The following is a 56,161-nucleotide window of genomic DNA, read 5'->3' on the forward strand; positions in this document are numbered from 1 at the left end:
GGCAAGCAGATCATGGAGGGCTTGACCAACCATACAAAAATTCGTCGGTCGGAGGCGCGACGCAAAGCGCTGGAGCTGCTCACAAAGGTCGGGATCCCCAACCCGGAACGTCGGCTTCATCAATATCCGCATCAATTCTCCGGCGGCATGAGGCAGCGCGTCATGATTGCCATTGCGCTGGCATGCAACCCGAAGCTGCTGATTGCCGACGAGCCGACAACCGCGCTGGATGTGACCATCCAGGCGCAAATCCTGCTCTTGATCAAGAAGCTGCAAAGGGAGACGGAAGCCTCCGTCATCATGATCACCCATGACCTGGGCGTGGTGGCGAATATGGCGGATCGAATCGTGGTCATGTATGCCGGGAAGATCGTGGAGGCGGGAACGGCGGAGGATATCTTCTACGAGCCTCAGCATCCGTACACGATTGCTCTGCTTAATGCGGTGCCCAAGCTGACCGATGAGGACGAGATCGTCGATCTCGAGTCGATACCGGGCACTCCGCCCGATCTGATCTCGCCGCCAACGGGCTGTCCCTTCGCTGCTCGCTGCAAGCACGCCATGGAGCTCTGCCTGCAACACGAGCCGGAGCCGATGGTCTTCACCGGGGAGCATCAGGCTGCCTGCTGGCTGCATCATCCCGATGTGAAGGCGCTGCTCAACCAATCTACGCCGAAGGGAGAGAAGGTTCATGAGCGAATCCCTTCTTGAAGTAAACGGGCTGAAGAAGTATTTCAAAGTGGGACGGAAAGCGGAGCTGAAGGCGGTGGATGACGTCTCCTTCACCATTCGGCGCGGAGAGACGCTGGGGCTGGTCGGGGAATCCGGCTGCGGCAAAACCACCTGCGGACGAACCAGCATCGGGCTGTATGAGAAAACCGGAGGCAGCATCCTCTATAACGGCAAGGATGTTCACGAGGAGAAGCTTCGCAATCCGCTTGGGTTGTCCAAAGAAGTGCAGATGATCTTTCAGGACCCCTATGCCTCCCTGAATCCGCGGATGACCGTCGGAGAGATCATTGCAGAGGGAATCGACATCCATGGGCTTGCCGCCGGGGCCCAGGATCGTAAGGACCGCATTCACGAGCTGCTTCATCTGGTTGGCTTGAACAAGGAGCACGGGAACCGATTCGCCCATGAGTTCTCCGGCGGGCAGAGGCAGCGGATCGGGATCGCCCGAGCTCTTGCGGTGGACCCGACCTTCCTGCTCTGCGATGAGCCGATCTCGGCACTCGATGTCTCCATCCAGGCCCAGATCGTCAATTTGCTGGTGAAGCTGCAGCGGGATCGGGGGTTGACCTACCTCTTTATCGCGCACGATCTGTCGATGGTGAAGCACATCTCCCATCGAGTCGGAGTGATGTACCTGGGTACCCTTGCGGAGATAGGACCTTCCAAAGAGCTCTACCATCACCCGCTTCATCCCTATACGCAAGCGTTGCTCTCCGCCGTTCCTGTACCGGACCCACGCTTGGAGAAAAGCCGGGAAATGATTGTGCTGGACGGCGAGGTGCCGAGCCCGATTAATCCGCAACCCGGATGCCGGTTTCGGGATCGGTGCAAGCTGGCGATGCCCATCTGCGGGGAAGTTACGCCCAAGCTGAAGGAAGTGGCGAAGGATCATGCCGTTTCCTGCCACCTGTACCCATGACCTCTGGAATGGAGGAGTTTCTTACGATGACGAAAGCCAAAGCCTACCTTCGCGATATTCTTCTGACAGCAGCCCTGACCGCTGCTGTCGGGAGTCTTTTGTCACTCGCAGGGGCAAGTCTTACCGTGCTGTTGAAAGGAACGGAGGGAACCCTCTGGATGGAAAGTGCGAGAGGAATCTTGTTCCTGACCGGGGGAGCCGGGCTGCTTCTATCCGCCGCCTTTCTCTTGAAAAAAAACAAGCCCATGCGGGTAGACCATGAGCATCAATGGAAAAGAAGGTTTCATGCGCTGCGTCCGCTGCCTGTGCTCCTTCAGACCAGCCTCGGCCTTCTGGCCATCGGGATTTTGTGGGATTACGCTATCTTTTACGGTGGGTAGCTCAACCACTCTTTTATGAAGAATCCCCTATTGGCAAACCCCCTTTGTCGTGATAAATTAAACGAATAGACTTAAGGTGTCTGGTCCCGTGTCAAAGCCGTTCATGCGGCTTTTGATGGGGCTTTTCTTGTGAACGGAAGTGAGACCGGGGAAGGGGGACCAATGAGACCCCCCAAGTTTTGCGCCTCCCCTTCAAAAGAGGTATGATAGAGGGAATGAGGAGCATGACGTTTCGGAGGATTTACAAGTGAAATCGATCTCAAACACAGCCAAGAAGCTGCATCGTTATCCCAAAGGTCCGCTAACCCTGATGACCATCGTCTATCGGCATATCTTGCCGGGGGTGAAGCAGGCATTATCCCGCTGGGAGAAAACGGCGAGCCGCATACCGGATTCCGAGCTGCGCAAGCAAGCGCTGGCCAGCATTGCTTCCAAGCGCTTTCATTGCCAGGGAGGCGCCGTATACGCCGCAGTGAACCTGCCGCAAAAGGACCGTCTGATTTCACTCATCGTTGCATTCCAGACGATCAGTGATTACCTGGACAACCTGTGCGACCGGAGTACCTCGCTTGATCCGAAGGATTTTCGCCAGTTGCATCAATCGATGCTTGATGCTGTCCGTCCCGACAGAACGCTTGCTGACTACTATGCTTTCCGCGAAGAGCGGGAGGATGGCGGCTATCTCAAGGAACTGGTGATGGAATGCCGGAACCAGATCGCTGGCTTGCCGTCCTATCCGCTCTTTGAAGCGAAGATTTATCGGCTCGTTTCGTTGTATGTCGATCTGCAGGTGCACAAGCACATCCGCAAAGACCTTCGGGAGAATGCGCTTATGACCTGGTGGGAGGAGCACGGCGGGGATTATCCCGACATCCGGTGGAACGAGTTCGCGGCATCGACCGGCTCCACGCTCGGCATGTTCATGCTGTTCCTGGCTGCATCCGATCCCGAGGCCGATCCTGCGACAGCTTCAGCGATCGAACGGGCATACTTTCCTTATGTATGCGGCCTGCACATTCAGTTGGACTATTTGATCGATCAAGAGGAAGACCGTGAGGGCGGCGACTTGAATTTCTGCTTCTATTATGGAAGCCGGGAGGAGACCGTCCGGCGCGTGACCTACATCGTGGAGGAAGCGCGTAAAGCAATTGCCGGACTTCCGGGACCTCGTTTTCATCAGATGATCATCGAAGGCCTGATCGCCCTTTATTTGTCCGACCCCAAGGTATCGGGCCAGCCGGATGTGAAGGAAGTCCGAAGCAAGCTTCTGCATCGCAGCCCGCTCATGCGCGTCTTTTTCTTGATCAACTCGGTTTATATCCGCTTTCGCGAGCCCTTAAGCAAATCCACAACGCAACTATAGGAGGAACTCATTATGACGATTCGTTCCGTAGCCGTCCTGACCAGCGGCGGCGATTCCCAAGGCATGAATGCCGCTGTTCGTGCGGTTGTCCGCAGCGCTCTGTATCACAACCTGAAGGTATATGGCATTCAACGCGGATATTATGGCCTTATTCATGACGACATTCGGGAGATGGACCTGCGCAGCGTAGGGGACATCATCCATCGCGGCGGTACGATTCTGCAAACCGCTCGCTGTAAGGAAATGATGACCCCGGAAGGTCAGCAGCTGGCAGCCGACAACCTGAGAAAGCGCGGCATCGATGCCCTCGTGGTCATCGGCGGCGACGGCTCCTACCAAGGCGCTCAAAAGCTGAGCAAGCTCGGAATCGCCACGATGGCGCTGCCGGGTACGATCGACAACGACATCTCGTATACGGACTTCACAATTGGCTTCGACACGGCTGTCAGCATCGTGGTCGATGCCATCAACAAGCTTCGCGACACGATGACCTCCCACGAGCGTTCCTCCGTCGTTGAAGTCATGGGCCGTCACTGCGGCGACATCGCGCTTTATGCCGGTTTGGCAAGCGGAGCGGAGTCGATCCTCGTTCCGGAGATGCCGTACAAGGTTGAAGAAGTGGCGGAACGCATGAAGGACAACTTCCGCTCCGGCAAGCGTCACAGCATCATCGTGGTAGCCGAAGGCGTAGGCACTGGTGAAGAAATCGGCAGTCAAATTCGTGAAATGACCGGGCTTGACACCCGTGTAACCGTACTGGGCCACGTTCAACGCGGCGGCACGCCGACGCACAACGACCGGGTACTGGCCAGCCGCCTGGGCGACTTTGCCGTGCGCAAGCTGCTCGAAGGCGAATCCGGCAAAGCTTGCGGCGTCATCAATCGTGAGCTGGTCACCACGGATATCGACCTGGTGGTAGGCACGAAGAAGCCGTTCAACAAAGAGCTGTACGAGCTCGCGCTTCGCCTGTCCCAATAATCCAAAGAGCGGCGAAAGCCGCATCAAAAAAAGCAAGCTCCACCTCTCCTATTACGGAAAGCGGGCTTGCTTTTTTTGCAAGTAACCCTGCTTGCTTGAACCTTGAAGGTTGATGAAGCTATGGCAACTCGACACGATGCGCTTTGCGCAGCTCCTTCATGACTTCATCCGTCGTCGGAATGCCGTGACGAGCGTAATGGATCAAGCCGTCTGTTCCGATGACGAAGAGGGTTCGTTTCTGGCCCCCGAAGACGAGGTTCTGTCCCACCTCGTAGAGCCGGTTGATCAACCCGTCTTCATCGGATACAAGCGGGAAGGGGTAGTTTTCCTTGGCTGTGAACTTCTCATGCTCCGCAAGCTCGGCGGAATTGATGCCTAGGATGAAGGCATTCAACTTCCCATATTGTTGAATGGCATCGCGTACAGCGGACAGCTGACGCGTGCAGTCCGGGGTATGATCCTTCGGATAGAAGATCAGCACGATCGGTTTTTTGCCCAGGTAGGTGCGCAGATCAATGAGTCCTTGTGTGCTCGGCGCTTTGAAGGCCGGCGCTTTTTGTCCAACTTGCAGCATGCGTATCCTCTCCTTTGTAAGGGCAGCGTTTAGCCTATTTTACACGCGTTTGGCAATTTCGGGAACAACAAAAAAGAGGGGAGGGAGATAAAATGTTTTTGTATAAGCTGGAAGCCGCTATGCCGGAGCAGACCGTCCCTGTCGTCGTCCTTGCGGAGACGGATGAAGGAGCCTTTGCGGCAGCAGATGAGCTGCTTCATCGCCATTTTGTAGCCTCGCCCGAGGTGAAGGAACTGGCGATCGTTGAGAAGAAACGAGTGGCGAAGGGCGCCGGGTATGTGTTGGAAACGGTCGCCTCCGAATGAGCGCTTGGCAAAGAAAACTCGGAAACAAAAACGACGCGTCACAACCGGCTTAGACGTTGGCCGGGCTGTCGACGCGTCGCGCACTTTCTTTACGGTGTGTAGTTGACCCCGGGCGTATACTTGTTCGAGGAGCTCCAGAGAAGAAACTCATCCACGCCGTTGTCCTTCAAGGCCTTGATCTGGGCGTCCAGTTGAGCCTTGCCGTATTTGATGTGGCCCGGTACCCAGGTGGCGGTAAAATCCTGAATCCACGGACGAACAACCGGCTTTAGGTCCTTCAGAGGCGTCAGCTTCTTCTCGGTATCCTTGCTCGCGCCATCAATGGTCTTGTACGGCGCAGCGTCCGGCACATTGGAACCGTACCAACCGGTGCTGTAATGGCTCGGGTAGATCATCGAGCTGATGACATCCACGTTTTGCGAGATTTTCTGGAAGTCTTGCCCGATGCCTTCCGCTGCGGGAACGGCTGCTGCATATCCAAAGATGTCCACGGATACCCGAACACCGAGAGGGTTGAGCTGTTCGCGAGCGTACTTGACGAACTCCGAAACCGCATTGATCCGCGTACGCTTGTCACGGGTATACTTCAGCGTCTCAGCACGCTTCTCAAAGCCTTCCGGGAAACGAACATAGTCGAACTGAATTTCCTTGAAGCCGAGCTTGGCGGCTTCCTTCGCCACCTCGATGTTGTAATCCCAAACTTCCTTGCTGTACGGGTTCACGAAGCTGTCTTTGTTCTTGTTGGTCCATAGGGTTCCATCCGGGTTTTTAAAGGAGAGATCCGGCCGTTTTTCTGCAAGGATCGTGTCCTTGAATACGACGATCCGGGCGATCGGATAGATGTCGTGCTCCTTCATCGTGTTCATGACGCTCGAGATGTCTCCGATGAATTTCTGCTCGGCCCCGGTCTTTTCCAACTCGGGGTTCCCCGTCTTGTACGTGATGTATCCTTTATCGTCCTTGATGTCGATGACGAGTGAATTGAGTTCGGTTTCATCCATGAGCTTGACCAGCTGCTCGAATCGGGCCCCTCCGGCGCTGTAAGCCGTGGAGTAGACCCCTCTGACCTTGGGGGCGTCCGGCTGCGGATCCACCTTGTTCGTCGGACGAAGGTAATCATCCGCGCTGCCCGCAGGTGTGTTCTCGTCGACCGCGACTATGGGCGGGGGAGTGAGTGAAGCGGCGACCACCTTATCGAGTGTGATATCCGCCTGACCGGCGGAGGCATTTCCCCAAACCAACATGAGTGCAGCTAACAAATGTTCCATAAGTGCAACCTCTCCAAATCTGTATAATGGCGTTCTTCATCCTATTACCCCAGTCCCTTCTCATACTAAACAAATCTACGACAAACCACAAAGGGTATTTTGTCCTACGGAGTCGACTCGGGGCGAGCACGAAAAAAAGACGCCTCATTGAATCCAGGCGTCTTTTTGATGCTCGGAGATGCTGTACTGGATAATCTCCATCGCATCCTCGGTTTCCAGAGCTTCCATGCCGTTTAGAAGCACGATGTCCGAATCCAATTCGATCTTTTTGAGGAACGGGAACATCTGCGGCGTAAATTTCATAACGATACTGGCCAGCTTTACGGTTTCCACAAGCATCACCATCCCATTCGAATTTTTCTTAAACAGAAAAAGGAGTGGAACGAGCGTGCGGGGTCGCACCAGGAACCTATGAAATTCACAGCTTCAGTATATCATGAAGAAGGCAGTCTGGGAAATGGGTGGAGAGGACTTCCAGACGAAAGTTACAACGCTTGCCGGGGTGTCAATGACGGCGGAATTCCCCAAGGACACCAACGGTTTCCACGATATTGACGAAAGCCTTCGGATCCAGGTCATGGATCGTCTTCTTGAGCTCAGCCAGCTCGTAGCGGGTGGTTACCACCATAAGCACGTCCTGCTCTTGTTGGGAATAAGCTCCTTCCGCCTTCATCACGGTCACCCCTCGATTTTTGAGGAGGTGTTGGATCAATACTTCCTTCTGCTTCGTCACAATGAAGGCGGTAACCTTGATGTGGCGAATGTGAATGGAGTCGACCAGTTTCGACGAGACGTAAATGGATAGCATGGAGTAGAGGGCAAGATCCCAGTTTTCTTTATAATACCCCAGGGCGAGAATGACCAAACCGTTCAGGATGAAAATAAAGCTTCCGAGCGGGAAATCCCGATTGCGGGTGACGATGGAACCCACGATGTCAAAGCCGCCGGTCGACCCGCCTACGCGCAAGGATATTCCCGATGCGATGCCAATGATGACGCCCCCGAAGACAGCCGCGAGAATCGGTTCCTTGGCTATGGGGATATCGGGAACGAGCTGCATGAACCAAGCTGTGAACCCGACCGAAGCCAAACTTAGGAAGATGAAGCGGCGGCCGATGATATAGAGCCCCCACAGGATGACCGGAACATTCAACAGGAAATACATGACCCCGATATTCCAATTGGTAAAGTACCCAATCAGCATGGACACCCCGGACATGCCGCCCGCGAGCAGCTGATGGGGGATCAGGAGCATGTTGAAGCCGACAGCGAGTAACAGCGCACTGACCGCGATAGCTCCGAATTCGTATAACGTGCGTTTCATGAATCCACCTCAAGCATAGTATTCGCCCAGTCGGCGAAGAAATCCCCCGGAATCGGCGCGTACCTCATTATACTGGAGTCGGAGCTTTTGTCCACCAAAAGTTACATAGGCAGAGAATGGGTACCCATCAAAAAACGCCCTCCTATGCGAACAGCATAAGAGGGCGTGGCGGGGGATGACTTCAAGAAGCCGGCTGCGGGTTACCTTCGCCGCTTGAAGGAGCCGAAGCTCTTCTTTGTTTTGGGGATTTTGGTCTTAAAGGTGGGCGAGGAGCCGTCGCTCTTCTTGCTGTAGGACTTCGTACTCCACGTGCCTGAGCTCTTGGGGGTATCTGATTTATCAGTTATTTCGGTTTTGGCTTTGCCTTTGCTGCTGAAGAAGCCGGTACCGGACTTGGTGGCCGGAGTGTCCTTCTTGCTTGATTCGTACGCTTGCGTCTTCGTCTTGCTGTCCGGGAGGGAGGAAAATCCCCTGTAGGTGTTCGTTCCGTTGGACATCCAACTGCCGCCGGTTCCCCCGAACAGGGAATGAAGCAGAGAAGCGGTCAAGTAGCCTTCCAGGAAGGAAGAATTGTAATGGCTCTTCGCATAGGTTAAGGTGCTGACCTCCACCAGGCTGTTGGCGGAGTCGGCGGGGTCTTGCTGAACCTGAATGATCTTGTCGGAGTAGGCAAGGAACATGGAGTCCTTGCTTTCCTTGCTGACCTCCTCCGGCTTTTCTTTATCCGCGAGCTCTTTGGCTGTTGTGGGGACGTCCTGGTCCTCTACGAGGTAGATCTTGGAGGAATCCTGGCCCTTGCCTTGAATGTCCACCAAAGGGTAATGGTCGGACACGTAGCTGGAGGCATTCGAGCAGCCTGCCAGCAGGGAGAAGACGAGGGCGAGCGCGACCCAGGCTTGCCAGGTCAATCGTTTCATGTGCGGGTGGCCCCCTTCGTATCTGTAGCAAGAAGAAAGCGAACCTCTCCGGGTGCGAGCCTTTCTCCCTTCATGGCGACGAACTTGCCGTCCTGCCATTGCAGGAAGAAGTAGCCCTCACTGTCGGCACTGTACCGCCAAAGAATGACTTCGTCCCCGTTTCGGAAGTCCGTCTGCCCTTCGGTGCGGGTGCGGTCGGTGCGCTGCCATTCCAGGTCATAGGCCACTTCCCCATCGACATCCAGACGAGTCGGAACCTCACTCGGATCGTCAAGCGACCCTTCGAGGAATTCGCAAAGGAAGCATTCGTCGGTTCTTCCTTTTTCAATGAGAAGGCAGGAGACGTTATTTCCATCACGGAGATAATAAGCATACCGATGAGGCGCATACTGGGTATCGTAATAAGCGACTTTGCCGCTCACGACATATTGATTCAACTCTACGGAGACGATATCACCAGGACGTGCATCTTCCATGGGCTTGCGCTCGGATGCAGCCGGCGCTTCTTTACGGGACCTCCAAATGGCCCCCATACGTTTGAGCATAGACATTGGCGTTTCTCCTTCTTTCCCTGGAAGCACGAGCTTTTGCGGGGCTTGAGCTCCCGTTTGAGCACTTCCTTAATGGGCGTATCCATGCCATTTTATACGATGAAGGGGGTCGAACGGTTTCACGCAAACAAAGCGAGTTCCCACGGTATGAAAAATAAAATGAAAGCTAATGCTCATGTCGCTGGCGTTGCTCTAATGCGGTGTGCTATACTAACCGATGATGTTCTTTGGTACGGCGGTATTTTCCTGCTCAAAGGGAAATGCTTTTTTTATGCACCGAGCGGTTTGCATAAATCTGGAAGGCTGTCTTCCGATGCGCAACATGCAAATGCTCCTATCGAAAAGGGTGCGCCATATGAAAAGGGACCTGCGAACCGTACTGGAGAAGCCGTTATGGCGATAAAGAGAGGGCTTATTTGCCCAGGAAAAGGAGTCTGATTTCATTTGAAAACATTTGCCGAATTCGGTCTTGAGGCCAAGGTGCTGCGAGCCGTTACGGAGATGGGCTTCGAGGAAGCTACGCCCATTCAAGAAAAAACCATCCCCCTTGCTCTCGAAGGCAAGGACTTGATCGGCCAGGCCCAAACGGGTACCGGGAAAACCGCTGCCTTCGGCTTGCCGCTCGTTCAAAAAATTCAACCGTCTGAAGATCGCATCGTGGCCTTGATCATGTGCCCGACCCGCGAGCTCGCCATCCAGGTTGCCGAAGAAGTCAGCAAGCTCGGACGCTTCAAAGGCATCCGTTCCCTGCCGATCTACGGTGGACAAGACATTGTAAAACAAATCCGCGCCCTCAAGAAGCGCCCGCAAATCATCATCGGAACGCCGGGCCGCCTCCTTGACCACATCAACCGCAAAACGATCAAGCTGGACGACGTGCAGACCGTCATCCTCGACGAAGCGGATGAAATGCTGGACATGGGCTTCATGGAGGACATTCAATCCATCCTGAGCCTCGTACCCGAAAATCGTCACACCATGCTGTTCTCGGCCACCATGCCGTCGAACATTCAACGCCTCGCCACCCAATTCCTGAAGAACCCGGAGCATGTCTCCGTCATTCCGAAGCAAGTCAGCGCTCCGCTCATTCAACAAGCGTACATCGAAGTTCAAGAGAAAATGAAATTCGATGCTCTGTGCCGCCTGATCGATATGGAATCCCCGGACCTTGCGATCATCTTCGGTCGCACGAAGCGCCGCGTCGACGAACTCGCCGAAGGGCTGCAAAAGCGCGGCTACTCCGCTGAAGGACTGCACGGCGACCTGTCGCAAAACCAACGCGACGCCGTCATGCGCAAATTCCGCGATGGCAGCATCGACGTGCTGGTCGCAACGGACGTTGCGGCTCGCGGTCTTGACGTCTCCGGCGTCTCCCACGTCGTGAACTTTGACCTTCCGCAAGACCCGGAAAGCTACGTCCACCGGATCGGCCGGACGGGACGCGCTGGTAAAGAAGGAACGGCTTGGACCTTCGTAACGCCGCGCGAGATCGACCACCTGCACTTCATCGAGCGTATCACCCGCCACAAGATCACCCGCAAACCGGTGCCGAGTGTAGCGGAAGCGATCGAAGGCAAGCAAAAGATCACCGCCGAGCGCATCATCAACCTGATGCAAAGCGATGATGCGAATGAATACAAAGGCGTCGCCATCCAGCTTCTGGAGGAGTACGACTCCGTGAATCTGCTGTCGGCAGCCATGAAGCTGCTCACCGGCGACCGCAAGGATATTGAAGTTGAGCTGACCCCCGAAGAGCCGCTTCGCGCCAAGAAGCGTCGTCCGGACGTTCGTTCGGCTGGACGTCGTCCGAACAGCGGATATGGCGGCAGCAGCTACGGTGGCCAACGTCGTGACGGCGGAAGCCGCTACGGCAGCGGTTCGGGAACCGGCGGCAGCAGCTACGGCGGCAACCGTCCTCGCCGCGAAGGCGGCTGGGAAGGCAACCGCGATAACCGCGGCGGAGGCTACCGGGACAACCGCAGCGGCGGAGGCGGCGGCTACAAGCGCGATGAGAATCGCAGCGACAACCGCAGCAGCTACCGCAAGAGCGAAGACGAATAACACCCGAGTCCCTTGCGTATGAAGGAAGAAACCGCAGAGCCGCGAGCTCTGCGGTTTTTTGGTAGGAGAAGGAAGGGATGAAGCGCTTGTTTTCGATAAGGCAAACAAGCCCGTTCCCTGCGGCCCGGTGAACTAGGAGTTTCGTGAAAAATGAGCTATAATGGTGAGTATTGGACACAATGAAGGAGGAGCTTTTTTGGAAACAAGAGGGATCATGGGCGGCTTTTACCGCTTCTCGGAGTGGGTCATGCGGTTTTCCGCCATCAACTTGCTTTGGATCATCAGTTCTTCACCCGTTCTTGCAGCCCTTTGGATTTTTTCGGCTTGGACGGCCCAGATTGATGATTTTACGCGGTACCTTGGCTGGTGGCTTGTTCTAGGTTTTGTGTGTATTCTCAACGCCTTTACGTTTGTTCCTGCCAGCTCGGCGATGTTTGCGGTTGCACGAAAATGGGTTATGGGTGATGTGGACGTTCCTTTGTGGAGAACTTATTGGAAATCCTACAAAGCCAATTATAAGCAAAGCTTGTACGGTGGCCTGCTGTTCTCTCTGTTCCTGGGCATCTTCCTATTTAACATTCACTACTACTCCACTGTGGGGAATGTTCTCAATTCCCTCGCCTTGACGTTCATCGTGATGATCGTGCTGCTGTTTGCGGCCTTCCTGAATTTCCTTTCGATCATGTCTCATCTCCACATGAGCACCTTCCAGATCGTGAAAAACAGCTTCCTGATTACGATCGGGCAGCCGATCAATACGCTTATCCTTCTCGTGCTGAATGCGGGAATCGTTTACATCAGCATTCTCTACAACTTCCTGATCGTCTTCTTCATGGGAAGTGTGATGGCCATGATCTCGTTCTGGAACTTCTATCGCGGCTTCACCAAGATCCAGGCTCGATTCAAGAAGAGCGAAGAGGACGAGGAAGAAGAAGAGGAAGAGTCTGATGACTCTGATGATTCCGAAGAATCCGAGGACTCGGATGGGGAATGGACCGAGGCGGACCCTGCCGAGGAAAACCCGGCACGACTTCCGGCGGAGAAGGACGAGAACCTGGAAGACGAGCCTTCCCGTGAGGAGCGGAAGTAACGCCTTTTCCTGCTTCTTCCCTTGCATCTCGTTTATCAAGCGTATATAATGACCATACTGATTAGAGTCCTGCGGTGTACGTTATGGTTTTTTGTTGTTTTGAACCAATGACATGTTTCTAGGGAGTTCAATATGGTTCGCGCGGCTGACAAGCCCTCTTCGAAGGGACTTCAAAAACGCGACTGCGAGCACCCACCTGCGAGAGCAGGTTTGAAACGCTTAAACCGGACGGCACATGTGGGCTACTCTTTCTCTAACCAACAGAAACCGCCTCCCTTAGGGGAAGGCGGTTTTTTTGTCTTTCGTCCATTTGATTAACCCTGTGCCAGATCGCTCAGCTTGTGGAAGGTATCCCGAAGGGTGGGATAGAGGGAGCGATAAACTTCGTAGTACCGCTCGTACTGGATGCGGTTTTCCTCGATAGGCTCCACGCGGTCCACCACTTGAATCCACTCCTCGCAGAGAGCGGTGGTGTCCTTCCCGAGGACGCCCGATGCGGCCATAACGGCGGCACCGTAAGCGGGGCCGTCGGTCGAGTTGACGGTCACGACTGGGTAGCCGAAGACGTCTGCGATCATCTGCCGCCAGAACCGACTCTTCGCTCCGCCGCCGTTCACTCGCAGCTCGGTGACTTCGACCGAGGACTCCTTCATCAATTCCAGCGAATCGCGAAGGCCGAAGGTGATCCCTTCCATAACAGCGCGTGTAAGGTGAGCCTTCGAGTGACGCAGGTTCAGCCCAATGAAGCCGCCGCGTGCCTTGGGGTCGGGATGGGGAACGCGTTCACCCGTCAGGTACGGAGCGAAGAGCAGTCCCTCGCTGCCGATCGGTGCTTCCTGCGCCCGGGTCGTGAGCAGGTCGTAAACATCGCGTCCTTCCTTCTTCGCGAGCTCCAGCTCTTCAAAGCCGAAATGGTTTTTCCACCATTGGAAGGAGCCGCCCGCTGCGAGCATGACGCCCATGCGGTGCCATTTGCCCGGCACGCCGTGGCAGAATGAGTGCAAGCGGCGCTCGGGGTCTTCCTGGTACGTTCCGTCGTGGACGAATACGACGCCGGAGGTTCCCATGGCGACGCTGGCGATGCCCGGCTTCACCACGCCGACGCCGACCGCTCCGCACGCTTGGTCTCCGCCGCCGGCAACGACGGGCGTTCCTTCGGCAAGCCCGGTGATGCCAGCGGCTTCCGGGGTCAACGTGCCGACGATATCATTGCTTTCGAACAGCGGAGGCAGCCAGCTGCGCTCGATGCCGAGCTTGTCCAGCACCTCCTGGGACCAGTCGCGCTTGGCGACATCCAGCAGGAGCGTGCCGCTTGCGTCGGCGACGTCGATGCCGAATGTGCCGGTCAGTTTCAGCCGGACGTAATCCTTCGGAAGCATGATGTGCGCCACGCGGGCATAGGCGTCCGGCTCGTTCTGACGGAGCCATACAATCTTCGGCGCAGTGAATCCTGTAAGCGCTTTATTTCCAGTCAGCTCACCAAGACGTTCCTTGCCTACAGCCTGCTCGATCCACTCGCATTGCTCTGCGGTCCGTTGATCGCACCAGAGGAGAGCGGGGCGAATGACCGCGAGCTTCTCATCGAGGAATACCGAGCCGTGCATCTGGCCGGAGAGACCGACACCCAGCACTTCGGCCGCTGCTATGCGAGCCTCCTGCAGAAGCAGCTTGACGCATTCGGCTGTTCCGATCCACCAATCCTCGGGATTTTGCTCTGCCCATCCAGGATGCGGCTGGTACAGCGGATATTCCACGCTCTTGCTCGCTTTGACCTGACCCGCTTCATCGACCAGGATGCATTTGACGGCGGATGTCCCCAAATCGACACCCAAAAAATAACCCATGGTTTTCACCTCATTGTAGATTGAAATCGCAAGAGCCCCTGCCTTCGAGGAAAACAGCCTACCCCTCTGCGGTTTTGATCAGGACTCTGCTATAATGTATTCGAATGACAGGGCCAAAATCCTGCTGACTTTGTAAAATAAATAAACAAAGTGTGAATCGAACGAGCGGATTCATGCCAATGAAGGAGTAGGAAAGCGGATGTTTGCGGAGGAAAGGCAAAATCGAATCATCGAGCTGGTCAACCGGAACGGAAAAGCAGCGGTTCAAGAGATGAGCGAATCCCTTGGGGTGTCGCTCGTTACCATTCGGCGGGATCTGGAGCGGCTCGAAGAGCAAGGGCTTTTGTATCGCACCCATGGTGGAGCACTGTCGTTGGAGCTAGGAGGAAGAGAAACGGCGCATGAGCGTTCCTTTTCCGAGAAGGAGGAGGCCTTTGCCGATGAGAAGGTCCGCATAGCCGAAGCCGCCGCTGCCATGGTGAAGGAGGGGGACTCGCTCTTGTTCACCCCGGGCACGACCAACATGATGCTGGTGAACCGACTTCGCGGCATAGAGGGCTTGAGTATTGTCACGAACGCGACCAACATTGCATCCAGCGCCGCAGACGTCAAGGAGTGGAACGTCATCCTGACCGGAGGCCGAATTCGCCCGCAATCCTCCGCGCTTGTCGGCCCGCTCGCTGAAGACAGCCTGGACAAGCTCCGCGCAGACCGGCTATTCCTTGGGATCGATGGATTGGACATCAAGAGCGGACTCACCACCCCGAGCTTGGAGGAAGCCAGTGTGAATCGAAAAATGATTGCGCTTGCGAAGCAGGTGGTCGTGGTGACGGACCATAGCAAATTCGGCAAGACGGCTTTTTCGCGCATCGCAGATTTAAGCGCCGTCGATGTGCTGATTACCGACTCCGGTATCCCGGACGAATACGCTGATTATATTCGAAAGGAAACGGACATTCGTCTTGTTCTTGTTTGATCGTTATAGATCGAAAAGATTCTATTGACCGTTTTATCAGGGGATAGTACAATAAAAACGAAAACAAACGATCACTAAGATACACAAACGAAATTATTTTCCATATTATGAAAGAGGTGCAGAGAATGGCAAACATCACGGAGCTCAAAAAGACCTTTGTCGAGCTTTTCGGAGGCACGGAGGAAGGCATCCAAAGCTATTTTGCCCCCGGCCGCGTGAATCTGATCGGCGAGCATACCGACTATAACGGCGGCTATGTCTTCCCGGCAGCTCTGACCTTCGGGACGACGATGCTGCTCCGCAAGCGCAGCGACAACGTTCTTCGGTTTGCATCCGGCAACTTCAAGAAGACAGCCGACATTACCCTTGAAGGGGCGACAAACGAGAAGGAGCACGACTGGGTCAACTATCCGAAAGCCGTGCTTGTACATCTGAGCAAACGGGGCTACACGTTTAGCGGCTATGATGTCTACTACCTGGGCGAAATTCCGAATGGCGCCGGCCTCTCCTCCTCCGCGTCTGTCCAACTCGTCACCGCCTTCGGCTTCATGACCGCCGAAGGGCATCCCGTGGACCGCGTGGAGCTCGCTCTCGTCGCGCAAGAATCGGAAAATCAATTCCTCGGCGTCAAGTGCGGCATCATGGACCAGTTCACGGTGGCAAACGGCAAGAAGGACCATGCCATCCTGCTGCAATGTGATACGCTGAAGTACGACCTCATTCCCTTCCAGGCAGCGGGTCATAAGCTGATTATCGGCAACACGAACAAGCGCCGCGGCCTTGTTGATTCGGAGTACAACGCTCGACGAGCTCAATGCGAGGAAGCCGTCGGCTACCTGCGCCAAGCCTTCCCGAATCTGCAGCTTCTGGGCGAACTGAACGCCGAGCAGTTGAAGGCGAACGAACACCTCATTCCAGATGAGACGGTCCGCAAGCGTGCTCGCCACGTCATCGAAGAAAACGATCGCGTGCTCGCATCCGTCAAGGCACTCAAGGAATCCGATCTGGATGCCTTCGGCCAACTGATGATCGCTTCCCACGATTCACTTCGCGATCAATACGAAGTCACCTGCAAAGAGCTGGATGTCATGGTGGAAGAAGCGCTCAAGGTTCCTGGCGTACTGGGCTCCCGCATGACCGGCGCCGGCTTTGGCGGCTGCACGGTCTCTCTCGTGAAGGATGAATCAGTTGACGCCTTCCTTCAAGAGGTTGGTCGTGCCTATGCGGAACGGACAGACTTCAAGGCGGACTTCTATGTGGCAGAGATCGGGGACGGAGCCAAAGCGCTGTAAGCGTGAATCGTTCCTGAATGCTGATCAAATGCTCACGAGCATTCATTCCATAGCTTCTCAAATAACCGGCAGGAGCCGGACCACTGGGGGAATTGAGCATGGCCATTATGGTGACAGGCGGAGCGGGTTACATCGGTTCGCATATGGTAGCTGAGCTGCTTCGTCTTGGAGAAGAGGTCGTCATCGTCGACAGCCTGGAGACCGGGCACCGGGAAGCGGTATTGGGCGGCAAGCTGTACGTAGGGGATCTGCGCGACAAGGAGTTTCTTGATAAGCCATTCCGTGAAAATGACATCGAGGCCGTCATCCATTTTGCTGCCAACTCCCTGGTTGGCGAAAGCATGAAGAACCCGGCCAAATACTATCACAACAATGTGTACGGAACACTGTGCCTGCTGGAAAAGATGCAGGAGCACGGCGTAACCAAGATCGTGTTCTCCTCCACCGCCGCCACTTATGGGGAGCCGGAGAAGACTCCGATCTCGGAGGAGGATCGCACGTTCCCGACGAACGCATACGGGGAAACGAAGCTGGCCATGGAGAAGATGATGAAATGGTTCGACATCGCCCATGGCGTGAAATACGTTTCTCTTCGCTACTTTAACGCCTGCGGGGCGCATGAGAGCGGCAAAATCGGCGAGGATCACGCGCCGGAGACGCACCTCATCCCCTTGATTCTGCAAGTTCCGCTCGGCAAGCGCGAGTTCATCTCCATCTTCGGGGAAGACTACCCGACGCCGGACGGCACCTGCATTCGCGACTACCTGCACGTCACCGACCTGGCCAGCGCTCACGTGCTCGCCCTCGGACGCCTGCGTTCCGGTGGGGAGAGTGCCGTGTACAACCTGGGCAGCGGCCAAGGCTACTCGGTGAAGGAAATGATCGAGGTGGCTCGCAAGGTAACCGGCCACGCCATTCCCGCGAAGGTGGAAGAACGCCGCGCCGGTGATCCGGCCGTGCTGATCGCTTCCTCGGCTAAGGCAGAGAAGGAGCTCGGCTGGGTGCGCCGGATGGATAAGCTGGAGGATATCATCGCTTCGGCTTGGAACTGGCACCGCGAGCATCCGAACGGCTATCCAAACTAAGCTTATATAAGTTGAACGACGAGAAGCGACAGGAAGCATGGAGAGAAAGGTTGAAACTGGAGGAGCGATAGCGTTCGCCTTTGTTTTTCAATTTCAACCCTAGTGAGATATTTTCATCGAGAAATTGAAAAACAACAGCGACCGGAAGTTCAACCTATTCTCGTAATGCTCTCTCTGTGAACATCTCAAGATCAACTTATATAGTTCGGTTTCAAAAGCATGACACGATTCGGTGGGGAGACCGCTAAAGCGAATGAAGGCGGTCTTTCTACCGTTCTATAGATGCGAGAGGGGAAGAGGAACCCATGGATATACAACTGGAAATCGCTCGCTTGGTTCGCTTCGGCGTGCAGCGAGGCTTCCTCGGCGAAGGGGACGACATTGCGGCGCACAATGCGCTTCTTGATCTGCTTCAGGTCGAGGAGCCATACACCGGGGAACTTCCGGATGAGGAGCTGGAATCGGCAACCGCCGTTCTGGAAGCAATCCTCGATTATGCGGCAGACAAAGGCATTTTGCCGGAAAACAATACCACCCATCGCGACCTGCTCGATGCTCGGATCATGGGGCTGCTCATGCCCCGGCAGTCGGAGGTGGTTCGCACCTTCCGGGAGCTTGAAGCCGTGTCCCCGGTGAAGGCGACAGAATGGTATTATCGGCTCTCGACAGATTCGAACTACATTCGAATGAACCGCATTCGCAAGAACGAGTATTGGCTTGCGCCAACGGAATACGGGGACTTGGAGATTACCGTCAACCTGTCCAAGCCGGAAAAGGACCCGAAGGAAATCGCAGCCGAGCGAAACGCCCCGCAAAGCCGGTACCCCAAGTGCTTGCTCTGCGTGGAAAACGTCGGCTATGCCGGTCGAATCAATCACCCGGCTCGTCAGAATCATCGGGTGATTCCTTTTGAACTCAACTCTGAGCCGTGGTACCTGCAATATTCGCCTTACATCTATTACAACGAGCATTGCATCGTCTTTAGCCGCGACCATGTTCCAATGAAGGTCAGCCGTCGGTCGTTCGAGCGCTTGCTTTCTTTTGTCGGGCAGATGCCTCACTATTTCGTCGGCTCTAATGCCGATCTCCCCATCGTTGGCGGCTCCATTCTGAGTCACGACCACTTCCAAGGCGGACGTAACGTGTTCCCGATGGAAAAAGCGCCGGTGGAAGCAGCCTTCACCCACGAGCAATTCCCGGGGATTCGCATCGGAACGGTCAAGTGGCCGATGTCCGTCATTCGCATCTCGGGCCCGGAACAGGCGCCGCTCATTGAGCTGGCAGATCGTCTGCTTGACTTGTGGAGAGCATACAGCGATAACGAGGTGGAGGTTCATGCCTTTAGCCGCACAGAAGACGGCGAGGTTCCCCACAATACGATCACGCCGATCGCTCGCAAAAACGCGCAAGGGGACTTCGAGATGGACCTCGTGCTGAGGAACAACCGGACCACCGAGGAGCATCCGCTCGGCTTGTTCCACCCGCACGCGGATCTGCATCACATCAAGAAGGAGAACATCGGGCTGATCGAGGTGATGGGGCTTGCCGTTCTTCCGGGCCGACTGAAGGAAGAAATCGAACAGATCGCTTCCTGGCTGGCGCATGCGAGTGAAGCCGGTCAGGCCGCTGTGATTGAGCAAGACAGTCCCCTCGCGAAGCATGCCGTCTGGATGCAGGAGCTGCGAGCGGCTTATCCTTCCCTCAACCGGGCCGAAGCGGTCGAAGCGGTACGCCGAGAGGTGGGGCGCAAGTTCGCGCGCGTGCTTCTTGACGCCGGAGTTTACAAGCGAGATGAGCAAGGGCAAGCGGGCTTCCATCGGTTTATGCACCATGCGGGGTTTGTAGCTGCTGACTGAGTAGGATGCGGTGTTGGCTTGGAAGCCTTTCCTCTTTTGCTTTCCCCGAAACAATGGTAAAATTGGTGGAGAAGTCATCCGGCACAACGTGCCTGGATTGAGGACGATGGTTGAGGAGGACAATGCATTGTTGAAAAGGACGCTGGTCGGCTTGATTCGCAGCCAGGAAACCACCGGGGAGAATGCGAAAGAGCCGGAACTGAAGACCAAGCACTACAAGCTATCGAAGGACAAGCTGTGGGAAGAAGTCGTCAGCACGCTCAAGAAGCTGAAGGGGTACACCATCCTGCATGAAGTGCAAAGTGTCGGCGAGATTGTCGTCGAGAAGCGGACGGCCTTCGGCCGCACGCAGGACATTACCCTGACGTTATTCCGTATCACTCCGTTGGAATCGGCCATTGATATTTATTCCGCTTCGCGGGGAAGCTTGGGCGATCTCGGCTCGAATTACCGCAACATTATTGAGATCTACAAGCACTTGGACAAGAAGCTGGCTCCTTACAAGCTGTAATGTTCCGCTCCCGGACTTGAACTGGGAGCTTTTCTTTTAGGCATAACCCAATACACAAAAACCCCCTCCCGGCCACGGCCGGAAGGGGGGTAGGAATGCCGATTACAGGAGCTCGCGGACCGCGGCGATGGCCTTGTCGTAGTCCGGGTGCTCGCTCATTTCACTCAAATATTCCACGTAGTGGAGCTTGTTCTCTTTGTCGAGAACGAAGATGGAGCGCATCAAGAGCCGCAGCTCCTTGATCAGCACGCCATAAGCGGTTCCGAAGGAAACGTCCTTATGGTCTGACAGAACGACCACTTGATCCACTCCGGCAGCTCCGCACCAGCGGGCTTGTGCAGGCGGGAGGTCTGTGCTGATGGTGAGGATGACGACATCTTCGCCAAGCTTGGCCGCTTCCTGGTTGAACCGACGGGTCTGAGCATCGCACACTCCCGTATCCAGGGAGGGGACGACACTGATCAGCTTGATTTTGCCGGAAAAGTCTTGAAGGCTTGCCGATTCCAGCAGGTTTTTGCTAACGGTGAAGTCAGGGGCTTGGCCTCCTGCTTCCAGCTTTGGTCCGATCAGCGTAAGCGGGTTTCCTTTTAAGGCGGCGACACCGGTTCTTTCTTGCGTCATGTTCTCCATATCCTCCTTTGTCGAGTGAACCTCGCATGGGCAGTCTATCCAAACGTGTGTTTCATCCACGCAATCCCTATTATAATGGCTCCAAGCAGCCTTTTCCAATCGAAAGCGAGGATGCCCCTTGGAACTACGACAGCTTCATTATTTCTTGAAGGTAGCCCAGAAGCAGCATGTGACCCAAGCATCCGAAGAACTCCATATCGCTCAATCCGCCGTAAGCCGGCAAATTCATCAACTGGAGGAGGAGTTGGGCGTTTCTCTCTTTGTCCAGAGAGGAAGAAACCTGCAGCTCACCTCGGCCGGCAAGCTGTTTCTCGGACGGGTGGAAGGCATTCTGAGCGAGCTGGACCGAGCGGTTCGGGAGGTGCAGGAGTTTCTGGACCCTGCCAAAGGCGAGATTCGTCTGGGCTTCCCCCACAGCCTGGGAATCAGCCTGCTGCCTGCCGTCGTTGCGGGGTTCCGTCGTATCCACCCCGAAGTGAAGTTCCGCTTCCGTCAGGGAACCTACACCAGCCTGATCCGCGATGTGATCGAGCGGGAAATTGATCTGGCCTTTATCTCTCCCGTTCCCATGGAGCACGAGAAGGTGACGGGAGAGCTGCTCCTCACCGAAGAACTTTATGCCATACTTCCTCCGGGACATCCTCTCGCACAGAAGAGCGAGATACGTCTGGAGGAGTTGGCGAAGGAGCCTTTTGTTCTCTTCCGCGAAGCGTACTCCCTTCGCTCTATTGTGCTGGAAGCCTGTGAACGAGCGGGGTTCTCGCCGCACATTGAGTTTGAAGGGGAGGAGACCGATACCATCCGCGGCCTTGTCGCCGCTGGCATGGGGGTCAGTCTCCTGCCGGAGATGGCACTGGTGGAGACGACGGCTCTTCAGCCGGTGAAGCTGAAGCTGACGGAACCGACTGTGACGCGCACAGTCGGCATGATCCGCCGCTCCCGAGAAGCGCTGCCGCCCGTAGCGGAGGGCTTCCGGCAATACCTGCTAGACTACTTTCGCTTATCAGAGTCCGGTTCAACTGAATTTTGAATAGAAAGAGGCACCCACCCCGATTGAGGGAATGGGTGCCTCTTTTGCTTTTCCCGAGGAGCGCTTACTCCTGGTTCCGGTTGCCGCCGCCAAAGATCATAATGAAGCGCAGCAGTTGTAGAAGCGAGATGAGTGCGGCGGCGACGTATGTGAGCGCCGCGGCATTCAGCACGCGATCGACGCCGGGTTTTTCACGAAGATCGATAAAGCCTTCGGATACCATAAGCCGCTTCGCGCGGTTCGTGGCATTAAATTCAACGGGGAGTGTAACCAGTTGGAAGGCGACCGCCGCGGCGAAGAACAGGATGCCAATCCAGATGAGATTCAGGGAATCAAAGAGAAAGCCTCCGAGCATCAGGAACGGGGACACGCCGGACGCAAAATTGACGAATGGGAACATGCGATGGCGGGCGACAAGCATCGGGTACGATTCCTTGTGCTGAATCGCATGGCCGACCTCGTGGCAGGCCACAGAGATGGCCGAAACGCTGCTTTCATAATAGACAGGCTCGGACAGCCTCACGACACGCTTAATCGGATCGTAATGGTCAGTGAGTGTCCCGGGAACCGCCTCAACGGGGACATCATACAAGCCGTTCAGATCCAGCATGCGGCGAGCTGCGTCGCGTCCGGTCATTCCAGAGCCTGCATGCACCTGCGCATAACGGTTGAAGGTACCGCGTACCCGAAAGGATGCCCACAACGACAGCCCGAAGGCGAGCAGGATCAGGATCATCATGGGATCCATACCGAAGCCGTAACCGTAAATGGGAAACATGATCGTAATCCTCCTGTTCTATAGTAGGGAAATAAGGGTTTCTCCATCTATACGAGCGAATGCACTTTGGGTTTCAAATGTCCATAAAAAAGATCACACTTATTCGTTCTTGCCGTGAAGAAGGAAGGAGTACCCCTAGAATACCCGAACGAAGGGGAGAAGAACCAAAAACCTGCCTCCATTTTCCTATCGACCCTACAATCTGTAACCAAACTTAACATTAATACATAAATCCGAACGATTACCTGCTTGATTCGCAACAATTTACGAAAAAATATGTTGCATTTTCTATCACACGACAATATAATTACAACAAGTAAGGCAGATGTAAAGAAATATAACATTAAGGGAGAGGTTTGTATGTGGAAAAAAGTGGCCCTCACGGCCGGCGCACTCCTGTTGTTGTTCCCGACTCTCGCATTTGCTGCGGATGAAGTAACCACCGAGCAATTGACGACGGCGATCAACTCCATCTGGGTTATGCTGGGCGCAATTCTGGTTATCTTCATGCAAGGCGGATTTGCTCTTCTCGAAGCCGGTTCGACCCGAATGAAAAACGCTGGTCACGTTGCCGGGAAAACCGTCCTCACCTTCGGTCTTGCATCCGTCGCTTTCTGGGCAGTCGGCTTTGGCCTGGCTTTCGGGAACGGGAATGAATTTCTCGGAACAACCGGATTCTTTACGAACGTAACGGATCTGGCCCCCTTCTCCACCGCCTTCGGGTCGCTCGGCCTTCCAATCTCCGTCCTCTTCCTGTTCCAACTGGCTTTCGCGGGTGTATCGCTCGCCATCGTGTGGGGCGGTTTCGCCGAACGCGCCAAGCTCACCGTCTACTTCGTCTTCGGTGTCCTCTACATCGTCCTCATCTATCCGTTCGCAGCTCACTGGGTATGGGGCGGCGGCTGGCTCTCCCAAATCGGTATGCTGGACTTCGCGGGTTCAACGGTCGTCCATCTACAGGGTGCGACCGCGGCACTTGTCGGTACCATCATGCTGAAGCCGCGGATCGGCAAATTCAATAAAGACGGTTCTCCGAACCTGATTCCTGGCCATAACCAAGTCCTTACCGTTCTCGGCGTCATCATCCTCTGGATCTGCTGGTTCGGCTTTAACGCCGGCTCTACAGTATCTGCACTGCAGGACATTGGCTATATCGCAGTAACCACGAACCTGGCTGCTGCCGCTGGCGCTGTCGCGACTCTGATCGTCTCCTGGATCTACTTCGGCAAAGCAGACGTTCCTGCGATGCTGAACGGTGTTCTCGCCGCTCTCGTTGCCATTACGGCCGCTTGCGCCTTCGTAACTCCTTGGGCTGCTGTCGTAATCGGTGCAGTGGCTGGCGTCTTCACCTTCTACACCTCTGTCGGTTTGGAAAAGCTCGGCCTCGACGATCCGATCTACGCCTTCTCCGTTCACGGTCTGTCCGGGGTATGGGGCACCATCTCCATCGGTCTCTTCGCAACCAAGGAACTCGCTGGCGAAGACAAAGCCGGGTTGTTCTACGGCGGCGGCTTGCACCAGCTCGGCGTTCAAACGCTGGGGGTTGTCGGAACCTTCGCTTTCGTCGCAATCCTGAGCTTTATCATCCTCTTCGCAATCAAGAAGACCATCGGTCTGCGTGTAACCGAAGAAGAAGAGCTCATCGGCCTCGACTTGAGCGAGCATGGCAACTATGGCTATCCGGAACAAATGCGCAAGGTCGGACAGGAATCTGCCTCTGTCTAATCGAATAGGGATCTGAAAGAGAGCGGAGAAGGGGGAACCCTTTTCCGCTGGATCGCTAGCTCAAGGGGGATGGCCAGATGACGACCCTATCGATGAAAACTGCCGAACGAGATGTCAATCGGTTGGATAGCCTTCCGGAGCTTCTCGCTTACCGCAAGCGAATAACCGAGCTGCTCCGGGACCACCCCCTGGGTTCTTTTCCGCAAGAATACAACGACACCGTGAACGAGCTGCAAGACAAGATGATCGAGAGGGCGGTATCCCTCGCGATTCACTCGCTTGACGAGGAAGGCCATGGCGGTCCTCCTGTCCCGTATGCGTTCGTCCTGCTGGGCAGCGGAGGGAGACGGGAGCAGACGCTGTGGAGCGATCAGGACAACGCGCTCATCTACGCAGACCCGGAACCGGGTGTTGAAACACTTGTGCACGAGTACTTCCGGAAGCTGGGAGACCGGATCGTCTCCTCGTTAACCGACACAGGTTACCCCCCCTGCGATGGAGGGGTAACCTGTAATCATGATCGCTGGAACAAGCCGGTATCCGCTTGGAAAACCATGATTCAGGAATGGGAGCAGGACGGTTCCTGGGAGGCGGTGCGCTACCTGCTGATTGTCGCCGATCTGCGCCATCTGCATGGAGATCGGGAGCTTGCAAGAGCGGTACAGGCTGAATTTGCCGCCTACACCCTGAGAACGGCGTCTGCGGAGAAGCGAATGCTGGAGAATACGCTGCGGCGAAAGCCGGCGTTGGGCTTGTTCGGTCGGTTGATCACGGAGCGGTATGGAGAGAACGCAGGACATTTTGATGTGAAGTATGGCCTGTACATCCCATTTGCCAGCGGGATTCGGCTGCTTGCCATACACGAACGAACCTGGGCTACCTCCACGGCGAGAAGGCTGGAGCTGGTCCGGCAGAAGGGACAGCTGTCTGCCGAGCTGCTGCTCGACTGGCAGCGGAACTTCTCATCGGCGCTCTATTTTCGGAACAAGGCTACACAGGAACCGGAACCCGGCAAGGAAGCGCCTCCTCCAATGCTGAACATCGCCATGCTGAGCGAGGAGGAGAAGAGAGAGCTGATCCGAGCCTTGCGTTCGGTGCGCAAGCTGCAGAAGACGGTCGCCAAGCTGGTGGCCGCACGATAGGAGTATAAGAAGAGAGAAACCGCAAGAGCGGACGCAACGAAATCGAACGGATGGTGCCAGAAGGCGCCGGGAAGGGGGGGGATGGGGATGAAGCCGATTCGTCCAGAAAATGCGGGCATCTGGCATCTCTACAAACAGGGAGGAATCACGCCTGCCATCACCTCCTTATTCAACCCGGGCAGCGCTCAACACATGGCTTATATTCGTTCCATGATGAAAGAGCAGCGCAAGCAGTCCTTATACGACATTGAGCTGAACAAAATGGAGGCGGTCGTCTTCGATCTGGAGACGACCGGCTTTTCTCCTTATAACGGAGATGAAATCATCTCGATCGGCGCCGTGGCAGTGGTTGGAGAAGAGGTCATGGAAGGGGAAACCTTCTATACGCCGGTCAATCCAAAGCGCAAAATTCCAGAGGTTGTCGTGGAGCTTACGGGAATAACCGACGAAGAGGCATCGAAGGGAACGGAGTTGCTTCATGCGTTAAGTGAGTTTCTTGATTTTATCCGCCAGCGCGTTCTGCTCGCCCATGGAAGCGGGCATGACAAGCATTTTTTGAACGCGGCGCTGTGGAAAACGTCAAAGACGAGCCTCAACCACCGGCTGCTGGACACGATGATGATTGCAAAATGGCTGCACCCGGGCAGCCGCAGTCTGTCGCTGGATGCCCTGCTGGACTATTACGATATTCCGTGTGAGAATCGGCATCATGCGTTGGCGGACTCCCGGATGACGGCGCGGCTGTGGTCGCAGATGCTGAATGAAATTCTGGGCCGCGGCGTAACCAACTTGGGCGACCTGTATTCGCGCCTTAGCGTCTATGGGTAAAGTCTTCGACCTATAATGCCCTCGGCCAACGGCCGTAAGAAGTGCCTCCATCTGAACCCGTGAGGGTTCGAGGTGGAGGCATTCTTCGTGAGGGTTGCCTTGTCCATAATCCGTACCCAATCGGGGAACACTAGACGCTAAACCATTTTTTGCAGATCCGACCCGGTCTGGGGCGGGATGGCGAATAGAGGCAGGAGGCGTAGAGATGAACAGGTACGGACAGCAGGTCATGTTGGCATTCTTGATCGGTGCGGTAAGCACGACAGGTTTTGGATTCCTCGGGGACCAACTGGTTAGGGCCGAACGGAGTGCGGTGTATGATGGGGAAGCAGAGAGACATCGATCGGAGGAGAAGTCCCCATCTGGAGCTGCTGCGTTCGCGGAGATTGAGCCGGCAGAACCAGGTGTGGGAGTTCTTGCTCCCGAGCTGGATCTCCCGTCCCTGAAAGGGGGCGAGCAGCATGTAGGAGGCAAGCGGAAGAAGCCGCTCCTGCTTACGTTCTGGGCTTCCACCTGTCCCCCCTGCGAGGAGGAGGCACCGCTTTTGGCGAGTCTCTATGCCCGCCATCGAGACAAGCTTGATGTGCTTGCCGTCAATGTGACGCTTCAGGACAGCCGGAAGGCGGCGGCTTCGTTCGCAGCAAAAAACGGGTTCACCTTCCCTGTCCTGTTGGATGAACAGGGAGAAGCGACCCGTCTCTATGGCCTGCGTGGGCTTCCCACCACCTTCCTCATCGACAAGGAGGGAAGGGTGAGGGAATTCTTTTATGCTGTCGATTCTGACGTATGGGAGCAAAAGGTGCAGCAGCTTCTTACAGATTAACGATACCGCTGCGCTCCTGATGGTCCTCTCCAGGAGTGGGGAGGGGATTCTGCCCGATCAGAGCATAGCGGATCGAGTCGAGCAGGGCCTGCCAGCTCGCTTCGATGACGTTCTCCGACACGCCGACCGTGCTCCAGGAATGATGATAGTTGCTCGATTCCACCAAAACGCGAACTTTTGCAGCCGTAGCGTCTTTTTCATTGATGACGCGTACCTTATAGTCGGACAAATGCATATCGCGCAGTGCCGGGTACGAGCGGATGAGCGCTTTGCGAAGGGCGTTGTCGAGCGCGTTCACGGGACCGTTGCCCTCCGCCGCGGTGTAGATGGTTTCCCCTTCCACCCGCACCTTCACGATGGCTTCCGAGGCGATTGCGTGACCGGCAACCTTCTCCACCAGCAGCTTGAACGACTCGATGGTGAACACCTCGGTCGTCTCGCCGGAGGCTTCTCTCAGCAGCAGCTCCAGCGAGGCATCCGCTCCTTCAAACTGGTAGCCTTGGTGCTCCATGTCCTTGATCCGGGCCATCACTTCCTGCGTCTGCACATTGGAGGGGTCCAGGGTGAGGCCGATCTCCTGAGCCTTGAAGAGCAGGTTGCTCTGTCCGGCCAGCTCGGAGACGAGGACGCGGCGCTTGTTGCCAACGCTCTCGGGAGCGATGTGTTCATAGGTTTTGGAATCTTTCAGAATTGCCGAGACATGAATGCCGCCCTTGTGAGCAAAAGCGGAGCTCCCGACATAGGGCTGGTTATTCGGCAGATGAATGTTCGCGATTTCACTGATGTACCGTGCTACAGCGGTAAGCTGCTTCAAATGGCCCTGGGGCAGGCACTCATACCCCATTTTCAATTCGAGTGTCGGCAGGATTGAACAGAGGTTGGCGTTGCCGCAGCGCTCTCCGTAGCCATTGATCGTGCCTTGAATCATGCGGGCACCGGCTTCCACCCCGCTGAGGGCATTGGCCACCGCAAGCTCGCAATCATTGTGGGGATGGATACCGATCGGGTAGCCGAGTCTCGAAACCTCCTGTACGATGCGATGAATTTCACCGGGAAGCGAGCCGCCGTTCGTGTCGCATAGAACGAGCCAATCCGCCCCGGCATCTCCCGCTGTTCGAAGCACCGAAAGAGCGTAGTCTCGATTTTGCTTGTAGCCGTCAAAAAAATGCTCGGCATCGAAACATACCTCAAGTCCGGCGCGCTTTAAAAACCGGATGGAATCGGCGATCATCGCCAGGTTCTCTTCGAGGGTGGTCTGCAGGGCCGTATGAACATGGAAGTCCCACGATTTCCCGACCAAGCTGGCCGCCGGAACGGCTGCCTCGATGATGCTCTTCAGGCTGGTGTCGTGTTCGGCGATGGAGTCTTTGCGCCGGGTACTGCCAAAGGCAGTCAGCTTCGCTTGCAGCTTCAGCTTGCGCGCCCGCTGAAAAAACTCCATGTCCTTGCCGTTGCTTCCCGGGTTGCCTCCCTCAATATAATGAACACCGAGTGCGTCAAGCTTCTGTGCGATCTTGATCTTGTCCTCGGCGGACAGGCTGATTCCTTCCCCTTGTGTGCCGTCGCGCAATGTCGTGTCAAATACCGAAATGATCCCGGCCATGTCCGCTTCCTCCTATAACTACCGTATTACTTGAAAATTCTCATTATTATACCACAATCATTTGCGAATTCATCCACCGGATCCTGTCATCTGCAAAAAAAGGTGAAGAAAAAGCTGTCTTGACCGCTATTTTCGTCAAGCGGTATGCTTAGGGGAAGGAAAGGAGAGGGCGCGCATGAACCCGAATGCGGATGCTTATCCCAAAAGGGGCCGGGTGATCTTGCATATCGATATGAACGCCTTCTACTGCTCGGTGCATGAGGCGGTGGAACCGGATCAATATCGGGGGAAACCGATTGCCGTTGCGGGGAGCGTTGAGCTGCGCAGAGGCATTATTGTCACGTCTTCCTATGCGGCAAGGGCGAAGGGGGTTCGCACCGGGATGCAGGTTCGGGAGGGCCTTAAGCTGTGTCCGGAGCTGATTCTCATTCAGCCGGATTTCCATCTCTATCGGACCTTTTCGCGCCGTTTTATGGAGATCGCCGGCAGTTACACCCCTCTGCTTGAAGCCATGTCCATCGACGAATGCTTCCTGGATATTACCGGCTCGAAGCAATTCGGCACTCCTCTCGAAATCGCGACTGACATTCAAGAGAAAATCAAGAGAGACCTCGAGCTGCCCTGCTCCATCGGTGTGGCTCCGAACAAGCTGCTCGCCAAGATCGCATCCGATATGAAGAAGCCCAACGGGCTCACCGTACTGCGGCTGCGAGATGTGCCGGGAATCTTGTGGGATAAACCTTGCGATACGTTGTATGGAGTCGGCAAGAAGACGGCTGAGAAGCTGGTCCGAATGGGCATTCCCACGATTGGGCAGCTGGCTCGCGCTGATGAAGGGAAGCTGCGGGCGGAATTTGGCGTCCTCGGCTCTTGGTTGAGGCTGGCTGCGCAAGGGAAGGACGAATCGCCGGTGAACCCGGTTCGGGAAGCGAGCAAATCCATTGGCCACACGACGACGTTACCGCTCGATTTCACGGAAGCGGACGACATCCGTCGGGTCTTCCTGAATCTAGCGGATCAGACAAGCCGCCGCATGCGTCGCCAGGGACTCGTCTCCTCCACCATCTCGATCACCATTCGCGATCCGAACATGAAGACGATCACGCGCGCTTGCACCCTGGGCATGCCGACGGAATCGTTCGATGAGATTTACCGAGAAGCCTGCCGACTGTTTGAGAAGCATTGGCCGGCGGGGAAGCCGGTTCGCCTCCTCGGAATTACCCTCGCTCACTTGCAGCCGAAGGCGGAAGCCGCGTTCCAGCTCGATCTCTTCGATTATGAGCAGCAACCGAAGAAGGAGCAGCTGAACGAGGCGATGGATCGTATCCGCGACAAGTTTGGCGAGAGTGCCATTCTGACCGCCGGTATGCTGGGAGAGGATCCGTCCTCGTTGATCCGCAATCACAAGGTACGGGGGACATCGCTTCAGATGGATCATTTGCGGCCGGGAGCCCGTCCCGCTGATTCAGAAGGGGACGAATAGACAGGAAGACCGGCAGCTTGAGGCAGCATTTTGTACCCGAACAGGAAGGCATTCACTTGTGACAGTGAATTGAACTTCGCCCCAACTTATATTATAGTGAGGAAGAGCGAGGACATCATTTAGGAGGAATAAACCGATGGCTAAATATAGCTGGGTGGACAAAGATACCTGCATCGCTTGCGGCGCATGCGGGGCAACCGCACCGGATATTTATGATTATGACGACGACGGCTTGGCAGAAGTGATTTATGGAGGGGATGGAAACCACGGCACCGTGGACATTCCGGAAGACCTTCACGACGACCTTCAAGATGCTCAAGATGGATGCCCCACGGACTCTATCAAGGTAGCAGACAGCCCGTTTGATAAATAATTCGCAGCAGCTCCCAGAACCCCGATTCCTTGGCGAATCGGGGTTTTTGCTCTTTTTCACAGCGGGCGTGCAAAATGGAAGGCTCCTGTCCGATACAATAAGTAGACAGGGGAGTGAAGACCAATGAAGGAAGATCTTCAGCACCTGAAACAATTCGTGAAGGATCATCCCGATAACAAAATGGGCTGGTACCTGCTTGGCCGACAGTACGAAGAGGCCGGGAAGACCAGCAAAGCGAATTATTGCTATGCCAAGGCAGGAGAGATCTTCGAGGCGTATGAGAAGAAGAAGCTTCCGCATGCTTTGGAGAAGGAAGCGGAACAATTGGAGGCGAGCCTAACCCCGACAGAACCAGTTGATGCTTCGGTGATGGGGGCGGAGGAAGGCACGGAGTCCGATGCCCCGGACCTCGTAGAGTCCAAACGATCGCGACTTGCCATTCGCCTATTCCGACTGGCGGCTATCGCGATGCTGCTGGTCGCGGGTGTCCTCTATGCTCCGGGTACGCATGTGACGGTATTCCACCCGGCTGAGCAGGAGGCATCCGCTCCTCCCGTAAGCGAACCTTCCGCTGGAGAGAAGTCCGCAGAGCAGTCTTCTCTGGCTGGAGTCCTCTATATAGGAGACGGAGCTTCGGAAGGGGACAAGCAGAAAGCGGTCGGCAAGCTGCTCTTAAAGCCGCCAAAGCCCGGGGAATCGTACCTCTTGGCGGAAGCGCCGCAAACTTCGGACGGCAAGTGGATCAAGTGGACCGCGAGCCCGCGCCCGCTGCTGGAAGTGAAGGCCACCGCATCGGGAGCAGTGGAAACGGTTTATTATGAGGAAGCGACCTGTGCTTGTACGCCGGAGGAGGGAGCAGATCTCGCTGCGAAGCGAGCGGAGGCCTACCTCAGTCCGGAGATCGACCGTGCGGTTCTTCAAACCGCCGTATCGGCGTATGAGAAGGAGAAGGGACAGGAGCCGGCTCGTGCCGAAGACCTCGTTCAGCAGTATCCGAATAACCGCCTCTCCGGGCTTACCTCTACCATGAAGAAGCAATGGCCGCGAGTGGCTTCCGCTTCAGGCGGGACAGGTGATGAGCCGAAAGCGACATCCGACTCTCATCCGCCAAACGAGAATCCAAAGCCGTCTCCCTCCCCGGGTTCATCCAAGAGCAAGGCGAATCCGACCTATCCGCTTGAGCAACCGCTCGAAATCATCGTAGACCGCCGCAATCATCGGCTGGCCGTGGTGAGCGGAGGCGTAATTCTCCGCAATTATCCAGTAGGCCTTGGCGGTCCGCGGACACCGGTTGGGGTGTTCGAAATCAGCGAGAAGGTGAAGGACCCCAACGGGCACAGCAACGGAGACTTCGGCAGCCGGGGCATGACGCTGTCGGACACGGATTATGCCATTCATGGAACGAATAAGCCGAGTTCGATCGGCAAGGACGAATCCCTGGGCTGCATACGGCTTACCAATGAGGATGTGGAGGAGCTCTTCGATCTGGCTCCGATGGGAACGAAGGTGACGATTACCGACGGCAAGCTGCCGAATGAGGTGATCCGCGCAAAAAGCCGGTTCCATCTCCCTGCTCAAGCGAAGGAGACGAATCCGGCTAAGGTGTACCACTGGTTGGATTAAGGAGAACGAGCTTTGTTCTTACGTAAAAAGAAGGAGGGCGATCATGAGCAGAATAAATGCGCCTGCGATGGAACCGACCCAGATGATCGCCTTCTTGTTCGGCTCTTCTTTGTGGTAGCGTTGGGCATAGACTGGCTTCTTCTTCATGAACAGCACCATCCTTCTTTCATGTTTACTTCGGTAGGAGAGATCCCTCGTAATCCCCTCCATTTTATCACAAAGAAAGCGTTTTAGCAGATCTTTTTTCCCTCTTCTCACGGGACGGCGCTCGAAAAAAGCGCCGTTCTCCTTTTCTTTTTGAGCGTAAAAGAATAAACTGTTTCGAGGGAGTAAAAATTGAGAAAGCGAAGCGCTTTTCGAACGGATGGAGTGTGAACCGATTGTTGTACCGATGGGCCGTTAAGCCCTTGTTGTTTCGTATGGACCCGGAGAAAGCCCATCACTTGACGATCGGCGGACTCACCACTGCAGCAGCCGTCCCGGGCATGCTGCCGCTCATGAAGGCGATGTACGGGGTGAAGACGGCCCCGGAGCTGGCGACAGAGCTGTGGGGATGCTCGTTTCCCAATCCGATTGGACTGGCTGCCGGACTCGACAAGAACGGAGCGGCCATCCCGGGACTTGCCTCGATCGGCTTCGGATTTCTGGAGGTGGGCACGGTCACGCCGCGACCGCAGCCTGGCAATCCCCAGCCCCGCTTGTACCGTCTCCCGGAGGATAGTGCGCTCATCAACCGGATGGGCTTTAACAATGAAGGTGCCGACGCCCTGAAGGCTCGCTTGAAGGCGCTCGAAACATATCCCGTCCCCGTATGGGCTAATATCGGCAAGAACAAGGATACTCCGAACGAACAGGCGGAGGAGGATTACCGAGCCTGCATCCAGAAGCTGTACCCGGAGGCGGATCTGTTCGTCATCAACATCAGCTCGCCGAATACGCCAGGGCTTCGTACACTGCAGCATGGGGAAGAGCTGCGCCGCTTGCTCGATGCCGTGCGAGAGGAAATGGCGATAGCCCGCCAGCTTCACGGCGGACGTGAAAAAGCATTTCTACTTAAGATAGCCCCCGATTTGACAGACGGAGAGCTTGAACAGGTTGCCGAGACCGCCACACGGGCAGGAGTGAGCGGCATGATCGCCACCAATACGACTCTTGCGCGCCAAGGACTCGTGAACCGAAATGCCGGGGAAGCCGGAGGGCTGAGCGGGGAACCGCTGACCAAGCGCTCCCTGGAGGTCATCCATCGGCTGTACGCTCTTACCGGCGGGAAGATTCCGCTTGTCGGCTCCGGCGGTATTTTTACGGCGGACGATGCGTACGCGCGAATTCGGGCTGGTGCCAGCCTGATCGAGATTTATACGGCGTTAATCTATGAAGGGCCCGAGCTTCTAAGGAAGCTGAACGAGGGCCTGGCTGCGCGCCTGAAAGCGGACGGCTTCCGGTCGATTCGCGAGGCGGTAGGAAGCGGCCATTCCTGATTCAACCGAGGAAGGAGAAGGACGAATGGACGGGAGAGACTGGAATAAATTTTTACTTCCTTATGAGCAGGCAGTGGAGGAGCTCAAGGTCAAATTTAAGCTGCTTCGCTCCGAGCTCAAGAAACGGGAAGAATACTCGCCCATCGAGTTTGTAACCGGCCGCGTGAAGCGGATCTCCAGCATTCTGGAAAAGGCCAAACGGCTGGATGTCCCGATGGACCAGCTGGAAACGGGCATTGAAGATATCGCGGGCATTCGGATCATGTGTCAGTTCATGGAGGACATCGAACGAATGGCCGATCTCATCCGCGAGCGGCAGGACATGAAGGTCCTTTACTTTAAAGATTACATCACCAATAAGAAGGACAGCGGGTATCGGAGCTACCACATCATCGTGGAATATCCGGTGCAGACTGCAATCGGCATGAAGCCGATCCTGGCGGAGATCCAAATCCGGACGCTTGCCATGAACTTTTGGGCGACCATTGAGCATTCGCTCAATTACAAATACAAGGGAGAGCTCCCCGACGACGTCAAAATGCGCCTCAGCAAGGCGGCGGAAGCGGCGAATCTGCTCGACGAGGAGATGTCCAGCATCCGCGACGACATCACCGAGAGCCAGAAGCTGTTCGAGGACCGCTCCAATCTCATTCATACCTTGCTGAATCAGATCCAGATGCTCTACTTTTTCCGTCGGGTACGGGATGCTGCGCAATTCCAGCTTCGCTTCAACGAACTGTGGGAGAACGAGGACATCTGGGGGCTCAAGCAGCTGTCAGATGACATGGAGCGAGCGATCGAACGAGCCAAACGGGATTTTGAGGGGAGGTAGCTCCTGTGAGCTATGATCCTTTATATGTTGCACACCTGTACTATTTCAATCATGAACGGGATTACTTCGAATGCCATGAAGTCTTAGAGGAGCTTTGGCTGCGGGAAGGTCGCAGCCCTCTCTACCAGGGCCTTCTTCAGGTGGCGGTGGGCTTGTACCATCATCGCAACGACAATTGGAACGGAGCCGTCAAGCTGTTCACCGGAGCGCTGCAGAAGCTAGCCCCTTATCCAGAGGATGCGCTGGGGATCGACCTGGGCAAGCTGCGTCAGGAGAGTGAGATCTATCGGGCGGGTCTGGAAAAGGCTATGCAAGCAGGGGACCTGAGGCAGCATCCATTCCATGACTTGACGATTGCCATCATAGACGCTGCTTTGGTCGAACAGGTGGAGCGGCTGCGGCTGCATCCGCCCGAGAAGCAGGAACGCGAGCATGAGAAGAGAACGAGGAGCAACGAATGAAAGTGACGGAGCGTTTGGATAAAATTCTGGCCCATGCCGGCTTCGGAACTCGGCGTGAGATCAAGGAGCAGGTTAAGCGCGGCCAGGTAACCGTAAACGGCAAGATCGTGAAAGACAGCGGCCTGCAAGTGAAGCCGGCCTTGGATTCCATCCTTGTGGACGGGGAGCGGGTGGAGTACCGCGAGCATGTCTACCTCATGCTTCACAAACCACCCGGTTATGTATCGGCTACCGAGGATACCCGAGATCGCACGGTTCTGGAACTGCTCGGGGAGGAATACGCTCATTTTGACCTCTTTCCGGTGGGGCGGCTGGATAAGGATACGGAGGGACTGCTGCTGCTCACCAATGACGGCAAGCTCGCCCATCAGCTTCTGTCCCCGCGCAAGCATGTTCCGAAGCTCTATTACGCCGAAGTGTCCGGTTTCGTAACCGAAGAAGATCGGGTGGCGTTCCAGCAAGGAGTCGAGCTCGACGACGGCTATCGGACCCTTCCGGCTGAGCTTATCATCGAGCAAGCTGAACAGCCGGAATCCGGCAAGCTGTCACGCATCCGGCTTACCCTACACGAAGGCAAATTTCATCAAGTGAAGCGAATGTTTCAATCCGTCGGCAAAAAGGTGGTCTACCTGAAACGGCTGTCCATGGGCAGCCTGGAGCTGGATGAATCGCTCAAGCCAGGGGAATACCGGGAGCTGACGGAGTTGGAGATGGAAGGACTGAGAACCTCTTGAATTGGAAACTCATTGCCCTCGATGTCGACGGCACTTTACTTACCGATGACCATGAATTGTCCGAAGCGAATATTCAGGCTGTCCGCGAGCTTCGCGAGCAAGGCGTGACCGTGGTGCTCTGCACCGGACGAGGACCGATCAGCGCACTGCCTGTCTACGAACAGCTGGGGGCCGGCGGCCTCATGATTACCCATAACGGGGCCACTGTCGTGGAGGTTGCGGAACGCAAGGTGTTGAGTGATTTTCGAATTGAATTCGCCGATCTAAAGCCGCTTGTGGATTATTGCCGGGAGCGGTCCATCCATTACGACCTCTGCACGCCTTTCGACCTCTATGTGGAGCACCTCACGGATGAGGAGAAGGCCATGTACGAAAAGTACTCTCAAGTGCCGTCCGTCATTCGTGATGTAGCCGATGTGGACGAGCCCAAGGTGAAGTTCACCCTGTTTGGCACCGAAGAGCAGATGGATGCCGTCGAACGCGAATGGGATTCGATCGGCTGCCCGCTGCGCCGGATTCGCAGCGGCCTCTATTTCATCGATATCATCAACCCGGAGGCGACGAAGGGCAACGCCTTGAAGGCGATGAGCGAGCAGCTAGGAATCGCCCGCGAACAGGTCGCGGCGATCGGCAACTACTTCAATGATATCGAGATGCTGGAATGGGCCGGACTCGGAATCGCCATGGCGAACTCTCCCGAGGAAGTGATCCGCCGAGCCGATACTGTTACCGGCACCAACAACGAAAGCGGCGTGGCGCAAGCAATACGCAAGCATATGCTGAACGATTGACCGACCGCGGACGAAAAAAGAAGCCTGCATCCGATGGGAACGAAGGACGTAAACGTCCTCCGGTTCCGAACCGGGCAGGCTTCTTTTTTACCGTTCATGGGGTTCTCATTCCTCGGGGGACCCGGATGCGCCCCCCGGCAGAATCCTATATGGTGGATCGGAGTCTCCGCGAAGGCGCACCAATTGACCGGCGGTGCGACGCTCGGTCGCTTAGTACCAGGTTTTGAGGATGATAACCAGAAGGATGTAAAGCACCAGAACAAAAGCGAAAGCACTGCCGTAACCCGCAACAGCCGTCATGCAAAGCCCTCCTTTAAGTGGGGATGTGCCGACCTTAGGAAACACGGTGCGGTTCAGCCGGTGGCTGCTTGCCGCTTACCTTGTGAGGTCCGCGTTTGTCGTCGGTTAGTTCATTGTATGAGGAGGGGGCGGATTTGGTTGGACGATTGCCCGGGTACCGCAATTTGGGTAGATGCCCTGTACGCGTTGGGAAAAAGCTTTACCCCATGAGCCGCAAGCCTTTTGGGTAATGATTCTTAAGGAGGCCTCCGCTCACCTTCCCCCAGCCGAGGGGATAGCCGTCGACCGTCACGAGTGTCCAGCCGTTCGCGTGATCGGCGGCGGGAAGGGCTTCTCCGCGCAGGTAGTGGTGCACCGCTTCCCTGTCGACTGCGAGCAGGAAGGTGCGGGCCGCATCCTCACTCTGCGAGGCGAGGGCGAGCGCATGCGCCGGCTCGATGCGGCCCTTCTTCAGCTCAGCAAGATGCAGGCCCGGCCGCAGTACGCGAACGCCGGTGAGCCGTTCCGCTGAGAACGTGCCGTCCTGGCTGTGCGGCAGCCAGTAAAGGTGATCGCCGAAGAGCAGCGGTTCGCCGGCCTCCGCCTTGAAGCCGGGGAGGCTGTCGGCGGCAAAAGCAAGAAAGGCGTCCATCGCTTCCTGAGCTTGCTTGTTTGAAGCGGACGGCTTCCGACCTTTCCCTTTCCCCGGCAGGCTAGCCGAAGGCTGAGGCGGGCTGGCGGGTTCTGCGGGGCTGGGTCCCGCCTGAAGAACGGCGACGAAGTGACCTTCGCCTCGTTCGAGATGCGGCCAAATCCGCTCGGTCTTAAGCAGCGTGAAGGAGGGGTATTCCTGCAGAATCCACTGCACGATCTCTTCATTCTCCTCCCGGTTAAAGGTACAGGTGGAGTAGCCGAGGATGCCGCCCGGTTTCAGCATGCGGAGCGCATCCTTCAGGATGTCGCGCTGGCGGGCTGCGCAGAAGGCAGGCGAATTGTCCGTCCATTCCCGGACCGCCTCCGGGTCCTTGCGGAACATGCCTTCGCCGGAGCAAGGGGCATCGAGCATGATCCTGTCGAAGAAGGCGGGGAATCGATCCGCCAGAGCCTCGGGGGTCATGCTCGTAACCACAGCGTTCCGCACGCCGGTTCGCTCCAGGTTCTCCGAGAGAATTTTGGCGCGGCCTGCGTGAATTTCGTTGCTGACGAGCAGCCCCTTGCCCTCCATGCGGAAGGCGAGCTGTGTGGACTTTCCGCCAGGAGCGGCAGCAAGGTCGAGCACAGTTTCGCCGGGCAAAGGGGCAAGCAGCTCAGCCGATGACATGGCGGACGGCTCTTGCATGTAATAGAGCCCAGCGGCATGGTAAGGACTTTTGCCGGGGCGGACATGCTCCGGGTAATAGAAACCCGTGGGGCACCAGGGCACGGGCTCCAAGGCAAACTCCTGCGCAATCTTATGCCAAACGGGGCTGTTCTCGGCAAGCTTTAAGGAGTTGCGTCGCACTCCTTGCACTTTCGGGGCGGTGTATGAAGACAGGAACGCATCGGCTTCGGGGCCAAGCAGGGTGAGAATTCGCTCCTGATACGCTTCAGGCAATGGGATCATCGGGTACGCTCCTTCTTAGGCGACGGGAATTCCCCGCCTTGTCGTTCTTCATGGTACTCCAACTTACGAGGAAAGCCAACACCCGTCGAGGGACTTCGTCAGGAAAGTTGTCGAATGAGAAACGAATCGAGTACCATTATCGTATAGAATAGAGTTGGACTAGATGGACAGAAGGGGGGAACCCGAATGAATCGAACCATTACCCGATATGGGGGCGTCAGTGCCCTGTTCCTTGCACTCCTGCTTCTCTCTCTCCTTGGATCCCCTGCCAAGGCGGAGGCCGGCGCCTACGGAAGCATCAAAAGCTTTTTTCAGCTGCCGGGCAAGGTCGATGAGCTGCAGGAAAACTATCAAAAAATTCAAGAGCAGTATCAAGATACTCGTGAAGAGTTGGAATCAACCCGTCAGCAGGCCGAAGAATCAGCGCTAAAGGCCCAACAGACGGCGGATCAGCTTCTTCTCGAGCAAGAGCGGCTTGCCAAAGAAAATTCAACACTCGCGGAGCAAAACCGGCTTCTGTCGCAGGAGCTGCAGGAGCTTCAAGACACGAATGAGCTCCGCAAGAAAACCAACCGCCGCCTGAGAATCGCCCTGTACACGGGCGCCGGGCTGCTGGCCGCTGTGTTTTTCTCCGGGCGCTTTACTCGACTGGTGCTGCGCCGCCGCCGATAAAGCCGCTGCGGATGCACCGTTAACCGGAAGGGAGGGACAAGCATGCTTCTGAATCGAGATGAAGCAAGCATGGAAGGCGTCGAAGGAGCAAACGGCGCCCGCATTCAACTGGCCGAGGGGGAGCTTCTCCATCTGCTCAATCCGCAGGCGCTGGTCGCCTTCCGAGGAGTCCCCAAGCTGCGGGAGGATCGGTTCATGGACTTAAAAGGGATGTACCGGAAGCGCAGGCTGATCCGCTCGGACCTGTCGGGTCCCTCGGAGATGATCCTGTCGCTGCCGGCGGGCTATCACTTGAAGACGATGGAGCTGACGGAAGGGACCAACCTGCTGTTTGATATTCGCAGCATTCTCTTCTATGAAGAAGGGATCTCCATGAAGAGCGTCCTGTTGAAGATCAAGAACATGCTGGTCACCCGCGATTTTCTCAAGATGAAATTCACCGGACAAGGAGCGCTCGGCATTCTCTCCCGCGGCCCGCTCTTCGAGATGAAGCTGGAACCGGACGTTCCGGTGTATGTGGACACCCGTTGTCTGGTCGCTTACCCGGAGGATGCCAAGATCGACCTGTGCGTCTACGGCAACCACTTGGCCAGCCAGCATATGAACTACCAATGGGAGATACGAGGGAAGGGCACCGTCCTGATGCAGACCGGAACGACGGAGGCAGAGCTTGAAGCCGAGCAGCCGAACGACGGCCTCGTGAAAAGGGTGCTCCGCGAGGTCATCCCCTTTGGCGGTGTGTTCATCAAGTGAGGGCGTTCCTCAGCCGCTCGGTTTCCACATCCACTTGGGCGATATCGATTCGTGCGAACAACGGCTGGATCGTACCGAGTGATGTCCCAGCCGGAACTTCTGTGAATAACCATCGACAGGACAACACTTGTCCGGGCTCCGTAATTCCTGCACCCGCTGCTTGATCATCCAACAGGTGGAAAGGGGTCCCGAGCATTCCTTCGAGCCTAGTACAGGCAAAGGGAAGGAAGGGAGAGAGGAGCCGGGCGAGGTTGGCGGCGATCTGAACGCAGGTATAGAGGGTATCTGCGGCATGAGCGGGCTCTTTCTTGACCGCAACCCATGGCTTTCGGGTATCAAAATACTTGTTGGCGCTGCGCACGAAGCGGAACCCTTCGTCCAGCGCCTTTTTCAGTTCGGCTTGTTCGATGAGTTCTCCGGTGCGTTCATACAGGGCTTCCAGTTCCAATCGTACCGTTTCATCCAGCGTGCCCTCTGGAACGCGTGCATCGAACGATTTTTGGAGAAAGACAAGCGAGCGATGGACGAAGTTGCCGAAGGCGTTCACCAGTTCCCCATTGTGGCTGCGGATGAACTCGTTCCAACTGAAGTCTCCGTCATGCTTCTCGGGAGAGTTCGCCGTGAGGAAGTAGCGCAGGGAATCGGGGTCGTACCGCTCCAGTACATCGGGAACCCACACCGCCCAGCCTCGACTGGTGGAGATCTTCTGGCCTTCGAGCGTCAGGTATTCTCCTGATACGATTCGGTCGGGAAGATGGAGTCCGCCTGCCCCCAGCAAAAGCGCGGGTAGGATCACCGTATGGAACGGAATGTTGTCTTTCCCGTGAATGTAATAAGCGAGGGCATCGTCGCTCCAGAAGGGAGCGGCGTCTTGTCCCGTCTCCTCCGCCCACAGCTGGCTTGCCGTCCAATAGCCGCTTACCGCTTCAATCCAGACATAAATCTTCTTGCCTTCGAAGCCGGGAAGGGGAACGTCAACCCCCCATGGCAAATCCCGGGTTGCAGCGCGATCCTGCAAGCCTTCGTCCAGGTAGCGGCGTGTCAAATGAACCGCATTGTCCCTCCAGCCGCTCGCATTCTGGGCATATCGCTCCAGCTCTTCCTGATAGCGGGATAGCAGCAGGTAATAATGCTCCGTCTGCCGCGAGGTCGGTTCCGAGCCGCATAGCTTGCAACGGCGTTCCAGAAGATCGATCGGGTCTAATACCGTTTGACAGGCTTCGCATTGATCACCGCGGGCGTGGGCTCCGCATTTGGGACAGAGTCCCTCCACATAGCGGTCGGGCAAGAACTTCTCGCAAGCGGCGCAATAGGTCTGTTCGACCTCGCGAAGCTCAAGCGAGCCGCTCTCCAAAAGACGAAGGAACAGCTCCTGCACATGCCTCCGGTGATGGGAGGAATCCGTTCGTGTGTACCGGTCATAGCTGAAGCCGAGCCGGGTAAAGCAGTCTTCAAATTCCCGATGGTACGCATCCGCAATGGCCTCGGGGGTGACGCCTTCCTTTTCTGCACGGATGGCGATGGGGGTTCCGTGACAGTCACTCCCCGATACATAGAGCACCGGCTCTCCTTTCAGGCGATAATAGCGGGCGAGGATATCGCCGGGCAGCAGGCTGGACAGGTGACCGAGATGAAGAGAGCCGTTGGCGTAGGGCCAGGCCCCTCCGATGAAGATGGACATGGAATATTCTCCTTTCGGAATGCAAACCTGTCGAATCGGGCAAGAAAAAAATCCCTCGCCCCTGGAACTGTGACAAGTTCCAGGGACGAGGGATTTACCCGCGTGTTACCACCCATGTTTACCAGCTTCTCGCGAAGCCGGCCTTTTCAGGTACGCCGCATGAATGGATGCGGTTATACCCTAGCGCGATAACGGGCGCAGATGTCCGGCGCAGCCTACTTCCCATAGGAGGTACGGGGTTCGATGCGCAGCTCAGAGACCATATTCCCTGCGGGCGTGGGCTGCCCCCTCTCAGCATTCGGGGGCTCTCTGGCGAGCTTAGCCGTGCAGGTACTCTTTCTCTTCTCAGCTTTTCCAGCCGATCGATTCGATTGTTCCCCAGTATAACACAGCCTTCCGAAAAATCCAGCCCTCTGTCAACATTCAGCCGCAATCCCGGAAAATCCGCATGACCCCCGCAATCCGCCCTTTTCAGCTTCACCGGAACAAAGGTACAATAGAGGGAGCGACAAGTTCCGCGCCTCATGAGCAGTGTTTGAATATGGACGCTGCCGCCCAAACCTGCCGATGGTCCTATTCCTCGACAAGATGGGCGAGGAGGCGCAGCCAGACTGTGCTCCACTTGCCTAATGCCCTCCCAACCGAAGAGGCAGCAAATGAGACGGGTCAGGACGCGAGTTGAATGGGGGAAACCGATGTGAACATTTTACAAGCTTTGTTTTTTCCACCCGAACAACCGGGCGGGGTATCCTCGATGGTACCGTACATTCAGGAACGATTCTCAGCCAAGAAAGGCTGGGAGATGGAGCTGTTCTCGCTCCCCAAGCGGATTCGCAACAAGGGAACGGCCCCGGTCGTCTTCTCCACCTTCGATTGGACGATCTATGCGGGCAACCCTATCATCGAAAAATACATCCAAACCTATAAGGACTACTTGTGGTGGACGCGCATGAGGTTGAAGCCGACCTTCGACTTGATCCATGCCCACCATCCGATTGTCGCCCTGGCGATGAAGGAAGCGTTCCCGGACACTCCCGTAATCGTCACCATCCACTCCAGCTATGAGCGCGAGTTGATCCTGAACGAGCGGATTCGCGAGGGCGGGGAGGAGCATGCGTTCCTCACCTCGCTCTATCGGGAGATTGAGGAGCGGTGCGATCAGATTCTGACCGTGTCAAGCGCATTCCGCCAATACCTGGGCGAGTATGTACAAGACCCGGAACGCATCGGGGTTATCCCGAACGGCTTCGATGAACGCCGCTTCCGCCCGTTTCCGCATGAGAACGCTGTGCCGCAGCTGATCACAGTCTGTCGGCTCGTTCCCGCGAAGGGATTGGACGTTCTGCTACAGGCTTGCAGCTTGCTGAAGGCAAAGGGGCATCCTTTCGTGCTGCACATGATCGGGGATGGCCCTTCACGAACGGAGCTGGAAAAGCTGGCGGCCGAGCTCAACCTCTACGAGGATACGATCTTCTACGGCTACATGCTCCACCCGGAAGAGTTTATGCCCTTCTTTGACATCTTTGTTCTCCCGTCGCGCGCCGAAGCCTTCGGGAACGTCTATGCGGAAGCGGCGCTCTGTCTTCTCGCCGTCGTCGGCACCGAAGTAGGGGGTATCCCCGAGCAGATTGAGAACGGGAAGAACGGCCTGCTCGTCCCGGTGAACGATGCCGCCGCCCTCGCTTCCGCATTGGAAAAGCTGATCCTGGACCCTACGTTCCGCTACAACCTCGCCCGCTCGGGCCAGGAGAAGGCAAAGCGAGCGTATTCGCTCAACCGGGTCATCAAACAGCTGGTGAAGGTGTACGATCACTATTCCAGCAAGCCGAAACCGGAAGGGGATAAGGGCTGATTCGCAAGGCGGCGAATCCCGTTTGATTTCGTTCCACCGGCTTCTCCGTCCAGCATCATCCTGAATCAAAAAGGCTCCCGCAGGCGGCTTTATTGCCGACTGCGGGAGCCTTTCCTTGTCTGTCCATGCAGGGAGACTTACTCATCCTCTTCGTAGATCATCTTAATCGTCATGCCGCCATCGACCACGATGTTTTGCCCGGTGATGAATTCGGCTTGATCCGAAGCGAGGTAGAGGCACAACCCGGCGATATCGGCGGGAATTCCGACCCGGCCGACCGGATGCTGGAGCTTGTCCCGCTCGCTATGCTGAGGGATGCTGGCGTGCGCGGAATGCTGCCAGTCTCGCGTCTCGATCCAGCCGGGACTAACGGCGTTGACGCGGATGCCGAAGGGCCCGAGGCTGACCGCCGTCGCATGGGTGAGGGCGAGAATGCCGCCCTTGGACGCGGAGTAGGCTTCCGTCCCCGCCTCTGACATCAGCGCGCGGGTGGAGGACAGGTTGAGGATACTGCCTCCTCCCATTTCCTTCATCACCTTCGCGGCTTCGCGAGAGCACAGAAAAGTCCCGCGCAGGTTGACGCCCATGACCTGATCGAACTCTCCAACGGATAAATCGAGAAAGGAGCGGTTGCGGGAAATGCCGGCATTGTTGATCAAAACATCGATTCGTCCGAGCTCCTGAAGGGTAAGCTGCACCCAGCGATGGACATCCTCCTCCACGGCCACATCCGCCCGAAGGAACATCGCCGTCCCTCCAAAGCTTTTGATGTGCTTGACGACCTCCAGCCCCGCTTCCTTGTCCACATCGCAGATGGACACCGAGTATCCTTTCTCCGCGAACGAGACGGCAAGCGCTCGTCCAATGCCCTGACCTCCGCCGGTGATGAGTGCTGTCTTTTTCATGGGTGGATTGCTCTCCTCTCAAGGGGATGTGGTGCGAATGAGCTCCCGGATGGCTTCTAATCCGTTGTTTGGTGAGAATTATACGCTGTTTTCCCCTGCGGATCAAAAGAAGCATTGCCACGATCTTACGCCTTAGCTAGTATGAAGAGAGAGTCCCATCGACCCTATGACGAAAGAAGAGATGCCCATGGCCCCGCCGTCCTTGCCCCCGGAGAAGCCGTCTGCCAAGCAGCCGATACCCAGGGAAATTACGTATCGGATCGGTCGAAAAACCGGCAAGATCCAAACTCCAAATGCCTCTTCGACCGCTCAGATCCGTTCGGTGGAGGACAAGAAATCGACCTCTGCTTCGAAGGCAGCCGCCACCGGGGTCTCCAAAGGGAAGTCCCCATTTCTCACGGTAGCACGGTTTGCCGGAAAAGAGTTGACTTTGCCTCCGTCCAGCGTCCTTATGGGACTCTTGATAACGACTCCCGTTGTCATCGTGGCCGTCACCGTTTTTTGGCTTTATGCCCTGATCCATTATTCCTAAAGGAGGCATCCTTATGTTTACCTTACTGGCCGCCTTTGGCGGTTTGGTTGGTTTGATCTTTCTCGTTCTTTCCCTGCTTGCCCTGCGAACGCTGATCACCCTTCGCTCCAATGACAAAGGGGGGCGTTCCCTTGCGTGGAGGGATTCCGCCGAGAGAAAGCGTGTCTTGCTCCGTTGGAATCGGGCGGATGCGCTGCTCCTGTTTCCAGCGGCCTTTGCTTTCCTGTTCCTTCTTGTCGATGTGATCGCCGTTCTCCGAGATCGCAGCCTGTTCCCGGATTATCATCTCGGGTATTTGCTCAGCGGCCTTGCCCTCTTCCTGCTCAGCTTCGGGTACCTGTACATCCGCTTGATGCTGGCTCTTGGGCTAAGCCGTGAGGCTGGAGCGGCGCATCAGCTTCCAGATCCAGCCCAGGCTGAGCACCCCGAATAAGGGATAGAGCAGAGAGAGAAGGGAACTGAAGCCGAATTGAGCTCCCCCGTAGCAGAGCAGGAGAATGCCGAGAAGAATGACGGGGCGAGAGAAGCGAGTACGGGGCTTCACCTGGAGGGAGAGGCCGAAGACGTTGGCGACCACCGTGGTGAAGATCTCCCCGAAGATGACGACGCTGTAGATCAGCTGCACGAGAGGGCCAAACCGATCGATCAGCTGGGCCATCGGGATTTCGAACTGAACGATGCCGGGCATGCGCGCCGATAGGGCGATGTGGCCGGCAAACAGCATGAGCCCCACCAACAGGCCTCCTAACACGCCGCCGTAGAGAAGAACCTTCCGGTCAGCAAAGGCATTCCCGAGGGGAACCAGCACCGCTTGCGCCGTAGAGAGGTTAAACGCCGTGTAGAGAAGCGGGGCCAAGGCGGTCTTGAGGAGCGGATAATCCGCAGGCTGCGTAAGCCAGTTGCCCGCAGTCGGCAGCGGCAGCGTTCCCACGAAGATCAGGGTTACATAGAGCAGCATGAACGGGACGACAACGGTGTTGATCGACAGGATGCCGTTCATTCCACGTCGAAGGACGACATAGCCGAGGACAAGCGTCAGGAGGATGCCCGTCTGGACATGGAGGCCTAGCTGTTCATGAAAAAGCGAGCCGGCTCCTGCCACCATCACCATGGAGGTGCCGAGCAGCACGCCCATCTGGAGCAGGCTGAAGGCGGAGCCTAACCGAGGTCCGAGTAAGTGGCGATTCAAGTCCTCATAAGATTCAGCTCCCGTGTCGTAGCCCAGGAGCATGAGTCGGGTTCCGAGCCAGATAAACAGCACGGACGCCAATGCAATGGAAAGGCTGCCCGGCCAGCCGTACCGAGTGAAAAACTGCAGAATCTCCTGGCCGGAAGCAAAGCCGGCTCCGACGATGGTGCCGACATACGTAAACGCGACCTGGAGAATTTGACCGAGCCTGCGCATGAAGCTGCACGTCCTTCCTTGGCTTCCTTGCTACCAAGGTATGTCCCGTCGGCCGAAACTATGTGCTTGTCTTCCCGTCCATCGATCGCTTCGCTCGTATGCGATGCAAGGAATAAGCAGAAAAAGCCCTGTCCTTCCCTGTGGGAACAGCCACATGAGGGGAAGACAGGGCTTTGCCTATGTAGGAACGGAACCAGGATACTCAAACGGGGTTACAGATCCATACGGTCAAACAGCTTGATGGACTCGATGGTGTTTGATTCGGGATCAATGTCCAGCTTCAAGACGCTCTCGTCTGTCCAATAGGTGATGACATACCCGGTGTTGCTGTCCGGCTGGCCAAGAGCCTGGAGCGCCTTGGCGCCTGATTCGCCCACACGCAAGCCGCCTAACCCGGGATCGGCGGCATTGCCGTTAATCTCCACGTACCGGACGCGGTTCGTTTTGTCAAAGCCGACGGAGAATTGAGCGTAATCGTACACCGTTACCGGATCGGAATCATCCGCGAGCACATACTGATTGTAAGGCTTTCCATAACGGGCAGTGACTTCCTTGACCGTGTCCTTCAAGGTAACGGACATAAGGGCAGGGTGCTCGTGGGAATAAGTCATCTGTTCGCTCGACGGCTGTTTCTCGGAGCTCGCCTTGTCCGCATCGGAATCACCCTTCTTGGTTGTATTGCGAGCAGGGTCTGAAGATGGCGAGTTTTGAGCAGGGGTTTGTCGATTTTTATGAAGATCGCCTGGGCTTGCCACATAGCCGGTCAAGAAGCCGACCATGATGGCCATGGCGAGCAGCAGCAGCTGGGACAAGGCTTTTTTCATCGTACGTTTCATGGAGGGTCCAATCCTTTCCAAATCTCTCTCTATCCAATCCCCTCCTATTATAAACGATTTCTTAATGGAAAACGTTGCGAATTAGACATTTTTCACATCCTTTTTTTGTAAATCGCATCGGTTCGACGGATACAAAAGATTCGAAACATAAATGGCGAAACTTTGCTATGATAGAAAGAAAATTGAACTAGCGGCTCATCCACGCTCATACGGAAAAGAGTTGATGCGCTGCTGGCTGCAAGGAGATGGGTTGGACATGGAATTGCTGAAGGAAAGAATCCGCCGGGATGGTGTGATCCTGTCAAGCGATGTGCTTAAGCTGGATGCCGTGTTGAATCATCAGGTGGATCCGGCCCTCATCAATGAGATGGGGAGGGAGTTCGCTCGCCGGTTTCGCGAGGAGCGGGTGACCAAGGTGGTGACCATCGAATCCTCCGGCATTCCGATCGCCTTCGCAACGGCAAGCGAGCTGGGGGTCCCGATGGTGTTTGCCCGACGAAAAAAAACGCTGACAACGGATCAGGATTGTTATTGTGAACGCGTGCCTTCTTTTACGAAGGGAATCGTGACCGATCTCATGATCTCAAAGTCGTTCTTGTCGCCGGACGATCGAGTGCTGGTGATCGATGATATTATCGCAAACGGAGATGCAGCCCGAGGGGTTCTTCGCATTATCGCACAGTCAGAAGCCACGATTGTGGGCTTCGGCGTTGCCGTGGAGAAGGATTTTCAACAAGGGGCAAGAACGATTCGCGAGCTCGGGGTACGCCTGGTTTCGCTGGTTAAAATCATCCGCCTCGAGGCGGATCGCATCATCATGGAGGAGTAGTTGGAGGGAAAATGTACCCTTTCGCCCCCGATTCTTTTCATCTATAATAAGGGGAAGCGTCATAGAGAGAGGAGGCACCGCCTGTGGGGAATGAACGATTTTCTGACGACTACATGCTGGAGAAGCTGGGAGATGCCAAAGTGCATTTCGAGCGGGCCCTTGACTGCAAACACACGGATTTCGACGATCTGTATCCCTATATGATTGAGCACCCTCAATTCTTCTGGTACAAGCGCTACGTAGCCTGGTCGGAGCTGCTCACCATCGTCAAGCTTTGCGAAGAGCTGGACATTGCGTGGGACAGCCGCTTCTCCGCCCATCAAGCCGAGTATGTCCGGGAGAAAGTCATGTCCGGCAAGGTTTTGGACTGCTGGTACGAAACGAACGATTCCAAAGAGCATGTAAGCTAAGGCTTGCGAATGCAGGTCATTCTCTAAGATGGAGAAAGCCCGGAAGACGAACGGATTCTCGTTTTGTCTTCCGGGCTTTTTTTGCATTCGCGCCCATGCGAGGCTTAGTGCAGCTTTTTCCAATCGTCGTCCGGTGTCTCGATGGTAAGGCCCTCCACATGGTGCTTCCTCAGCTGAGTTCGCTTCTTTCGGTTCTCCTTCGACTCAAACACAATGTCCATGTCATAATTCTCCGGGTAGAGGTGCTTGCGGTCGATGAAGGGCTTGATGCGTTTCCGGTTCACCAGAAGCTTTTCCTTCTTGACCAGAAGGAGAAGATTTCCTCTTTCATCCGCCAGACGAACGACGACCCCTGACTGCTTCAAGTGAGGGATGAAGACGCGGTCTCCCACCTTCCATTGGCCTTCCTTCTCCGTCTCCGGGCGTTTCAGAGGCTTCTTCGCCGTTGGTCCGGGTTGGCGAGGCGAGGGATGGCCGGGTGCCGCCGACCGCTTGGGGGCGGAAGCTTCCGACAAAGAGCATGCGGACAGTGGAGGGGGTGTGCTCTCGGTGCTCTCCGGGTTCAGGGTGATCATAGGTGGCGTTCTTCGCGCAGACCATTCGCGAGCGCGTTCAATCACGGAGTCGGGGATGCCCAAACGGGACGCGATTTGAAAGGCGTAGCTGCTTCCGGCCTCTCCGATTGTGAGCTGATACAAAGGGCGAAGGCTCTCCGGATCGAACTCCATGCGCGCATTCTCGAAGCCTGGGGTATCGGCGGCAAAGGTTTTGATTTCCCCAAAGTGGGTGCTGGCCAAGATGACTGCCCCTCTCCGGGCAAGCTCCTCAAGAACGGCGATGGACAAGCCGACCCCTTCGCCGGGATCGGTTCCCGCCGCCAGCTCGTCGAGCAAGATCAAGGTGCGCTCGTCAGATTGCTGGAGCATGTTCAGGATGTTCTTCATGTGAGCGGAGAAGGTGCTGAGCGATTCGTCGAGGCTCTGATTGTCTCCAATGTCCGCTTCCACCAGACGAAAGATTGATAGCTCGCTGTCCTCGGAGGCCGGAACCAGGAGACCGGATTGGGCCATCAGGGTCAGCAGACCGACGGTCTTCAACGTGACAGTTTTCCCGCCTGTATTCGGTCCGGTGATGATCAGCCCGCGATAATGCTCGCCGATCGAGAGATGGAGCGGGACGGCTTTGCCTGTGAGAAACGGATGCGAAGCCTGGATCAGGCGAATGCGCCCGGTTTCGTTCATCTTTACCTTGCGGCCGTTCAGGCGGTGGCCGTATTTGCCCTTGGCGAACACGAAGTCGTAATGGGCGATAAGCTCCACATTGAGGCGGATTTCCGTCTGGTTCGCCTCCACCGAGCCTGTCAGCAGGCTGCGAATCCGATCCTCCTCTACCGCTTCCTCCGCTCGAATCGCGGAAAGCTCGAACTGGATGGAGGCAAGCTCGCTCGGCTCGATGTACAGGGTTTGGCCGCTGGACGACTCATCCAGTACGGTCCCAGGAACCTGCTTGCGGTATTCCTTCTTGATCGGCAGGGTGTAATGATCGCCGCGCTTGGTGACCAAGGGCTCCTGCAGATAATTGCGGTACTTGCCCATAAGGGCTTCGATGCGGCGTTTCAGCCGATCCTCCTCGGTTCTCAGCCGCCTGCGAATCTTGCCAAGCTCCGGGCTGGCCGAATCAAGCAACTGGCTGTAGAGGATAGACCGGTCGAGCTCTTCGAGGAGAGACTTGAGCTCATACAAGGACCGGGCGTAACCGGCGATGCGCGGGGCGATGTCTTCTCTTTGCAGCATGTATCGCTTCCACTGGCCGACTCCTCGAAGGAACAAAGCGATGTGTCCGAGGTCCTCCAGGCTGAGGATGTACCCCTTGCCCATGAGGGAGAGGGGAGCTTCCATTCCTTGAAGGGAGGGGAGGGGGAGGCCTGAGCTTCGTGAGGCCACCCTCATCGCTTCCTCCGCTTCCTGCATGGCGTCCTCTGCCAGCCTTGCATTCTGGAGGGGAGCAAGCTCGGCAAGTCTGGCCTTTCCGGCAAACGTAACGGCAAGCTCCACCAGGTCTTGTTTGATGCGGTCATACTCGAGTTTTTGCAAGGTTTCGGGATTCAATGGGATTCCTCCTACATTATGAATGGGATGGCGTTGGGGAAAATCAAACAGCCGGACCACGCAAAAAAGACATGGAGAACGCAAGCTGCGTCACTCCATGTCTCCGTATAACGAGCCCCTGTAGCTCTTCTAGCGGTTCACGCGGCTATGGAAAAGAAGCCTTCGAGTCGTGCATCGGCTAGCCATGCACACCCATTGGAACGCTAAAAAAGAATACAAAAAGACCCTGCGGCAGCAGGGTCCTGGGTCGGTCGGGAAACGGCCGGGTGAGGGTTGCTGTTCTTAACTATGGGGAAGCGTCGCAGGATACACGCAAACAGAAGGGTAACCGGAGAGACTTTCGTCCCGAAGGTTCCTTTTCTCTTGCCATGCAGCCTTACAAACGACTTCAACCCGTATCCAATTGGATTAGTTAAGAACACTCACCGACATCAAAATTTCCCCTTTCCATTACTCTCTTGAGTATAAGAGACCCAAAGGAACAAGTCAATGTGCTCCGGCCCGGATGAAATGGCTATACCCATTTCATCCGCCGTTTGCACCACATCCTGGCTATGAGCGATAATAAGGGCGGACCATCATCGAGAAGGAGGACCGCTTCATGATCAGCAACGAGCAATTGGATCAATACCGGCTGGAAGGAACCCGGGTGAGGGTCATCCGTGATTCGGATCCGGCCAATGATGTAAAAGGCTATGTAATGGCTTGGGACGATCAGTTCTTGTTGATCAAGAAACTCAACCGACGCGTCCTCAAGCTGGATCGTACTTATCAAGTTCAGCCTTGGGAGGCAGAACGGGCATCGATATAATGACCGGCTAACAGGCCGAGCTCGGTGGCGACATTCTCACGGGACAAACGGAAGGTTTCTCGATACCCGCGGCACACATAGCGGCAGGAGAGGCCTTCCTCCCCTCGTTCCTCGGAATAGATCCGAATTCCGGCCAGTCCGAGGTTCGCTCGGATGCGCCGGAGATCCACGCGAACCGAGTCCATCATGCGCTGCAGCACGACAACATGAGGCAGACTGATGCGGATGGTGGAAGCATGGATCGCATCGAGGTCTTGCTGGAGCTGGGTAAGCAGAACGGGGAGGAGGACATAGTGCTTTACCAATTGCTGCTCGGCGGAAGTGGGAACAGGGGGACGGGTCAGATCAATTGCGCTCAGCGCCATAATGCGAACCTCCGTTCGTATGTTTGCTTTCATTGTAACCCATTCTTATCCAAGTTGCAAGATAATGACAGAAGGGAAATTCCTGCAAAATGGCAAGAAAAAAAGTCCAAAAAAAGATTTGACATCAAACTTGCGTCCGTGGTATATTACTTTTTGTCCGCAAGAGACACCGAATGAAACAAAGCGGTTACCCAAGCGGCGGAAGTTATGCGGTCATGGCGGAATTGGCAGACGCGCTAGATTCAGGTTCTAGTGTCAGCAATGACGTGGAGGTTCAAGTCCTCTTGACCGCACTACATCACAACAGCAGGTTCATCAGAGCTCATGCAGCTCAGATGAACCTGCTGTTTTTATTCGTAGCAAGATCGAACAGGCAAGGGGCGGGCTTGGACAGCCCTCCCTTGCCTGTTCAGTAATCTGAAGAAGAATGCAGTCAGGATAATCGAACTTCAGCATCACGGGCTACATCCGGGAAGAGTTCATCCTTCAACAGGTTGCCGGAGAGCCCAAGCAGCCTTCTTAATCGCTGCTCTCGTTCTTTCTTATCCTGCAGTTGCGTTGGAAACGTGAAATCCAAGCCGGCTACGAATCCCGTGCAGTAGTCATACCAATTGGTATAGTGGCTTTGCGCCAGGTGAACGGAGCGGCCGATCAATGTCCAAGTCTCGTCCGCAGTCAACCAATCCAACCGTTCGCCGGCCATGCTATAGAAGACACTGTAAGTAGCGTCGAAGGCTGCGATCCCTCCGGAAGGCATTCTTCTTAGATAATGATTGGCAACGGTATACTTTTCCCGCAGAGGATTGTGGGTGATGGCTTCGATCCGTTGCATTCGTTCGGCCTCCGGGAGCCATTCCAATTCCCGATAGATCTTTGAGAACTCATGGCGGATCCCTGTGGAAATTCGCCACTCCAAATCTTGGGATAGGCCGGAGGCAGAATCGATTCCCGCCATGCGATCGAGCAGGCTCAAGGTGCCGTAACGATTTCGAAATATGCTCTTGGGGTTCGTGATAAAGTAATCCGCATCCGGACCCTTCGGGAAAAAGGCGAGCATGGCATGGGCGAAAGGCTCCCATTTGGTTTTCATGGTATATAGCGATTGGGGCATGAATGCAACCCTCCTTGTGGTTAGCGGTAGCGGATGTACGACCAATTCATGATGTAGGCCTTCAACAAAATCAGGTACAGGAGCATGAGGGATGCGGCATAGATCCCAACGGATATCGGGAAATCCACTTCCATCAAGCCGCTGTTGATCTTGTCCCTCATGTTCAGGAAGACGGTGGTTTCAGCCAGGCCTCCGGGAAAGCGAGAATTGCTGTTCAGATACGTTCGGAATTCGCTCCATTTTGCCGAGTAAGGATCCTGAACTACTGCTTTGATCTCCAGGGTCCCCTTCTTTTCATAGATGGTGCGGGATTGCTTGTAGTTCGTCAGCAGGATGAGGGGCGTGTCCTCGAAGACGGCGCGGGATAAGAACCCTTCCAGGTCGTCATAGGTTCCCGCTTCCTTGGCTTCTTCCTGCATGGCGAACACGGAACGCTTCTTCCCGTCCGTACCCTTTTCCTCTAATTCGATAATGCCGGTGTAGGCCCCCTTTGTGACGTGAAGACGAACCGCGCTGCCAGGCGCAATGGCCTTCAGCTCTTCGGTCGTCTCGACAAGAGGGATCTCCGGCTTTGCATATATGTAGTGGATGTACTCCGAGAAAGACATCTCCACGCTTTTGTGAAGCGTGATGCTCATCAGTACGTGCAGAAGGATAATGAGCGAGATAAGGAATTTCCTTCGAAACAGGAATCGAAACGCATTGCGAAGGGTAGGGAGGAAGGGCTGTTTGCCCCACTCCTTATGGATCTGCTGAACGCGCTTGCGGTTTGGTTTATCGCTTCCTCTTTTCTTAAGAAGAAATGCGTCTGCCTTGGCCAGTCCGACAAGGGCGTCTGCGTCTCCCGGTTGAAGGGCGAGCATCCGGACATACACGTCGCGTGCCGCTTCGAGTTGTTCTAGTTGAAGATAGCTTTTTCCCAGCAGGGAAAGGAACTGCAGGTTGTTTGCGGATGACGCTTCAAGCGGCTTCAGCCGGTCCAGTGCTTCCTGAGCGCGGTTTAGATCGATCAGCAGGCTTGCACGCAGGAGGGGGAGGTCCCTATCTCCCGGATTCAGCTGGATCGCTTCGCTGCACATGCGCAGCGCCTTTTCCCGGTCTCCATTGTCCCGATAGAATTGCATCATCAGCCACAGCAGGATGGGGTTTGACTCTTGTACGGGAAGAACCTTGGTTAAGGCTTTGTACGCAGCCTCCAGGTTCTGCTCGATCAGGGCGGTAACAAATTTCTCTCGCTGATGAAGGTACGCTTCCAGATCGCCTCCTTCTAATGATGGAAGAGTGGAATATCCGAGGCGAGAGGCAGCCGAGCCCAGCACGCTGTATTCCCAAACCTTCGGAAATCTCTCGATGTACGCTTCCAGATCGGACTCCATCAACTCCTTGAAGCCGAAGGCGTTGTCCAGCATCGCCCATACCTCATCCGGAAGGAAATAGTGCTCGTTGAAAAAAGTCAGTAACCGTTCTGTAAGGGATTGGGTATCGTCTATTCTCCAAACGGCTTCGTCGTTGAGGATGTGAACCCATTTGTCCATGGAAAAACGAGAGGCAGGGTCCGCATACAGGTCCTGTACCTTTTTCAGAAAGGCCTCCGTTTGTTCCTTAGCAACTTGCGCGGATTGAGGCGGGACGACGATCTCCGGCGGAGAGGACTGACGCTCATCTTTGTTCGATACAAAGAGAGAATCCAGCCAATCGGTCTCTGGTGCGGCGTCATCTGGATCGCTCGTGTCAGCATCTACCTCCCTATCCTCCGCTTCTTCTTCGTAATCCTCATCTTCATAAGCCTCTTTTTCGTAATCCCTTTCATCGAAGTCCGAATCGTCCTCCTCCGAAAGGAATCCGCTCTTGGCCAGCCTCATGGCTTCGTCAAAAGCTTCCCGAAGCCGTTGATAGCTTTCTGGATCATCCTCGGGATGATGGATCTTCAGCTTGCTTGCGTAAGCCCTGCGTATGAGGGATGTATCCTCTGTTGGATCAAGGCCCAGTATTGTCCAAATGCTCACAATCGGTTCATTCCACCTTCTTCATTGAAATAGGCAGTCGGCCCCCCGCGGACCAACGACTGCATTTGCTTCGTTAGTAGTTATCGACAACCGATCCCCTAAGTTTTATCGAAAGATGAGAATTTTTCTGAAATGGAGTCAAAAACTTCCTTTGATTTGCCGATATTGCTTATAAAACGATCCATGGAAAGGACTCAGTATGGCGAAAATCGGAATTGATTTGGGAACCTCGAACAGCCTGGTTGCTTATTGGAGCGAGGGGGGGCCGGTCATCATCCCCAACTCCCTGGGTATGCGTTTGACTCCATCCGTTGTCAGCCTGGATGACAACGATGAACTCCTCATCGGTCAGATTGCGAAGGAGCGGATGATCACACATCCACATTTGACGGTGTCCGCGTTCAAACGGTTTATGGGCACCGATAAGCAATACCATCTTGGAGGTCATACCTTTACGCCAGAGGACCTCTCTTCGTTCATCCTTCGCTCCTTGAAGGAGGATGCGGAGGCATTCCTGCAGGAGCCCATCGAGGAGGCGGTCATCAGCGTTCCCGCTTACTTTAATGATGCACAACGCAAAGCAACGATGCGGGCAGCCGCAATTGCAGGGCTGCATGTGGAGAGGCTGATCAGCGAGCCTACGGCTGCCGCCGTCTCTTATGGCTTGCATCAGGAAGAATCAGAGACTCGCTTTCTTGTCTTCGATCTAGGCGGGGGAACCTTCGACGTCTCGGTGCTGGAGCTCTTTGAAGGCGTGATGCAGGTGCAGTCGATTGCAGGGGACAATTACCTGGGCGGGGAAGATTTCACCAATCTGCTCATAACCCATTTTACTGAGAAGCATGAACTGGATTACCTTTCCTTGACCAGCAAAGAAAAGTCCGCTCTGGCAAAGCAGGCAGAGCAGTGCAAGCTGGTGCTGGGCCAGGAGCCGGCTGGGGAAATGACATTCCCCTATCAGGGAGAAACGATGCAACTCTTGATAAGCCGGCTCCAATATGAACAATTGGTTTCCCCCCTGCTCCTTCGGCTGCGAACCCCGATCGAGCGAGCTCTTCGCGATGCGTCGCTCACGCCGAATGATCTGGATGCTGTCATCCTCATCGGAGGAGCAACCCGCATGCCGATCGTCAAGTCCGTGGTAAGCCGTATGTTCGGCATGCTTCCTTATTCGCAAATCAATCCGGACGAGGCAGTGGCACTGGGAGCCGCCATTCAGGTCGCGCTCAAGGATCGGGACAAGAGCTTGAAGGAAATGATCTTGACGGATGTTTGTCCCTATTCGCTGGGAACCAGTGTCGTGCGATCGGTTAAGCCCGATCAGTATGAGAGCGGTCATTTCCTTCCGATTATCGAACGGAATACTCCGATTCCTGTGAGCAAGGTCCAGCGCTTATACACTGTTCGGGACAATCAGACTCAACTGGAGGTAGATATCTATCAAGGGGAAAGCCGCAAGGTAGAGAACAACGTTCACTTGGGCAGTCTCGACATCCATATCCAAGCGGCTCCAGCCGGGGAGCAGAGCATCGACGTTCGGTATACCTACGACATCAACGGGGTGCTGGAGGTCGAGGTGACGACCGTCAAGACCGGGGAGAAGAAGACAATGGTCATTGAGAAAAGCCCCGGGCAATCCTCTC

At 55.7% G+C, this 56,161-nt stretch carries 57 protein-coding genes, 1 tRNA gene and 1 other RNA gene (2 of these 59 cut by a window edge); 38 read left to right on the forward strand and 21 right to left on the reverse strand.

What is annotated here, in order from left to right; genetic code table 11:
- The 5 genes from AAFN83_RS01870 to pfkA form a co-directional block, all read left to right on the forward strand.
- On the forward strand, nt 1-711 hold the 3' portion of the coding sequence (locus AAFN83_RS01870; protein ID WP_347766650.1) for an ABC transporter ATP-binding protein. It extends 333 nt beyond the left edge of the window; the window shows 711 of its 1,044 coding nt (coding positions 334-1,044); the start codon falls outside the window, past its left edge; its stop codon occupies nt 709-711.
- Nucleotides 692-1,651 (forward strand): ABC transporter ATP-binding protein, encoded by a 960-nt coding sequence (locus AAFN83_RS01875; RefSeq protein WP_347766651.1) that lies wholly within the window; start codon nt 692-694, stop codon nt 1,649-1,651. Before AAFN83_RS01870 ends, AAFN83_RS01875 begins: the two co-directional genes overlap by 20 nt.
- A 26-nt stretch (nt 1,652-1,677) precedes the next feature.
- The gene (locus tag AAFN83_RS01880) at nt 1,678-2,031 is read left to right on the forward strand and encodes a hypothetical protein (RefSeq protein WP_347766652.1); all 354 of its coding nucleotides are present in this window, start codon (nt 1,678-1,680) and stop codon (nt 2,029-2,031) included.
- A 310-nt stretch (nt 2,032-2,341) separates the two neighbouring features.
- Nucleotides 2,342-3,394, forward strand: coding sequence for a tetraprenyl-beta-curcumene synthase family protein (locus AAFN83_RS01885; protein WP_347767359.1), 1,053 nt, complete (start codon nt 2,342-2,344; stop codon nt 3,392-3,394).
- Between the two features lie 12 nt (nt 3,395-3,406).
- Nucleotides 3,407-4,372 carry a 6-phosphofructokinase gene (gene pfkA, locus AAFN83_RS01890; RefSeq protein WP_347766653.1) on the forward strand — a complete coding sequence of 322 codons (966 nt, stop codon included), beginning with the start codon at nt 3,407-3,409 and terminating at the stop codon, nt 4,370-4,372.
- 118 nt (nt 4,373-4,490) lie between these two features.
- Here the strand turns inward: pfkA and AAFN83_RS01895 are convergent, their stop codons facing one another.
- Nucleotides 4,491-4,946, reverse strand: a complete 456-nt coding sequence (locus tag AAFN83_RS01895) for a peroxiredoxin family protein (protein ID WP_347766654.1) — start codon at nt 4,944-4,946, stop codon at nt 4,491-4,493.
- A gap of 92 nt (nt 4,947-5,038) precedes the next feature.
- On the opposite strand from AAFN83_RS01895, the gene AAFN83_RS01900 reads away from it, so the two are divergent.
- A complete protein-coding gene (locus tag AAFN83_RS01900; protein ID WP_347766655.1) occupies nt 5,039-5,251 on the forward strand; it encodes a DUF3906 family protein in 213 nt (70 codons plus the stop codon).
- A gap of 89 nt (nt 5,252-5,340) precedes the next feature.
- On the opposite strand, the gene AAFN83_RS01905 is transcribed toward AAFN83_RS01900, so the two are convergent.
- The 5 genes from AAFN83_RS01905 to AAFN83_RS01925 all read right to left on the reverse strand — a co-directional run bounded on the left by AAFN83_RS01905 (nt 5,341) and on the right by AAFN83_RS01925 (nt 9,311).
- Nucleotides 5,341-6,519: a putative glycoside hydrolase gene (locus tag AAFN83_RS01905; RefSeq protein WP_347766656.1), complete on the reverse strand. Its 1,179-nt coding sequence runs from the start codon at nt 6,517-6,519 to the stop codon at nt 5,341-5,343.
- 144 nt (nt 6,520-6,663) lie between these two features.
- Entirely contained in the window at nt 6,664-6,858 is a 195-nt protein-coding gene (locus AAFN83_RS01910) for a hypothetical protein (RefSeq protein ID WP_347766657.1), read from the reverse strand.
- Between the two features lie 166 nt (nt 6,859-7,024).
- Entirely contained in the window at nt 7,025-7,843 is an 819-nt protein-coding gene (locus tag AAFN83_RS01915) for a YitT family protein (RefSeq protein WP_347766658.1), read from the reverse strand.
- A 200-nt stretch (nt 7,844-8,043) separates the two neighbouring features.
- On the reverse strand, nt 8,044-8,760 hold the full coding sequence (locus tag AAFN83_RS01920; RefSeq protein WP_347766659.1) for a DUF4247 domain-containing protein: 717 nt from the start codon (nt 8,758-8,760) through the stop codon (nt 8,044-8,046).
- Nucleotides 8,757-9,311, reverse strand: a complete 555-nt coding sequence (locus AAFN83_RS01925) for a DUF4178 domain-containing protein (protein WP_347766660.1) — start codon at nt 9,309-9,311, stop codon at nt 8,757-8,759. The genes AAFN83_RS01920 and AAFN83_RS01925 overlap by 4 nt, the downstream gene beginning before the upstream one ends.
- 72 nt (nt 9,312-9,383) lie before the next feature.
- Here AAFN83_RS01925 and AAFN83_RS01930 point away from each other — a divergent pair, with 72 nt between their 5' ends.
- The 4 genes from AAFN83_RS01930 to ssrS all read left to right on the forward strand — a co-directional run bounded on the left by AAFN83_RS01930 (nt 9,384) and on the right by ssrS (nt 12,710).
- Nucleotides 9,384-9,749 (forward strand): hypothetical protein, encoded by a 366-nt coding sequence (locus AAFN83_RS01930; protein WP_347766661.1) that lies wholly within the window; start codon nt 9,384-9,386, stop codon nt 9,747-9,749.
- 6 nt (nt 9,750-9,755) lie between these two features.
- Nucleotides 9,756-11,372, forward strand: a complete 1,617-nt coding sequence (gene cshA, locus AAFN83_RS01935) for a degradosome RNA helicase CshA (RefSeq protein WP_347766662.1) — start codon at nt 9,756-9,758, stop codon at nt 11,370-11,372.
- A gap of 196 nt (nt 11,373-11,568) precedes the next feature.
- Nucleotides 11,569-12,462, forward strand: a complete 894-nt coding sequence (locus tag AAFN83_RS01940) for a YesL family protein (RefSeq protein ID WP_347766663.1) — start codon at nt 11,569-11,571, stop codon at nt 12,460-12,462.
- A gap of 63 nt (nt 12,463-12,525) precedes the next feature.
- Nucleotides 12,526-12,710, forward strand: a non-coding RNA gene (ssrS, locus tag AAFN83_RS01945) — 6S RNA.
- A gap of 66 nt (nt 12,711-12,776) precedes the next feature.
- Here the strand turns inward: ssrS and xylB are convergent.
- Nucleotides 12,777-14,306, reverse strand: coding sequence for a xylulokinase (gene xylB, locus AAFN83_RS01950; protein WP_347766664.1), 1,530 nt, complete (start codon nt 14,304-14,306; stop codon nt 12,777-12,779).
- Nucleotides 14,307-14,505: 199 nt separating this feature from the next.
- On the opposite strand from xylB, the gene AAFN83_RS01955 reads away from it, so the two are divergent.
- From AAFN83_RS01955 to AAFN83_RS01975, 5 genes are all read left to right on the forward strand, one after another.
- Nucleotides 14,506-15,282 carry a DeoR/GlpR family DNA-binding transcription regulator gene (locus AAFN83_RS01955; protein ID WP_347766665.1) on the forward strand — a complete coding sequence of 259 codons (777 nt, stop codon included), beginning with the start codon at nt 14,506-14,508 and terminating at the stop codon, nt 15,280-15,282.
- A gap of 125 nt (nt 15,283-15,407) precedes the next feature.
- Nucleotides 15,408-16,574, forward strand: coding sequence for a galactokinase (locus tag AAFN83_RS01960; protein WP_347766666.1), 1,167 nt, complete (start codon nt 15,408-15,410; stop codon nt 16,572-16,574).
- Nucleotides 16,575-16,672: 98 nt separating this feature from the next.
- A complete protein-coding gene (gene galE, locus AAFN83_RS01965; RefSeq protein WP_347766667.1) occupies nt 16,673-17,659 on the forward strand; it encodes a UDP-glucose 4-epimerase GalE in 987 nt (328 codons plus the stop codon).
- A gap of 305 nt (nt 17,660-17,964) precedes the next feature.
- Nucleotides 17,965-19,515 (forward strand): UDP-glucose--hexose-1-phosphate uridylyltransferase, encoded by a 1,551-nt coding sequence (locus AAFN83_RS01970; protein WP_347766668.1) that lies wholly within the window; start codon nt 17,965-17,967, stop codon nt 19,513-19,515.
- A gap of 127 nt (nt 19,516-19,642) precedes the next feature.
- On the forward strand, nt 19,643-20,026 hold the full coding sequence (locus AAFN83_RS01975) for a DUF1499 domain-containing protein (protein WP_347766669.1): 384 nt from the start codon (nt 19,643-19,645) through the stop codon (nt 20,024-20,026).
- Between the two features lie 102 nt (nt 20,027-20,128).
- Here AAFN83_RS01975 and tpx read toward each other — a convergent pair whose 3' ends face one another.
- Nucleotides 20,129-20,647 (reverse strand): thiol peroxidase, encoded by a 519-nt coding sequence (gene tpx / locus AAFN83_RS01980; protein WP_347766670.1) that lies wholly within the window; start codon nt 20,645-20,647, stop codon nt 20,129-20,131.
- Between the two features lie 127 nt (nt 20,648-20,774).
- On the opposite strand from tpx, the gene gltC reads away from it, so the two are divergent.
- The gene (gltC, locus tag AAFN83_RS01985) at nt 20,775-21,686 is read left to right on the forward strand and encodes a glutamate biosynthesis transcriptional regulator GltC (protein ID WP_347766671.1); all 912 of its coding nucleotides are present in this window, start codon (nt 20,775-20,777) and stop codon (nt 21,684-21,686) included.
- A 64-nt stretch (nt 21,687-21,750) separates the two neighbouring features.
- Here gltC and AAFN83_RS01990 read toward each other — a convergent pair whose 3' ends face one another.
- A complete protein-coding gene (locus AAFN83_RS01990; RefSeq protein ID WP_347766672.1) occupies nt 21,751-22,464 on the reverse strand; it encodes a zinc metallopeptidase in 714 nt (237 codons plus the stop codon).
- Nucleotides 22,465-22,824: 360 nt separating this feature from the next.
- On the opposite strand from AAFN83_RS01990, the gene AAFN83_RS01995 reads away from it, so the two are divergent.
- The 4 genes from AAFN83_RS01995 (at nt 22,825) to AAFN83_RS02010 (ending at nt 26,982) form a co-directional block, all read left to right on the forward strand.
- Nucleotides 22,825-24,189, forward strand: a complete 1,365-nt coding sequence (locus tag AAFN83_RS01995) for an ammonium transporter (RefSeq protein ID WP_347766673.1) — start codon at nt 22,825-22,827, stop codon at nt 24,187-24,189.
- A 77-nt stretch (nt 24,190-24,266) separates the two neighbouring features.
- A complete protein-coding gene (locus tag AAFN83_RS02000) occupies nt 24,267-25,331 on the forward strand; it encodes a DUF294 nucleotidyltransferase-like domain-containing protein (RefSeq protein WP_347766674.1) in 1,065 nt (354 codons plus the stop codon).
- Between the two features lie 87 nt (nt 25,332-25,418).
- A complete protein-coding gene (locus tag AAFN83_RS02005) occupies nt 25,419-26,159 on the forward strand; it encodes an exonuclease domain-containing protein (RefSeq protein WP_347766675.1) in 741 nt (246 codons plus the stop codon).
- Between the two features lie 205 nt (nt 26,160-26,364).
- The gene (locus AAFN83_RS02010) at nt 26,365-26,982 is read left to right on the forward strand and encodes a TlpA family protein disulfide reductase (RefSeq protein WP_347766676.1); all 618 of its coding nucleotides are present in this window, start codon (nt 26,365-26,367) and stop codon (nt 26,980-26,982) included.
- Here AAFN83_RS02010 and cimA read toward each other — a convergent pair.
- Nucleotides 26,972-28,585: a citramalate synthase gene (gene cimA, locus AAFN83_RS02015; RefSeq protein WP_347766677.1), complete on the reverse strand. Its 1,614-nt coding sequence runs from the start codon at nt 28,583-28,585 to the stop codon at nt 26,972-26,974. The two genes, AAFN83_RS02010 and cimA, sit on opposite strands and share 11 nt — an antisense overlap.
- Before the next feature lie 175 nt (nt 28,586-28,760).
- Here cimA and AAFN83_RS02020 point away from each other — a divergent pair, with 175 nt between their 5' ends.
- From AAFN83_RS02020 to AAFN83_RS02030, 3 genes are all read left to right on the forward strand, one after another.
- Nucleotides 28,761-30,068, forward strand: coding sequence for a DNA polymerase IV (locus tag AAFN83_RS02020; protein ID WP_347766678.1), 1,308 nt, complete (start codon nt 28,761-28,763; stop codon nt 30,066-30,068).
- A 136-nt stretch (nt 30,069-30,204) separates the two neighbouring features.
- Nucleotides 30,205-30,441 carry a ferredoxin gene (locus tag AAFN83_RS02025; RefSeq protein ID WP_347766679.1) on the forward strand — a complete coding sequence of 79 codons (237 nt, stop codon included), beginning with the start codon at nt 30,205-30,207 and terminating at the stop codon, nt 30,439-30,441.
- A gap of 123 nt (nt 30,442-30,564) precedes the next feature.
- Nucleotides 30,565-32,064, forward strand: coding sequence for a L,D-transpeptidase family protein (locus tag AAFN83_RS02030; RefSeq protein ID WP_347766680.1), 1,500 nt, complete (start codon nt 30,565-30,567; stop codon nt 32,062-32,064).
- Nucleotides 32,065-32,082: 18 nt separating this feature from the next.
- Here the strand turns inward: AAFN83_RS02030 and AAFN83_RS02035 are convergent, their stop codons facing one another.
- Complete coding sequence (locus AAFN83_RS02035) at nt 32,083-32,211, reverse strand: hypothetical protein (protein WP_347766681.1); 129 nt, start codon at nt 32,209-32,211, stop codon at nt 32,083-32,085.
- A gap of 233 nt (nt 32,212-32,444) precedes the next feature.
- On the opposite strand from AAFN83_RS02035, the gene AAFN83_RS02040 reads away from it, so the two are divergent.
- From AAFN83_RS02040 to AAFN83_RS02060, 5 genes are read left to right on the forward strand one after another with little or no spacing between them, the layout of a single operon-like run.
- Complete coding sequence (locus AAFN83_RS02040; RefSeq protein WP_347766682.1) at nt 32,445-33,542, forward strand: quinone-dependent dihydroorotate dehydrogenase; 1,098 nt, start codon at nt 32,445-32,447, stop codon at nt 33,540-33,542.
- A gap of 25 nt (nt 33,543-33,567) precedes the next feature.
- Nucleotides 33,568-34,374 carry a GTP diphosphokinase gene (yjbM, locus tag AAFN83_RS02045; RefSeq protein WP_347766683.1) on the forward strand — a complete coding sequence of 269 codons (807 nt, stop codon included), beginning with the start codon at nt 33,568-33,570 and terminating at the stop codon, nt 34,372-34,374.
- A gap of 5 nt (nt 34,375-34,379) precedes the next feature.
- Nucleotides 34,380-34,835: a DUF309 domain-containing protein gene (locus tag AAFN83_RS02050; RefSeq protein WP_347766684.1), complete on the forward strand. Its 456-nt coding sequence runs from the start codon at nt 34,380-34,382 to the stop codon at nt 34,833-34,835.
- Complete coding sequence (locus AAFN83_RS02055) at nt 34,832-35,569, forward strand: pseudouridine synthase (protein WP_347766685.1); 738 nt, start codon at nt 34,832-34,834, stop codon at nt 35,567-35,569. The genes AAFN83_RS02050 and AAFN83_RS02055 overlap by 4 nt, the downstream gene beginning before the upstream one ends.
- Nucleotides 35,566-36,360: a Cof-type HAD-IIB family hydrolase gene (locus AAFN83_RS02060; protein WP_347766686.1), complete on the forward strand. Its 795-nt coding sequence runs from the start codon at nt 35,566-35,568 to the stop codon at nt 36,358-36,360. Before AAFN83_RS02055 ends, AAFN83_RS02060 begins: the two co-directional genes overlap by 4 nt.
- A 210-nt stretch (nt 36,361-36,570) precedes the next feature.
- Here the strand turns inward: AAFN83_RS02060 and AAFN83_RS02065 are convergent, their stop codons facing one another.
- Nucleotides 36,571-36,660, reverse strand: a complete 90-nt coding sequence (locus AAFN83_RS02065; RefSeq protein WP_347766687.1) for a YjcZ family sporulation protein — start codon at nt 36,658-36,660, stop codon at nt 36,571-36,573.
- Nucleotides 36,661-36,859: 199 nt separating this feature from the next.
- Entirely contained in the window at nt 36,860-38,242 is a 1,383-nt protein-coding gene (locus AAFN83_RS02070) for an RsmF rRNA methyltransferase first C-terminal domain-containing protein (protein ID WP_347766688.1), read from the reverse strand.
- 186 nt (nt 38,243-38,428) lie between these two features.
- Here AAFN83_RS02070 and AAFN83_RS02075 point away from each other — a divergent pair, with 186 nt between their 5' ends.
- Nucleotides 38,429-38,914 (forward strand): SH3 domain-containing protein, encoded by a 486-nt coding sequence (locus AAFN83_RS02075; RefSeq protein WP_347766689.1) that lies wholly within the window; start codon nt 38,429-38,431, stop codon nt 38,912-38,914.
- A 42-nt stretch (nt 38,915-38,956) separates the two neighbouring features.
- A complete protein-coding gene (locus tag AAFN83_RS02080; protein ID WP_347766690.1) occupies nt 38,957-39,667 on the forward strand; it encodes an AIM24 family protein in 711 nt (236 codons plus the stop codon).
- Here AAFN83_RS02080 and metG read toward each other — a convergent pair.
- Nucleotides 39,660-41,348 carry a methionine--tRNA ligase gene (gene metG / locus AAFN83_RS02085; protein WP_347766691.1) on the reverse strand — a complete coding sequence of 563 codons (1,689 nt, stop codon included), beginning with the start codon at nt 41,346-41,348 and terminating at the stop codon, nt 39,660-39,662. The two genes, AAFN83_RS02080 and metG, sit on opposite strands and share 8 nt — an antisense overlap.
- A gap of 697 nt (nt 41,349-42,045) precedes the next feature.
- Here metG and AAFN83_RS02090 point away from each other — a divergent pair.
- Entirely contained in the window at nt 42,046-43,200 is a 1,155-nt protein-coding gene (locus AAFN83_RS02090; protein WP_347767361.1) for a glycosyltransferase family 4 protein, read from the forward strand.
- A 137-nt stretch (nt 43,201-43,337) separates the two neighbouring features.
- On the opposite strand, the gene AAFN83_RS02095 is transcribed toward AAFN83_RS02090, so the two are convergent.
- The gene (locus tag AAFN83_RS02095; RefSeq protein WP_347766692.1) at nt 43,338-44,105 is read right to left on the reverse strand and encodes a glucose 1-dehydrogenase; all 768 of its coding nucleotides are present in this window, start codon (nt 44,103-44,105) and stop codon (nt 43,338-43,340) included.
- 187 nt (nt 44,106-44,292) lie between these two features.
- Between AAFN83_RS02095 and AAFN83_RS02100 the strand changes: the two genes are divergently transcribed.
- Complete coding sequence (locus tag AAFN83_RS02100) at nt 44,293-44,637, forward strand: hypothetical protein (protein WP_347766693.1); 345 nt, start codon at nt 44,293-44,295, stop codon at nt 44,635-44,637.
- Nucleotides 44,638-44,650: 13 nt separating this feature from the next.
- Nucleotides 44,651-45,070, forward strand: a complete 420-nt coding sequence (locus AAFN83_RS02105) for a hypothetical protein (protein WP_347766694.1) — start codon at nt 44,651-44,653, stop codon at nt 45,068-45,070.
- On the opposite strand, the gene AAFN83_RS02110 is transcribed toward AAFN83_RS02105, so the two are convergent.
- The gene (locus AAFN83_RS02110) at nt 45,005-46,042 is read right to left on the reverse strand and encodes a YkvI family membrane protein (protein ID WP_347766695.1); all 1,038 of its coding nucleotides are present in this window, start codon (nt 46,040-46,042) and stop codon (nt 45,005-45,007) included. The two genes, AAFN83_RS02105 and AAFN83_RS02110, sit on opposite strands and share 66 nt — an antisense overlap.
- 212 nt (nt 46,043-46,254) lie before the next feature.
- Complete coding sequence (locus AAFN83_RS02115) at nt 46,255-46,878, reverse strand: hypothetical protein (protein ID WP_347766696.1); 624 nt, start codon at nt 46,876-46,878, stop codon at nt 46,255-46,257.
- A gap of 256 nt (nt 46,879-47,134) precedes the next feature.
- Between AAFN83_RS02115 and AAFN83_RS02120 the strand changes: the two genes are divergently transcribed.
- Both AAFN83_RS02120 and AAFN83_RS02125 read left to right on the forward strand, forming a co-directional pair.
- Nucleotides 47,135-47,707: a xanthine phosphoribosyltransferase gene (locus tag AAFN83_RS02120; protein ID WP_347766697.1), complete on the forward strand. Its 573-nt coding sequence runs from the start codon at nt 47,135-47,137 to the stop codon at nt 47,705-47,707.
- 83 nt (nt 47,708-47,790) lie between these two features.
- Nucleotides 47,791-48,117, forward strand: a complete 327-nt coding sequence (locus tag AAFN83_RS02125; protein ID WP_347766698.1) for a hypothetical protein — start codon at nt 47,791-47,793, stop codon at nt 48,115-48,117.
- A gap of 104 nt (nt 48,118-48,221) precedes the next feature.
- Here AAFN83_RS02125 and AAFN83_RS02130 read toward each other — a convergent pair whose 3' ends face one another.
- Complete coding sequence (locus AAFN83_RS02130) at nt 48,222-50,225, reverse strand: endonuclease MutS2 (RefSeq protein WP_347766699.1); 2,004 nt, start codon at nt 50,223-50,225, stop codon at nt 48,222-48,224.
- 601 nt (nt 50,226-50,826) lie between these two features.
- On the opposite strand from AAFN83_RS02130, the gene AAFN83_RS02135 reads away from it, so the two are divergent.
- The gene (locus AAFN83_RS02135) at nt 50,827-51,036 is read left to right on the forward strand and encodes a hypothetical protein (RefSeq protein ID WP_347766700.1); all 210 of its coding nucleotides are present in this window, start codon (nt 50,827-50,829) and stop codon (nt 51,034-51,036) included.
- On the opposite strand, the gene AAFN83_RS02140 is transcribed toward AAFN83_RS02135, so the two are convergent.
- Nucleotides 51,003-51,401 (reverse strand): YhjD family protein, encoded by a 399-nt coding sequence (locus AAFN83_RS02140; protein ID WP_347766701.1) that lies wholly within the window; start codon nt 51,399-51,401, stop codon nt 51,003-51,005. The genes AAFN83_RS02135 and AAFN83_RS02140 overlap by 34 nt on opposite strands.
- 209 nt (nt 51,402-51,610) lie before the next feature.
- Between AAFN83_RS02140 and AAFN83_RS02145 the strand changes: the two genes are divergently transcribed.
- Nucleotides 51,611-51,694: transfer RNA gene (locus AAFN83_RS02145), tRNA-Leu, on the forward strand.
- A 140-nt stretch (nt 51,695-51,834) separates the two neighbouring features.
- Here the strand turns inward: AAFN83_RS02145 and AAFN83_RS02150 are convergent.
- Entirely contained in the window at nt 51,835-52,512 is a 678-nt protein-coding gene (locus tag AAFN83_RS02150; RefSeq protein ID WP_347766702.1) for a DUF1266 domain-containing protein, read from the reverse strand.
- A gap of 20 nt (nt 52,513-52,532) precedes the next feature.
- Nucleotides 52,533-54,518 carry a J domain-containing protein gene (locus AAFN83_RS02155; RefSeq protein WP_347766703.1) on the reverse strand — a complete coding sequence of 662 codons (1,986 nt, stop codon included), beginning with the start codon at nt 54,516-54,518 and terminating at the stop codon, nt 52,533-52,535.
- 199 nt (nt 54,519-54,717) lie between these two features.
- Here AAFN83_RS02155 and AAFN83_RS02160 point away from each other — a divergent pair, with 199 nt between their 5' ends.
- Nucleotides 54,718-56,161 carry the 5' portion of a molecular chaperone HscC gene (locus AAFN83_RS02160; protein ID WP_347766704.1) on the forward strand. Its footprint extends 254 nt past the window's final position, so 1,444 of the gene's 1,698 nt are visible here — the first part of the coding sequence; it begins with the start codon at nt 54,718-54,720; its stop codon lies off the right edge, out of view.

Source organism: Gorillibacterium sp. CAU 1737 (assembly GCF_039888655.1).
Taxonomy (GTDB): Bacteria; Bacillota; Bacilli; order Paenibacillales; family NBRC-103111; genus Gorillibacterium.

Bases quoted from the DNA above. Each gene is read 5' to 3' on its own strand.
- AAFN83_RS02030 (WP_347766680.1), top strand. From the start codon at position 30,565: ATGAAGGAAGATCTTCAGCACCTGAAACAATTCGTGAAGGATCATCCC.
- metG (WP_347766691.1), bottom strand. From the start codon at position 41,348: ATGTCCATCTTCATCGGAGGGGCCTGGCCCTACGCCAACGGCTCTCTT.
- AAFN83_RS02135 (WP_347766700.1), top strand. From the start codon at position 50,827: ATGATCAGCAACGAGCAATTGGATCAATACCGGCTGGAAGGAACCCGG.
- AAFN83_RS01905 (WP_347766656.1), bottom strand. From the start codon at position 6,519: ATGGAACATTTGTTAGCTGCACTCATGTTGGTTTGGGGAAATGCCTCC.
- AAFN83_RS01885 (WP_347767359.1), top strand. From the start codon at position 2,342: ATGACCATCGTCTATCGGCATATCTTGCCGGGGGTGAAGCAGGCATTA.
- AAFN83_RS02035 (WP_347766681.1), bottom strand. From the start codon at position 32,211: ATGAAGAAGAAGCCAGTCTATGCCCAACGCTACCACAAAGAAGAGCCG.
- AAFN83_RS02010 (WP_347766676.1), top strand. From the start codon at position 26,365: ATGAACAGGTACGGACAGCAGGTCATGTTGGCATTCTTGATCGGTGCG.
- tpx (WP_347766670.1), bottom strand. From the start codon at position 20,647: ATGACGCAAGAAAGAACCGGTGTCGCCGCCTTAAAAGGAAACCCGCTT.
- AAFN83_RS01925 (WP_347766660.1), bottom strand. From the start codon at position 9,311: ATGTCTATGCTCAAACGTATGGGGGCCATTTGGAGGTCCCGTAAAGAA.
- AAFN83_RS01880 (WP_347766652.1), top strand. From the start codon at position 1,678: ATGACGAAAGCCAAAGCCTACCTTCGCGATATTCTTCTGACAGCAGCC.
- AAFN83_RS01930 (WP_347766661.1), top strand. From the start codon at position 9,384: ATGGGCGTATCCATGCCATTTTATACGATGAAGGGGGTCGAACGGTTT.
- AAFN83_RS01920 (WP_347766659.1), bottom strand. From the start codon at position 8,760: ATGAAACGATTGACCTGGCAAGCCTGGGTCGCGCTCGCCCTCGTCTTC.
- AAFN83_RS01955 (WP_347766665.1), top strand. From the start codon at position 14,506: ATGTTTGCGGAGGAAAGGCAAAATCGAATCATCGAGCTGGTCAACCGG.
- AAFN83_RS02140 (WP_347766701.1), bottom strand. From the start codon at position 51,401: ATGGCGCTGAGCGCAATTGATCTGACCCGTCCCCCTGTTCCCACTTCC.
- pfkA (WP_347766653.1), top strand. From the start codon at position 3,407: ATGACGATTCGTTCCGTAGCCGTCCTGACCAGCGGCGGCGATTCCCAA.
- AAFN83_RS01970 (WP_347766668.1), top strand. From the start codon at position 17,965: ATGGATATACAACTGGAAATCGCTCGCTTGGTTCGCTTCGGCGTGCAG.
- xylB (WP_347766664.1), bottom strand. From the start codon at position 14,306: ATGGGTTATTTTTTGGGTGTCGATTTGGGGACATCCGCCGTCAAATGC.
- AAFN83_RS01875 (WP_347766651.1), top strand. From the start codon at position 692: ATGAGCGAATCCCTTCTTGAAGTAAACGGGCTGAAGAAGTATTTCAAA.
- AAFN83_RS02025 (WP_347766679.1), top strand. From the start codon at position 30,205: ATGGCTAAATATAGCTGGGTGGACAAAGATACCTGCATCGCTTGCGGC.
- AAFN83_RS02065 (WP_347766687.1), bottom strand. From the start codon at position 36,660: ATGACGGCTGTTGCGGGTTACGGCAGTGCTTTCGCTTTTGTTCTGGTG.
- AAFN83_RS01915 (WP_347766658.1), bottom strand. From the start codon at position 7,843: ATGAAACGCACGTTATACGAATTCGGAGCTATCGCGGTCAGTGCGCTG.
- galE (WP_347766667.1), top strand. From the start codon at position 16,673: ATGGCCATTATGGTGACAGGCGGAGCGGGTTACATCGGTTCGCATATG.
- AAFN83_RS02020 (WP_347766678.1), top strand. From the start codon at position 28,761: ATGAACCCGAATGCGGATGCTTATCCCAAAAGGGGCCGGGTGATCTTG.
- AAFN83_RS01995 (WP_347766673.1), top strand. From the start codon at position 22,825: ATGTGGAAAAAAGTGGCCCTCACGGCCGGCGCACTCCTGTTGTTGTTC.
- cimA (WP_347766677.1), bottom strand. From the start codon at position 28,585: ATGGCCGGGATCATTTCGGTATTTGACACGACATTGCGCGACGGCACA.
- AAFN83_RS02120 (WP_347766697.1), top strand. From the start codon at position 47,135: ATGGAATTGCTGAAGGAAAGAATCCGCCGGGATGGTGTGATCCTGTCA.
- AAFN83_RS02005 (WP_347766675.1), top strand. From the start codon at position 25,419: ATGAAGCCGATTCGTCCAGAAAATGCGGGCATCTGGCATCTCTACAAA.
- AAFN83_RS02075 (WP_347766689.1), top strand. From the start codon at position 38,429: ATGAATCGAACCATTACCCGATATGGGGGCGTCAGTGCCCTGTTCCTT.
- AAFN83_RS02150 (WP_347766702.1), bottom strand. From the start codon at position 52,512: ATGCCCCAATCGCTATATACCATGAAAACCAAATGGGAGCCTTTCGCC.
- AAFN83_RS02070 (WP_347766688.1), bottom strand. From the start codon at position 38,242: ATGATCCCATTGCCTGAAGCGTATCAGGAGCGAATTCTCACCCTGCTT.
- AAFN83_RS02055 (WP_347766685.1), top strand. From the start codon at position 34,832: ATGAAAGTGACGGAGCGTTTGGATAAAATTCTGGCCCATGCCGGCTTC.
- AAFN83_RS02115 (WP_347766696.1), bottom strand. From the start codon at position 46,878: ATGAAACGTACGATGAAAAAAGCCTTGTCCCAGCTGCTGCTGCTCGCC.
- AAFN83_RS02105 (WP_347766694.1), top strand. From the start codon at position 44,651: ATGTTTACCTTACTGGCCGCCTTTGGCGGTTTGGTTGGTTTGATCTTT.
- AAFN83_RS01895 (WP_347766654.1), bottom strand. From the start codon at position 4,946: ATGCTGCAAGTTGGACAAAAAGCGCCGGCCTTCAAAGCGCCGAGCACA.
- AAFN83_RS01960 (WP_347766666.1), top strand. From the start codon at position 15,408: ATGGCAAACATCACGGAGCTCAAAAAGACCTTTGTCGAGCTTTTCGGA.
- AAFN83_RS02110 (WP_347766695.1), bottom strand. From the start codon at position 46,042: ATGCGCAGGCTCGGTCAAATTCTCCAGGTCGCGTTTACGTATGTCGGC.
- AAFN83_RS01990 (WP_347766672.1), bottom strand. From the start codon at position 22,464: ATGTTTCCCATTTACGGTTACGGCTTCGGTATGGATCCCATGATGATC.
- AAFN83_RS02000 (WP_347766674.1), top strand. From the start codon at position 24,267: ATGACGACCCTATCGATGAAAACTGCCGAACGAGATGTCAATCGGTTG.
- AAFN83_RS02095 (WP_347766692.1), bottom strand. From the start codon at position 44,105: ATGAAAAAGACAGCACTCATCACCGGCGGAGGTCAGGGCATTGGACGA.
- AAFN83_RS02080 (WP_347766690.1), top strand. From the start codon at position 38,957: ATGCTTCTGAATCGAGATGAAGCAAGCATGGAAGGCGTCGAAGGAGCA.
- yjbM (WP_347766683.1), top strand. From the start codon at position 33,568: ATGGACGGGAGAGACTGGAATAAATTTTTACTTCCTTATGAGCAGGCA.
- AAFN83_RS01900 (WP_347766655.1), top strand. From the start codon at position 5,039: ATGTTTTTGTATAAGCTGGAAGCCGCTATGCCGGAGCAGACCGTCCCT.
- AAFN83_RS01910 (WP_347766657.1), bottom strand. From the start codon at position 6,858: ATGCTTGTGGAAACCGTAAAGCTGGCCAGTATCGTTATGAAATTTACG.
- AAFN83_RS02100 (WP_347766693.1), top strand. From the start codon at position 44,293: ATGGCCCCGCCGTCCTTGCCCCCGGAGAAGCCGTCTGCCAAGCAGCCG.